The organism is Pseudomonas sp. NFX15, from assembly GCF_049132105.1.
Lineage (GTDB): Bacteria > Pseudomonadota > Gammaproteobacteria > Pseudomonadales > Pseudomonadaceae > Aquipseudomonas.
Genome location: NZ_JAFMPV010000006.1, coordinates 225,726 through 274,895, shown reverse-complemented (window position 1 = coordinate 274,895; position 49,170 = coordinate 225,726). Strand labels below are relative to the sequence as shown.

General features: G+C 61.2%; 45 protein-coding genes (1 of these 45 cut by a window edge). 28 read left to right on the top strand and 17 right to left on the bottom strand.

Annotated features, from left to right (window positions below):
- Positions 1-303 precede the first annotated feature (303 nt).
- Genes J1D76_RS09725 through fabI form a run of 6 tightly spaced genes read left to right on the top strand, consistent with a single transcriptional unit; the run spans position 304 to position 8,496 of the window.
- On the top strand, positions 304-2,133 hold the full coding sequence (locus tag J1D76_RS09725) for an extracellular solute-binding protein (RefSeq protein ID WP_421138092.1): 1,830 nt from the start codon (positions 304-306) through the stop codon (positions 2,131-2,133).
- Complete coding sequence (locus J1D76_RS09720) at positions 2,130-3,971, top strand: extracellular solute-binding protein (RefSeq protein ID WP_421138091.1); 1,842 nt, start codon at positions 2,130-2,132, stop codon at positions 3,969-3,971. Before J1D76_RS09725 ends, J1D76_RS09720 begins: the two co-directional genes overlap by 4 nt.
- Positions 3,972-3,975: 4 nt before the next feature.
- Positions 3,976-5,049, top strand: coding sequence for a microcin C ABC transporter permease YejB (locus J1D76_RS09715; protein ID WP_421138090.1), 1,074 nt, complete (start codon positions 3,976-3,978; stop codon positions 5,047-5,049).
- Position 5,050: 1 nt separating this feature from the next.
- A complete protein-coding gene (locus J1D76_RS09710) occupies positions 5,051-6,070 on the top strand; it encodes an ABC transporter permease (protein ID WP_421138089.1) in 1,020 nt (339 codons plus the stop codon).
- 1 nt (position 6,071) lies between these two features.
- A complete protein-coding gene (locus tag J1D76_RS09705; RefSeq protein WP_421138088.1) occupies positions 6,072-7,682 on the top strand; it encodes an ABC transporter ATP-binding protein in 1,611 nt (536 codons plus the stop codon).
- Between the two features lie 19 nt (positions 7,683-7,701).
- The gene (fabI, locus tag J1D76_RS09700) at positions 7,702-8,496 is read left to right on the top strand and encodes an enoyl-ACP reductase FabI (protein WP_421138087.1); all 795 of its coding nucleotides are present in this window, start codon (positions 7,702-7,704) and stop codon (positions 8,494-8,496) included.
- Between the two features lie 50 nt (positions 8,497-8,546).
- Here fabI and J1D76_RS09695 read toward each other — a convergent pair whose 3' ends face one another.
- The gene (locus tag J1D76_RS09695; RefSeq protein WP_421138101.1) at positions 8,547-9,443 is read right to left on the bottom strand and encodes a LysR substrate-binding domain-containing protein; all 897 of its coding nucleotides are present in this window, start codon (positions 9,441-9,443) and stop codon (positions 8,547-8,549) included.
- Positions 9,444-9,709: 266 nt separating this feature from the next.
- On the opposite strand from J1D76_RS09695, the gene J1D76_RS09690 reads away from it, so the two are divergent.
- The 3 genes from J1D76_RS09690 to J1D76_RS09680 are packed head-to-tail and all read left to right on the top strand — an operon-like array spanning position 9,710 to position 12,303.
- Entirely contained in the window at positions 9,710-10,408 is a 699-nt protein-coding gene (locus J1D76_RS09690; RefSeq protein ID WP_421138086.1) for a CoA transferase subunit A, read from the top strand.
- A 36-nt stretch (positions 10,409-10,444) separates the two neighbouring features.
- Positions 10,445-11,110, top strand: coding sequence for a CoA transferase subunit B (locus tag J1D76_RS09685; protein ID WP_421138085.1), 666 nt, complete (start codon positions 10,445-10,447; stop codon positions 11,108-11,110).
- A gap of 11 nt (positions 11,111-11,121) precedes the next feature.
- Complete coding sequence (locus tag J1D76_RS09680) at positions 11,122-12,303, top strand: acetyl-CoA C-acetyltransferase (RefSeq protein WP_421138084.1); 1,182 nt, start codon at positions 11,122-11,124, stop codon at positions 12,301-12,303.
- A gap of 575 nt (positions 12,304-12,878) precedes the next feature.
- Here the strand turns inward: J1D76_RS09680 and J1D76_RS09675 are convergent.
- Positions 12,879-14,201, bottom strand: coding sequence for an Nramp family divalent metal transporter (locus J1D76_RS09675; RefSeq protein WP_421138083.1), 1,323 nt, complete (start codon positions 14,199-14,201; stop codon positions 12,879-12,881).
- Positions 14,202-14,426: 225 nt separating this feature from the next.
- Here J1D76_RS09675 and J1D76_RS09670 point away from each other — a divergent pair, with 225 nt between their 5' ends.
- From J1D76_RS09670 to J1D76_RS09650, 5 genes are all read left to right on the top strand, one after another.
- The gene (locus J1D76_RS09670; RefSeq protein WP_421138082.1) at positions 14,427-15,221 is read left to right on the top strand and encodes a hypothetical protein; all 795 of its coding nucleotides are present in this window, start codon (positions 14,427-14,429) and stop codon (positions 15,219-15,221) included.
- 58 nt (positions 15,222-15,279) lie between these two features.
- A complete protein-coding gene (locus tag J1D76_RS09665; RefSeq protein WP_421138081.1) occupies positions 15,280-16,197 on the top strand; it encodes a DMT family transporter in 918 nt (305 codons plus the stop codon).
- Between the two features lie 83 nt (positions 16,198-16,280).
- Entirely contained in the window at positions 16,281-16,952 is a 672-nt protein-coding gene (locus J1D76_RS09660) for a glutathione S-transferase family protein (RefSeq protein ID WP_421138080.1), read from the top strand.
- A gap of 30 nt (positions 16,953-16,982) precedes the next feature.
- Positions 16,983-17,309: a putative quinol monooxygenase gene (locus tag J1D76_RS09655; RefSeq protein ID WP_421138079.1), complete on the top strand. Its 327-nt coding sequence runs from the start codon at positions 16,983-16,985 to the stop codon at positions 17,307-17,309.
- Positions 17,310-17,451: 142 nt separating this feature from the next.
- A complete protein-coding gene (locus J1D76_RS09650; RefSeq protein ID WP_421138078.1) occupies positions 17,452-18,018 on the top strand; it encodes a hypothetical protein in 567 nt (188 codons plus the stop codon).
- A 3-nt stretch (positions 18,019-18,021) separates the two neighbouring features.
- On the opposite strand, the gene J1D76_RS09645 is transcribed toward J1D76_RS09650, so the two are convergent.
- From J1D76_RS09645 to J1D76_RS09635, 3 genes are all read right to left on the bottom strand, one after another.
- The gene (locus tag J1D76_RS09645) at positions 18,022-18,738 is read right to left on the bottom strand and encodes an alpha/beta hydrolase (RefSeq protein ID WP_421138077.1); all 717 of its coding nucleotides are present in this window, start codon (positions 18,736-18,738) and stop codon (positions 18,022-18,024) included.
- A 181-nt stretch (positions 18,739-18,919) separates the two neighbouring features.
- Positions 18,920-20,032: a succinylglutamate desuccinylase/aspartoacylase family protein gene (locus J1D76_RS09640; RefSeq protein WP_421138076.1), complete on the bottom strand. Its 1,113-nt coding sequence runs from the start codon at positions 20,030-20,032 to the stop codon at positions 18,920-18,922.
- 100 nt (positions 20,033-20,132) lie between these two features.
- A complete protein-coding gene (locus tag J1D76_RS09635) occupies positions 20,133-20,912 on the bottom strand; it encodes an ABC transporter substrate-binding protein (RefSeq protein ID WP_421138075.1) in 780 nt (259 codons plus the stop codon).
- Positions 20,913-21,242: 330 nt separating this feature from the next.
- Between J1D76_RS09635 and J1D76_RS09630 the strand changes: the two genes are divergently transcribed.
- Complete coding sequence (locus J1D76_RS09630; RefSeq protein WP_421138074.1) at positions 21,243-21,884, top strand: type 1 glutamine amidotransferase; 642 nt, start codon at positions 21,243-21,245, stop codon at positions 21,882-21,884.
- 70 nt (positions 21,885-21,954) lie between these two features.
- Here J1D76_RS09630 and J1D76_RS09625 read toward each other — a convergent pair whose 3' ends face one another.
- A complete protein-coding gene (locus tag J1D76_RS09625; protein WP_421138073.1) occupies positions 21,955-22,389 on the bottom strand; it encodes a rhodanese-like domain-containing protein in 435 nt (144 codons plus the stop codon).
- Between the two features lie 101 nt (positions 22,390-22,490).
- Between J1D76_RS09625 and ftrA the strand changes: the two genes are divergently transcribed.
- Positions 22,491-23,465: a transcriptional regulator FtrA gene (gene ftrA, locus J1D76_RS09620; RefSeq protein WP_421138072.1), complete on the top strand. Its 975-nt coding sequence runs from the start codon at positions 22,491-22,493 to the stop codon at positions 23,463-23,465.
- A gap of 107 nt (positions 23,466-23,572) precedes the next feature.
- On the opposite strand, the gene cobF is transcribed toward ftrA, so the two are convergent.
- The gene (cobF, locus tag J1D76_RS09615; protein WP_421138071.1) at positions 23,573-24,328 is read right to left on the bottom strand and encodes a precorrin-6A synthase (deacetylating); all 756 of its coding nucleotides are present in this window, start codon (positions 24,326-24,328) and stop codon (positions 23,573-23,575) included.
- Positions 24,328-24,900, bottom strand: coding sequence for a histidine phosphatase family protein (locus J1D76_RS09610; RefSeq protein ID WP_421138070.1), 573 nt, complete (start codon positions 24,898-24,900; stop codon positions 24,328-24,330). Before J1D76_RS09610 ends, cobF begins: the two co-directional genes overlap by 1 nt.
- 565 nt (positions 24,901-25,465) lie before the next feature.
- Between J1D76_RS09610 and J1D76_RS09605 the strand changes: the two genes are divergently transcribed.
- The 5 genes from J1D76_RS09605 (at position 25,466) to J1D76_RS09585 (ending at position 29,528) form a co-directional block, all read left to right on the top strand.
- A complete protein-coding gene (locus tag J1D76_RS09605; RefSeq protein ID WP_421138069.1) occupies positions 25,466-26,482 on the top strand; it encodes an arginine N-succinyltransferase in 1,017 nt (338 codons plus the stop codon).
- A 37-nt stretch (positions 26,483-26,519) separates the two neighbouring features.
- A complete protein-coding gene (astA, locus tag J1D76_RS09600) occupies positions 26,520-27,554 on the top strand; it encodes an arginine N-succinyltransferase (protein WP_421138068.1) in 1,035 nt (344 codons plus the stop codon).
- 143 nt (positions 27,555-27,697) lie between these two features.
- Positions 27,698-28,567: an isocitrate lyase/PEP mutase family protein gene (locus J1D76_RS09595; RefSeq protein ID WP_421138067.1), complete on the top strand. Its 870-nt coding sequence runs from the start codon at positions 27,698-27,700 to the stop codon at positions 28,565-28,567.
- 289 nt (positions 28,568-28,856) lie between these two features.
- Positions 28,857-28,991, top strand: a complete 135-nt coding sequence (locus J1D76_RS09590) for a hypothetical protein (RefSeq protein WP_421138066.1) — start codon at positions 28,857-28,859, stop codon at positions 28,989-28,991.
- Positions 28,992-29,039: 48 nt separating this feature from the next.
- Positions 29,040-29,528: a GFA family protein gene (locus J1D76_RS09585; RefSeq protein WP_421138065.1), complete on the top strand. Its 489-nt coding sequence runs from the start codon at positions 29,040-29,042 to the stop codon at positions 29,526-29,528.
- 113 nt (positions 29,529-29,641) lie between these two features.
- Here the strand turns inward: J1D76_RS09585 and J1D76_RS09580 are convergent, their stop codons facing one another.
- Complete coding sequence (locus tag J1D76_RS09580; RefSeq protein WP_421138064.1) at positions 29,642-30,250, bottom strand: tRNA-(ms[2]io[6]A)-hydroxylase; 609 nt, start codon at positions 30,248-30,250, stop codon at positions 29,642-29,644.
- Positions 30,251-30,412: 162 nt separating this feature from the next.
- Between J1D76_RS09580 and J1D76_RS09575 the strand changes: the two genes are divergently transcribed.
- Positions 30,413-31,276, top strand: a complete 864-nt coding sequence (locus tag J1D76_RS09575; protein ID WP_421138063.1) for a universal stress protein — start codon at positions 30,413-30,415, stop codon at positions 31,274-31,276.
- A 99-nt stretch (positions 31,277-31,375) separates the two neighbouring features.
- On the opposite strand, the gene J1D76_RS09570 is transcribed toward J1D76_RS09575, so the two are convergent.
- Positions 31,376-31,846, bottom strand: coding sequence for a DUF1289 domain-containing protein (locus J1D76_RS09570; RefSeq protein ID WP_103393678.1), 471 nt, complete (start codon positions 31,844-31,846; stop codon positions 31,376-31,378).
- A gap of 457 nt (positions 31,847-32,303) precedes the next feature.
- On the opposite strand from J1D76_RS09570, the gene acnB reads away from it, so the two are divergent.
- Positions 32,304-34,904 (top strand): bifunctional aconitate hydratase 2/2-methylisocitrate dehydratase, encoded by a 2,601-nt coding sequence (acnB, locus tag J1D76_RS09565; protein ID WP_421138100.1) that lies wholly within the window; start codon positions 32,304-32,306, stop codon positions 34,902-34,904.
- A gap of 163 nt (positions 34,905-35,067) precedes the next feature.
- On the opposite strand, the gene J1D76_RS09560 is transcribed toward acnB, so the two are convergent.
- Positions 35,068-36,726 (bottom strand): SulP family inorganic anion transporter, encoded by a 1,659-nt coding sequence (locus tag J1D76_RS09560; protein WP_421138062.1) that lies wholly within the window; start codon positions 36,724-36,726, stop codon positions 35,068-35,070.
- Positions 36,727-36,817: 91 nt separating this feature from the next.
- Positions 36,818-38,098, bottom strand: coding sequence for a serine/threonine transporter (locus tag J1D76_RS09555; RefSeq protein ID WP_421138061.1), 1,281 nt, complete (start codon positions 38,096-38,098; stop codon positions 36,818-36,820).
- A gap of 745 nt (positions 38,099-38,843) precedes the next feature.
- On the opposite strand from J1D76_RS09555, the gene J1D76_RS09550 reads away from it, so the two are divergent.
- The 5 genes from J1D76_RS09550 to J1D76_RS09530 all read left to right on the top strand — a co-directional run bounded on the left by J1D76_RS09550 (position 38,844) and on the right by J1D76_RS09530 (position 43,135).
- Positions 38,844-39,227, top strand: a complete 384-nt coding sequence (locus J1D76_RS09550; RefSeq protein WP_421138060.1) for a tautomerase family protein — start codon at positions 38,844-38,846, stop codon at positions 39,225-39,227.
- Positions 39,228-39,254: 27 nt separating this feature from the next.
- Positions 39,255-39,842: a TetR/AcrR family transcriptional regulator gene (locus tag J1D76_RS09545; RefSeq protein WP_421138059.1), complete on the top strand. Its 588-nt coding sequence runs from the start codon at positions 39,255-39,257 to the stop codon at positions 39,840-39,842.
- Positions 39,843-40,019: 177 nt separating this feature from the next.
- The gene (locus J1D76_RS09540) at positions 40,020-40,985 is read left to right on the top strand and encodes a 2-hydroxyacid dehydrogenase (RefSeq protein ID WP_421138058.1); all 966 of its coding nucleotides are present in this window, start codon (positions 40,020-40,022) and stop codon (positions 40,983-40,985) included.
- Positions 40,986-41,129: 144 nt separating this feature from the next.
- On the top strand, positions 41,130-42,197 hold the full coding sequence (locus J1D76_RS09535) for a phosphotransferase family protein (protein WP_421138057.1): 1,068 nt from the start codon (positions 41,130-41,132) through the stop codon (positions 42,195-42,197).
- Positions 42,198-42,367: 170 nt separating this feature from the next.
- Positions 42,368-43,135 carry an SDR family oxidoreductase gene (locus J1D76_RS09530; protein WP_421138056.1) on the top strand — a complete coding sequence of 256 codons (768 nt, stop codon included), beginning with the start codon at positions 42,368-42,370 and terminating at the stop codon, positions 43,133-43,135.
- Positions 43,136-43,611: 476 nt separating this feature from the next.
- Here J1D76_RS09530 and J1D76_RS09525 read toward each other — a convergent pair whose 3' ends face one another.
- From J1D76_RS09525 to J1D76_RS09505, 5 genes are all read right to left on the bottom strand, one after another.
- A complete protein-coding gene (locus J1D76_RS09525; protein WP_421138055.1) occupies positions 43,612-43,863 on the bottom strand; it encodes a DUF1652 domain-containing protein in 252 nt (83 codons plus the stop codon).
- 178 nt (positions 43,864-44,041) lie between these two features.
- Positions 44,042-45,538 carry a helix-turn-helix transcriptional regulator gene (locus J1D76_RS09520; RefSeq protein WP_421138054.1) on the bottom strand — a complete coding sequence of 499 codons (1,497 nt, stop codon included), beginning with the start codon at positions 45,536-45,538 and terminating at the stop codon, positions 44,042-44,044.
- Positions 45,539-45,854: 316 nt separating this feature from the next.
- Complete coding sequence (locus tag J1D76_RS09515; protein ID WP_421138053.1) at positions 45,855-46,745, bottom strand: LysR substrate-binding domain-containing protein; 891 nt, start codon at positions 46,743-46,745, stop codon at positions 45,855-45,857.
- A gap of 4 nt (positions 46,746-46,749) precedes the next feature.
- Complete coding sequence (locus J1D76_RS09510; protein ID WP_421138052.1) at positions 46,750-48,954, bottom strand: molybdopterin cofactor-binding domain-containing protein; 2,205 nt, start codon at positions 48,952-48,954, stop codon at positions 46,750-46,752.
- Positions 48,954-49,170, bottom strand: the 3' end of a protein-coding gene (locus tag J1D76_RS09505) for a (2Fe-2S)-binding protein (protein WP_421138051.1). Its footprint extends 248 nt past the window's final position; the window shows 217 of its 465 coding nt (coding positions 249-465); the start codon falls outside the window, past its right edge; the stop codon is at positions 48,954-48,956. Before J1D76_RS09505 ends, J1D76_RS09510 begins: the two co-directional genes overlap by 1 nt.

Below are 49,170 nucleotides of genomic sequence, written 5' to 3'. Positions count from 1 at the left end.
TGAGCCAGAAGCCGAAGACGGCTTCCACGAATAGGCCTAATACATAGATGCAACGGGGCAGCGGTTTTTCAAAAGCGGGTAGACAGTGGGGGCGAGTCCATACATAGGAGCTGGCTTGCCAGCGAAGAGGCCGGCACATCCAGCATTGGGGGTGGCAGGCAGGTCGTCTTCGCTGGCAAGCCAGCTCCTACAGGGTTTTCAAGCGGCTGAAATCGCGCATTCACCCGCTGTCTTTTTCCTGCCCAGACAAGCTGTTACTGTACGGTCCACAAAGCCCAAGCCGCCTGGATCGGATCCCCCTATTTGAAGCGTCCCCTCCTGTTCCTGATCAGCCTGGCCTTGAGCTCCACCGCAAGCGCGACGATCAGCGAAAGCCATGGTTATGCGCAGTTCGGCACGCTCAAGTACCCGGCCCGATTTACCCACTTCGATTGGGTCAACCCGCAAGCGCCCAAGGGCGGTACGCTGCGGGTTATGGCGTTTGGCACCTTCGATACGCTCAACCCGTACACCTTCAAGGGCACCAGCCCCGTCACCACCCCGAACTTCCTGCAATACGGCATCAACGAACTCAACGAACCGCTGATGGTCGGCACCGGGCAATACGCACCCTCGGGTGATGAGCCGGCGTCGAGCTACGGCCTGATCGCCCGCTCGGTGGAATACAACGAGAACCGCAGCTGGGTGGTGTTCAACCTGCGTCCCGAAGCGCGCTTTCATGACGGCACGCCGATCACCGCCTACGACGTTGCGTTCTCCTACCGCCTGCTGCTCAAGGAAGGCCATCCGCTGTACCGCACCAGCCTCCAGGAAGTGGCACGGGTCGACATCCTCAACCCGCAGCGGATTCGCTTCGTGCTCAAGCGCGCCGGCAATCCGCTGTTGATCCTGCGCCTGGGGGAAATGCCGGTACTGCCACAGCACTACTGGAAAGGTCGCGACTTCAAGGCCACCACCTTCGAACCGCCGCTGGGTAGCGGACCGTACCGCATCACCTCGGTCACACCGGGGCGGCAGATTGTCTTCGAACGGGTCAAGGACTACTGGGGCAAGGACCTGCCGGTCAATCGTGGCAAGTACAATTTCGACCGCATGGACGTCGAGTTCTATCGCGACAGCGATGTCGCGTTCGAGGCCTTCAAGGCCGGCGAGTTCGACATCTACATCGAGCATCAGGCGAAGAATTGGGACACCGGCTACCACTTCCCCGCCATCCGCCGCGGTGACGTGATCAAGACGCAGATCCCCCACCAGATCCCGACCCAGACCCAGGGTCTGTTCATGAACAGCCGCCGCGGGACGTTTTCGGACCCCAGGGTTCGTGAAGCGCTGGGGCTGATGTTCAACTTCGAGTGGACCAACCGCACGCTGTTCAGCGGCGCCTACCAGCGAGCCATGAGCTACTACCCCAACAGCGAGTTCTCGGCCAGCGGCTTGCCGATCGGGCACGAATGGCTATTGCTCAAGCCCTACCGCGAGCAGTTGCCGCCGAGGCTCTTTACCGAGCCATTCAGCCTGCCGCAGACCGACGGCCGCGGCATCCCCCGGGAGACACTGCGCAAGGCCCTCGGCCTGCTCGCCGACGCCGGCTGGAAGCTCAACGGCCAACGCCTGCAGAACGCCGCCGGGCAGCCTTTGCGCCTGGAGCTGCTGCTGGTCAACCCGAACCTGGAACGCATTCTTCAACCCTACATCGAAAACCTCACCAGCATCGGCGTCGAGGCACGCCTGCGCACGGTGGATCGCGCGCAATACAAGCAACGCCTCGACCAGTTCGATTTCGACATGATCCTGATGACCCTCAACCAGACCCTCAGCCCGGGGCTGGAGCAATGGCAGTACTTTCACTCCAGCCAGGCCGGGGTCAAGGGCAGCAAGAACTACGCCGGCATCGCCAACCCGGTGGTCGACCATCTGCTCGAACTGTTGTTGGCCGCACAAACCCGCGACGAGCAAATCGCCGCCGGCAAGGCCCTCGACCGCGTGCTGTTGTGGCAGCACTACATCGTGCCCAACTGGTACCTCAATTATCACCGCCTGGCGTACCGCAACCGGCTCGCCTTCGTCACCACGCCGCCCTACACCCTGGGACTGAACGCGTGGTGGCTGAAATCTTCGGAGAAAGATCAATGAACCCCATCCGTGCCCTGCTCCTGCAGGCCAGCGGCCTGCTGTTCGCCGGGCTGGCCTGCGCCGCCCCGCAACACGCGGTGACCCTGTACAACGAGCCACCGAAATACCCGGCCGACTTCAAGCACTTCGACTACGTCAACCCGGACGCGCCCAAGGGCGGGATCTTCCGTCAGGCCGGTTTCGGTGGCTTCGACAGCCTCAACCCGTTCATCAGCAAGGGTGTGCCGGCCGATGACATCGGCATGATCTACGACACCCTGGCCAAGCAAGGCCTGGACGAGCCATTCACCGAGTACGGCCTGATCGCCCGCCTGATCGAGAAAGCTCCGGACAACGCCTGGGTGCGTTTCTACCTGCGCCCCGAGGCGCGCTTCCACGACGGCCATCCGGTCCGCGCCGAGGACGTGGTGTTCAGCTTCCAGATGCTGACCAAGGACGGCGCGCCGATGTACCGCGGTTACTACAACGACGTCGCGGAGGTAGTCGCCGAAGACCCGCTCACCGTGCTGTTCAAGTTCAAGCACACCAACAACCGCGAGCTGCCACTGATCCTCGGCCAGTTGCCGGTGCTGCCCAAGCATTGGTGGGCCGACCGTGACTTCAACAAGGGCAACCTGGAAATCCCGCTGGGCAGCGGCCCGTACAAGGTCAGCGAAGTGAAGGCCGGACGCTCGGTGCGCTATGAGAGGGTCAAGGACTACTGGGGCAAGGACCTGCCGGCCAATCGCGGTTTCTATAACTTCGACGTGATGACCACCGATTACTACCGCGACAACACCGTGGCCCTTGAAGCGCTCAAGGCCGGGCAGTTCGACTACTGGCTGGAAATGACCGCGAAGAACTGGGCCAACGCCTACAACATCCCGGCGGTGGCCCAGGGGCGACTGATCAAGGAACAGATCCCCAACGGCAACCCGACCGGCATGCAGGGTTTCGTGTTCAACCTGCGTCGCCCAGTGTTCCAGGATGTTCGCGTGCGCCGGGCGCTGTCGCTGTTGCTGGATTTCGAATGGACCAACAAGCAGCTATTCAACAGCGCCTATGCGCGCACTCGCAGTTACTTCGAGAACTCGGAAATGGCCGCCACGGGCTTGCCTGACGCCGATCAAGTGGCGATCCTCGAACCGTTTCGCAGCAAGCTGCCGCCGCAGGTGTTCAGCGAGGCGTTCCAGTGCTCGTCCACTGACGGCAGCGGCATGATCCGCGCCCAGCAGCGCGAAGCCTATCAACTGCTGCAAGAGGCCGGCTGGCGCATCGTCGATGACAAAATGGTCGACGCCACCGGCAAACCGGTGGTCATCGAATTCCTCCTGGCCCAGACCGAGTTCGAACGCGTACTGCTGCCATTCAAGCGCAACCTCAGCGACCTGGGCATCGACCTGGTGATCCGCCGGGTCGACGTCTCGCAATACATCAACCGCGTACGTTCGCGGGACTTCGACATGATCGTCGGCAGCTTCCCACAGTCCAGTTCGCCGGGTAACGAACAACGGGAATTCTGGATGTCGGCCGCCGCCGACAAACCCGGCAGCCGCAACTCCATGGGCCTGAAGGATCCGGTGGTCGATCAACTGGTCGAGCAACTGATCAACGCCGATTCGCGCAAGGGCCTGGTGGCCCATGCCCGCGCGCTGGACCGCGTCCTGCAATGGGGCTATTACGTTATACCCAATTGGCACATCAAGACTTGGCGCGTGGCCTACTGGAATCACATCGGCCACCCAAAGGTCTCGCCTAAATACGATATCGGCACGGCCACCTGGTGGGTCAAGCCCGACATCACGCCGGCAATAGAAGTCGAAACCAAGCTGCAGGCCGATCCTGCGGGCACGGAGTAATCAGATGCTGGCGTACATTTTTCGGCGACTGCTGCTGATTATTCCAACCCTGTTCGGCATCCTGCTGATCAACTTCGTGATCATCCAGGCCGCCCCAGGTGGGCCGGTGGAGCAAATGATCGCCAAGCTCGAAGGCTTCGAAGGCGCCACCAGCCGCATCGCCGGCGGTGGCGCCGAGGTCTCGGTGGCCGGTTCCGCCTATCGCGGCGCCCAGGGCCTGGACCCGGCGCTGATCAAGGAAATCGAACACATGTACGGCTTCGACAAATCGGCGCCGGAACGCTTGTGGATCATGGTCAAGAACTATGCCTCGCTGGATTTCGGCGACAGCTTCTTCCGCGATGCCAAGGTCATCGACCTGATCAAGGAAAAGATGCCGGTGTCGATCTCTCTCGGGCTGTGGAGCACGCTGATCATGTACCTGGTGTCGATCCCGCTGGGGATCGCCAAGGCCACGCGACACGGCAGCCACTTTGACGTCTGGACCAGCTCGGCGATCATCGTCGGCTACGCGATCCCGGCGTTCCTGTTCGCCATCCTGCTGATCGTAGTGTTCGCTGGCGGCAGTTACCTGGACTGGTTCCCGTTGCGTGGGCTGACTTCGAACAATTTCGATGAGTTGAGCACGGGCGGCAAGATCCTCGACTATTTCTGGCACCTGGCGCTGCCGGTGACCGCGCTGGTGATCGGCAACTTCGCGACCATGACCCTGCTGACCAAGAACAGCTTTCTCGACGAGATCAACAAGCAATACGTGATCACCGCCAAGGCCAAGGGCCTGACCAACCACCGCGTGCTGTACGGCCATGTGTTTCGCAATGCCATGTTGCTGGTGATCGCCGGGTTCCCTTCTGCGTTCATCGGCATCTTCTTCACTGGCTCGTTGCTGGTGGAGGTGATCTTCTCCCTGGATGGCCTCGGCCTGATGAGTTTCGAAGCGGCGATCAACCGCGATTACCCGGTGGTGTTCGGCACCCTGTTCATCTTCACCCTGCTGGGATTGGTGGTGAAACTGATCAGTGACCTGACCTACAGCTTTGTCGATCCGCGCATCGACTTCGAAAGCCGGGAGCATTGAGATGAACCTGTCCCCGCTCAATCGCCGACGCTTCGAACTGTTCAAGGCCAACAAGCGTGGCTGGTGGTCGTTGTGGCTGTTCCTGGCGCTGTTCGGCGCCAGCCTCGGCGCCGAGCTGATCGCCAACGACAAACCGCTGGCGGTGCACTACGACAACAGCTGGTATTTCCCGGCGCTCAAGCGCTACCCGGAAACCACCTTCGGCGGCGAGTTCCCGCTGGAAGCGAACTACAAGAGCCCGTACATCCGCGAACTGCTCAAGGCCAAGGACGCCTGGGTGCTGTGGGCGCCGATTCCCTACAGCTACCAGAGCATCAACTACGACCTGAAAGTCCCGGCGCCCGCGCCACCTTCGGCGGACAACCTGCTGGGCACCGACGATCAGGGCCGCGATGTGCTGGCCCGCGTGATCTACGGCTTCCGCATTTCGGTGCTGTTCGCCCTGACCCTGACCGTGTTGAGTTCGATCATCGGCGTGATCGCCGGAGCCTTGCAGGGTTTCTACGGTGGCTGGGTGGACCTGGCCGGGCAACGCTTCCTGGAGATTTGGTCCGGGCTGCCGGTGCTGTACCTGCTGATCATCCTCGCCAGTTTCGTGCAGCCGAATTTCTGGTGGTTACTGGGGATCATGCTGCTGTTCTCGTGGATGAGCCTGGTGGATGTGGTGCGCGCCGAGTTCCTGCGCGGGCGTAACCTGGAATACGTGCGTGCCGCCCGGGCGCTGGGCATGCAGAACGGCGCAATCATGTTCCGCCACATCCTGCCCAACGCGATGGTCTCGACCATGACCTTCATGCCGTTCATCCTCACCGGCGCCATCGGCACCCTGACCGCCCTGGACTTCCTCGGCTTCGGTTTGCCGGCGGGCAGCCCGTCGCTGGGTGAACTGGTGGCCCAAGGCAAATCCAACCTGCAAGCGCCGTGGCTGGGCATCAGCGCCTTTGCCGTGCTGGCCTTGATGCTGAGCTTGCTGGTGTTCATCGGCGAGTCCGCTCGCGATGCCTTCGACCCGAGGAAGTGAAATGAATCAGGACAATCTGATCGAAGTGCGCGACCTGTCCGTCGAGTTTGTCGTCGGCAATCGCTGCCAGCGGGCGGTCGAAGGCGTCAGCTTCGACATCAAGCGTGGCGAAACCCTGGCCCTGGTCGGCGAAAGCGGCTCCGGCAAGTCGGTGACGGCGCACTCGATCCTGCGCCTGCTGCCCTACCCGCTCGCCCGGCATCCGTCCGGCACCATCGAGTATTCCGGGCAGAACCTGCTGGAGCTCAAAGAAAAAACCATTCGCCACATCCGCGGCAACCGGATCGCGATGATCTTCCAGGAGCCGATGACCTCGCTCAATCCGCTGCATTCGATCGAAAAGCAAATCAACGAAGTACTGGGCCTGCACAAGGGCCTGACCGGCAAGGTCGCGACCAGGCGCACGCTGGAACTGCTGGAGATGGTCGGCATCCCCGAGCCGCACAAGCGCCTCAAGGCCCTGCCCCATGAATTGTCTGGCGGCCAGCGCCAGCGGGTGATGATCGCCATGGCTTTGGCCAACGAGCCGGAACTGCTGATCGCGGATGAGCCGACCACCGCGCTGGACGTGACCGTTCAGCTGAAAATCCTCGAATTGCTCAAGCAACTGCAAGCGCGACTGGGCATGGCGCTGCTGCTGATCAGCCACGATTTGAACCTTGTGCGAAGAATTGCGCACCGCGTATGTGTCATGCAGCGAGGTTGCATCGTCGAACAGGCATCGTGCGAAGAGCTGTTCCGTGCGCCGCAGCATCCGTACACTCGGGAACTGCTGGCAGCGGAGCCCAGCGGCAAGCCGGCGAGCAACGTTATTGGCCCGCCACTGTTGGCGGTCGAGGACTTGAAAGTCTGGTTTCCGATCAAGAAAGGCCTGCTCAAACGCACGGTGGATTACGTCAAGGCAGTCGATGGCATCAACTTCAGCCTGCCCCAGGGCCAAACCCTGGGGATTGTGGGTGAAAGCGGTTCCGGTAAATCGACGCTGGGCCTGGCGATCTTGCGGTTGATCGCCAGCAAGGGCGCCATTCGCTTTGAGGGCAAGCAGCTAGACTGCCTGTCGCAGAACGAGATCCGGCCGCTGCGGCGGGAGATGCAGGTGGTGTTTCAGGACCCCTTCGGCAGCCTGAGCCCACGGATGTGCGTCAGCGACATCGTTGGCGAAGGCCTGCGGATCCACAGGATGGGCACCGCAGAAGAACAGGAAGCGGCGATTATTGCGGCATTGAAGGAGGTAGGCCTGGATCCGGAAACCCGGCACCGCTACCCCCACGAATTTTCCGGCGGGCAACGGCAGAGAATCGCCATTGCCCGGGCATTGGTGTTAAAACCGGCGTTGATTTTGCTGGACGAGCCGACTTCGGCCCTCGACCGCACCGTACAGCGCCAAGTGGTGGAGCTTTTGCGTTCGCTGCAAACCAAGTACAACCTGACGTATCTGTTTATCAGCCATGACCTGGCTGTGGTGAAAGCGCTGAGCCACCAGTTGATGGTGGTCAAGCATGGCCAAGTGGTCGAACAGGGAGACGCGCAAAGCATTTTTGCCGCCCCCCAACATCCGTATACACAGCAGTTGCTGGAAGCCGCTTTTTTGGCACCAGCCACTGCGCAATAACCTGAAAGAGGAGCAACACATGGGTTTTCTCGCCGGTAAGCGCGTACTGATCGTCGGTGTCGCCAGCAAGCTGTCCATCGCATCCGGCATCGCTGCCGCCATGCATCGCGAGGGCGCTGAGCTTGCCTTCACTTATCAGAACGACAAACTCAAAGGTCGTGTCGAAGAATTCGCCCAAGGCTGGGGTTCGAGCCCTGAGCTGTGCTTCCCATGCGACGTGGCCAGCGATGAAGAAATCGCCCAGGTCTTCGAAGCCCTGAGCAAGAAGTGGGACGGCCTGGACTGCATCGTGCACTCCGTTGGCTTCGCCCCGGGCGACCAACTGGACGGCGACTTCACCGAAGCCACCACCCGTGAAGGTTTCCGCATCGCCCACGACATCAGCGCCTACAGCTTCGTGGCCCTGGCCAAGGCTGGTCGCGAAATGATGAAAGGCCGTAACGGCAGTCTGCTGACCCTGTCGTACCTGGGCGCCGAGCGCACCATGCCGAACTACAACGTCATGGGCATGGCCAAGGCCTCCCTGGAAGCTGGCGTTCGCTACCTGGCCGGCTCCCTGGGCCCGGACGGCACTCGCGTCAACTGCGTATCAGCCGGCCCGATCCGCACCCTGGCCGCTTCCGGCATCAAGAACTTCCGCAAGATGCTGGCCGCCAACGAAGCGCAAACTCCGCTGCGTCGCAACGTCACCATCGACGAAGTCGGCAACGCTGGCGCCTTCCTGTGCTCGGACCTGGCGTCCGGCATCAGCGGTGAAATCATGTACGTGGACGGCGGCTTCAACACCACCGCCATGGGCAGCATCGAAGAGTAATCTTCGGTCAGCCACATAAAAAACCCGCCGACTCTGGCGGGTTTTTTGATTCAAGTCAGTCGCTCGCCCAGGTTCTGCTCTTTCAGCACATCAAACAACGCCTGCGCCGCGGCAGACAGTTCGCCTCCCGGCAATGTCAACACACCCAGCGCCCGCTCCACCACCGGGTCGCGCAAGGTCAGGCAACGCGCCCCCAATTCACGCATCTGCCCCGCACACAGAGCCGGGACCGCGCTCACGCCCAAACCGCTGGCGACCATGCGCCCCACCGTCGCCAGTTGATGGCTTTCAAACTCCACCGGCAGCTTCATGCCGCGCGCCTGCAAGTGTTCTTCGAGCATGACCCGCACCGTCGACGGGCGTTGCAAGGTAATGAACGGTTCCTTGAGCAAGGTCTGCCAATCGATGTCATCCAGACCGGCCAACGCCGAATCCAGGGGCACCACCGCAACGAAGCGGTCGATGTACAACGGCGTGAACAACAGCGGCGAACTCTGCGTCGGCTCAAACGCCACCCCCAGTTCCACCTGGCGATCGCGGACCATTTCCAGCACCTGTTCGTTGATCACGTCGTTGACCGTCACGTTGACATTCGGATATCGGGCGCGGAAGGTCTTGAGGATCGGCGGCAGCAGGTTGCCGGCGAACGACGGCATCGCCGCCAACGTCACGCGGCCACGCTGGAGGGTAAAGCGTTGGCGCATTTCGTCCTCGACATTGTCCCAATCGGCGATCAGCCGGCGGGCCAGCGGCAGCAGGGATTCACCTTCGGCGGTCAGTGCCACGTTGCGAGTATTGCGGCTGAACAAACGCCCGCCGAGGCCCTCCTCCAGCGCCTTGATGGTCAGGCTCAGGGCAGACTGGGACAGGTGCAGGCGCTCGCAGGCCACGGCGAAACTCAGGCTTTGCGCGACAGCCAGGAAGGCGCGGATCTGCTTGACGGTCATGGGGATGATTGACTCCAGAATGAATGAACCACTGATCCCTGTAGGCGCCGGCTTGCCGGCGAAAGCGATATAAAGGTCGATGTCTCTTTTGATCAGTTCCATCGCCTACGCCGGCAAGCCGGTTCTACAAGTGACATACATCCTATCGTTTAATGAGCTTTATCAATCAATAAGACTTAAAAAACAACTTAACAAATGAATCTTGCAGCGCGACACTCAACCCCATTCGGCTAGCCAGCCGCCCACAAAGAATAAAAGAGGTGCATATGGCAGGTTTCGACAAGCGCGTGAGTTCCTATGAGCAAGCGTTGGCAGGTCTGGAAGACGGCATGACCGTGCTCGCTGGCGGCTTCGGCCTGTGCGGGATTCCGGAAAACCTGATCAATGAGATCAAGCGCAAGGGGACTCGCGACCTCACCGTGGTTTCCAACAATTGCGGTGTCGACGGTTTCGGCCTTGGCGTCCTGTTGACCGACCGCCAGATCAGCAAAGTCGTGGCGTCCTACGTCGGCGAAAACAAGCTGTTCGAAGAGCAACTGCTCAAGGGCGAAATCGAAGTCATCCTGACCCCGCAAGGCACCCTCGCCGAAAAAATGCGCGCAGGCGGCGCCGGCATCCCGGCCTTCTTCACCGCCACCGGCGTCGGCACCCCGGTAGCCGACGGCAAGGAAGTGCGCGAATTCAATGGCCGCAAGTACCTGATGGAAGAATCCATCACCGGTGACTTCGCCATTGTCAAAGGCTGGAAAGCCGACCATTTCGGTAACGTGATCTATCGCCACACCGCGCAAAACTTCAACCCGCTGGCGGCCACTGCCGGCAGGATCACCGTGGTCGAAGTCGAAGAAATCGTCGAACCCGGCGAGCTGGACCCGGCGCAGATCCACACCCCTGGCATCTACGTCGACCGGATCATCTGCGGCACGTTCGAAAAACGCATCGAACAGCGCACCGTGCGTAAGTGACCCCCTGCCCCCGGACCGAATGAAGGAATAACAACAATGGCACTTTCCCGCGAACAAATGGCTCAACGCGTCGCCCGCGAAATGCAGGACGGCTTCTACGTGAACCTGGGCATCGGCATTCCGACCCTGGTCGCCAACTACATCCCCGAAGGCATGGAAGTCATGCTGCAGTCGGAAAACGGCCTGCTGGGCATGGGTCCGTTTCCTACCGAAGAAACTATCGATGCCGACATGATCAACGCCGGCAAGCAAACCGTGACCGCCCGCACCGGTGCGTCGATTTTTTCCTCGGCCGAATCCTTCGCAATGATCCGCGGCGGCCATGTCGACCTGACCGTGCTCGGCGCCTTCGAAGTGGACGTGCAAGGCAACATCGCCTCGTGGATGATCCCCGGCAAACTGGTCAAGGGCATGGGCGGCGCGATGGACCTGGTGGCCGGCGCGGACAACATCATCGTCATCATGACCCACGCGTCCAAGGACGGTGAATCCAAGCTGCTGGACCACTGCAGCCTGCCGCTGACCGGCGCCGGTTGCATCAAGCGTGTACTGACCGACCTGGCCTACCTGGAAATCGAAAATGGCGCATTTGTCCTCAAGGAACGCGCTCCAGGCGTCAGCGTTGAAGAGATCGTCGCCAAGACTGCCGGTAAACTGATCGTCCCGGACCATGTGCCGCAAATGCAGTTCGCAGACCAGTGAGGAATCATTCCATGCAAGAAGTCGTCATTGTTGCCGCCACGCGCACCGCGATCGGTAGCTTCCAGGGCTCGCTGGCCAATGTGTCCGCCGTTGACCTCGGGGCTGCGGTGATCCGCCAGTTGCTGGCGCAAACCGGCCTGGACCCGGCCGAAGTCGATGAAGTGATCATGGGCCAGGTACTGACCGCCGGCGCCGGGCAAAACCCTGCGCGCCAGGCGTCGATCAAGGCTGGCCTGCCATTTGCCGTGCCGGCCATGACCCTGAACAAGGTCTGTGGCTCGGGACTCAAAGCCCTGCACCTGGGCGCCCAGGCCATTCGTTGCGGCGATGCCGAGGTGATCATCGCCGGCGGCCAGGAAAACATGAGCCTGTCCAATTACATGATGCCCGGTGCCCGCACCGGCCTGCGCATGGGTCACGCGCAAATCGTCGACACCATGATCAGCGATGGCCTGTGGGATGCGTTCAACGATTACCACATGGGCATCACCGCCGAGAACCTGGCCGAGAAGTACAGCCTGACGCGCGAGCAGCAGGATGCCTTTGCGGCAGCCTCGCAGCAGAAAGCAACCGCGGCCATCGAAGGCGGTCGTTTTGTCGATGAAATCACCCCGATCCTGATCCCGCAGCGCCAGGGCGATCCATTGTCCTTCGCCACCGACGAGCAGCCACGGGCCGGCACTACCGCCCAATCACTGGGCAAACTCAAGCCAGCCTTCAAGAAGGAGGGTTCGGTGACCGCCGGTAACGCGTCGTCCCTGAACGACGGCGCTGCCGCCGTGATCCTGATGAGCGCCGAAAAGGCCAAGGCCCTGGGCCTGCCGGTGCTGGCGAAAATCGCGGCGTATGCCAACGCAGGCATCGACCCGGCAATCATGGGCATCGGCCCGGTATCGGCCACCCGCCGCTGCCTGGACAAAGCCGGCTGGAACATCGACCAACTGGACCTGATTGAAGCCAACGAAGCCTTCGCCGCACAATCGCTGGCCGTGGCCAAGGACCTGGAGTGGGACTTGAACAAGGTCAACGTCAACGGCGGCGCCATCGCCCTGGGCCATCCGATCGGCGCCTCGGGTTGCCGCGTGCTCGTTACCCTGCTGCACGAAATGATCAAGCGCGATGCCAAGAAAGGCCTCGCCACCCTGTGTATCGGTGGTGGTCAGGGCGTGGCATTGGCGCTCGAGCGGGCGTAAGCCAACAGCGTTCAACAGACGGTACGGGGACCCACGAAGATCCGTCGCCGTCTGGACAAACACCCGGTGCGATGCAAATCGCACCGGGTTTCTTTTTTGCGCCACAAATCCCTGTAGGAGCTGGCTTGCCAGCGAAAAGGCCGGCACATCCGACATACATCTTGCCTGTACCGCCGTCTTCGCTGGCAAGCCAGCTCCTACAGGGGTTCGCAGGTGAACCCCGACATTGCGGCCAGCACAGATACATTGGGTTCCCGGATGTACACCGACAACGCAACCAACACAAATCAATTGTAGGAGCTGGCTTGCCAGCGAAAGGGCCGGCACATCCGACATACATCTTGCCTGTACCGCCGTCTTCGCTGGCAAGCCAGCGCCTACAGGGGGTCGCAGGTGAACCCCGACATTGCGGCCAGCACAGATACATTGGGTTCCTGGATGTACACCGACAACGCAACCAACACAAATCAATTGTAGGAGCTGGCTTGCCAGCGAAAGGGCCGGCACATCCGACATACATCTTGCCTGTACCGCCGTCTTCGCTGGCAAGCCAGCGCCTACATAGGGGCCGGGCGTCACCCCAGAAACTGCAGAATCAACCAGCTATTGGCCCCACTGATCACCACAAACAACCCCCACGCCAACACCCGCGTCGGCAACCGATTCACCAGCGGGCCCATGAGCGCGTGATCATTGGTCATGCGGATCAACGGATACAACGCAAACGGTAGCTGCAAACTCAACACCACCTGACTCATCACCAGCAACTTGCCGATGGCGCCGTCGCCCATCAACCACACGCCGATGAACGCCGGGATCAGCGCCAGCCCGCGGGTGATCAGGCGTCGTTGCCAGCAAGGAATGCGCAGGTTCAGGAAGCCTTCCATGATCACTTGGCCGGCGATGGTGCCGGTGAAGGTCGAGCTTTGTCCCGAAGCCAGCAGCGCCACGCCAAACAACACGCTGGCCAGCGCCCCGCCCACCAACGGGTCGAGCAGATGGTAGGCATCCTGGATGTCCACCACATCGGTGTGCCCGGACTGATGGAACGCGGCCGCCGCCAGAATCAGGATCGCCGCGTTGACCAGCAACGCCAGCGCCAGGGAGCCGATGGTGTCGATGCGCGCCAGTTTCACCGCGTCCTGCTTGCTGGCCAGGTCCTTGCCGATCAGCCGGGTTTGCACGATGGAGGTGTGCAGGTACAGGTTATGCGGCATCACCGTGGCGCCGAGAATGCCGATGGCCAGGTACAGCGGCGCCGCATCGGCAATGGCCGACAGCGACGGCGTAAAACCACGGGCGACGTCCGGCCAGTAGGGTTTGATCAGCAGCAACTCGACAAAAAAACACACGCCGATGGTGGCGACCAATACCAGCATGATCGCTTCGAGCCGGCGGAAGCCGCGGTTCTGCAATGCCAGCACCAGCAAAGTATCGAATGCCGTCAGGGCGATGCCGAAGGTCAGCGAGCAACCGAGCAACAAATGAAACGCCAGGGCGCAGCCGAGCACTTCGGCCAGGTCGGTGGCGATGATTGATATCTCCGCCAAAAACCATTGGGTACGCGCCATGCGTGGGCTGTAGCGCTCCCGGGACAACTGCGCCAGATCGCGCCCGGTGGCGATGCCCAGGCGCGAACACAGGCACTGCACCACCATTCCCGCCAGGCTCGCCAGCAACACCACGAACAACAGGCTGTAGCCGAAGCGCGAGCCGGCCTCGATGGCGGTGGCCCAGTTGCCCGGGTCCATGTAGCCGATGGACACCAGCAACCCCGGCCCGGCAAAACGCAGGACACGCTTGAAGAACGACGCGCCTGGGTCGACGGCAACGCTACCGGCCACTTCCGGGGGGCAAAACGGCGCAGTGGCGGTCTTGGGCAAAAAACTGAATTTCACACGATGATCCATCAACAAGTGGAAAGGCTCGGCTGATCATCGCAAAGTTTGTGGGCCCGCGCTCAGCCAATACGGTTTTCCCCATACGGCGCAGCAGCGTAAGCCGCATCCCCGCAAGCCAGTTGTTGAATGCGCCGCTTTTTGTATACAACAATCGCATACATACAAGGCAATCCACTTTGCGCAATGTTACCGTTTCCACTCACACAGGTCGGAGACGTGCGCGTGCTGATGCTTAAACTACTGGTGATTCCTGGCTTCCTGCTGCTGATTTCCCTCGCGGGTAAACGCTGGGGGCCGAGCGTGGCCGGTTGGTTGTCGGGGTTGCCGGTGGTGGTCGGGCCGATCCTGTTGTTCCTGGCCCTGGAGCAAGGCGAGGCGTTCGCCGCGCAATCGGCCACCGCAGCCTTGTCGGCAATGTTCGCGATGATTGCGTTTTGCGTGACGTACGCCCAGGTCGCGCAGCGGGCCGGATGGCCAATGGCGTTGGTGATCTCGCTGTCGGTGTGGGCGCTGGCGGCGGTTATCCTGTCGCTGGTCCCGGCCTCGCTAGTGTTTTCGGTCTGCGCCGCCGCCATCGCGTTGCTCGCCGCACCCTACCTGTTCCCCACGGTGCAACCGTTGCTCAAGGGCCCGGCGCCGAAATCCGACAAACTCTTGCTGCGCATGATCGCCGGCGCCCTGCTAACCCTGGTTGTCACGTTGTTGGCCAGCACCGTGGGCGACCGCTGGAGCGGCCTGCTGGCGGTGTTCCCGGTGTTGGGCAGCGTGATGGCTGTGTTCTCCCAGCAAACCCGCGGCCCGGCCTTTACCGCCGCACTACTGCGGGCCACCGCCACTGGCATGTATTCGTTCGCGGCGTTTTGCCTGGTGTTGGCACTGGCCCTGCCATCGCTGGGGATGAAGGCATTTGTGCTGGGCGTCGCGGTGTCGGTGGCGATGCTGGCCGTGACCAAGCGCCTGCTGGCACGGCCGGTCGGGCCGACGACGGACACTGGAGGAACCGCAATCAAGCGCTAAGCTGCACGCTGTCATCGGGCCAGGATGTTGCCCGCCTCTACGCGCTGAAGGAACAGACATGACGGCATCAGGCTTGCGTAATACCCGCTCGGCAACCGCTGTGGGCGTAATTGCGATTTTCCTCTGGTCCTGCCTGGCGCTGCTGACCACCCTCACCGAAGGCATCCCGCCCTTTGAATTGCTGACGTTGAGTTTCGGCGTGGCGTTTGCCGCGAGCCTGCTTACCCTTGGCCGTCGCGGATTGGCGGGGTTCAGCAGCTGGCGCCAACCCTGGGCCGTCTGGGCCAGCGGTTTCGTCGGGATTTTCGTCTACCACGCCTTGTACTTCTTTGCGCTCAAGGTCGCGCCCGCGGCCGAAGCCAGCCTGATCAATTACCTGTGGCCGTTGATGCTGGTACTGCTCTCAGCCTTCGCCGCCGGAGAAAAGCTGCACAAGCGCCAGGTGCTCGGCGCGGTGCTGGGCCTGGCGGGTACGGCGTTCATCATGCAGCAACGGGCAATTCACGCCAGCGGCACAATGCCGGTCGCCGGCTATCTGGCGGCGTTCGGCTGTGCGGTGATCTGGGCCGCTTACTCGGTGTTCAACCGTCGTTTCAGCGCGGTGCCGAGCAGCATCATCGGCGGCATCTGCGGCATGTCGGCCGCCGCCGGGCTGGCCTGCCACCTGGCCTTCGAAACCACCGTATGGCCGGATTTCAATCAATGGGCGGCGATCATCGTCCTCGGCCTGGGGCCGGCGGGCCTGGCGTTCTTCGCCTGGGACCACGCCACCAAACACGGCAACCTCGCCACGCTGGGCGCGCTGTCCTATCTGGCGCCGCTGATTTCAACCTTGCTGTTGATCGTCGTCGGCCATGGCCACGCCAGCCCGATCCTGATCGTGCCGGCTCTGCTGATCATCGCCGGTGCGGTGATCGCCACGGCCCAGGCTCCCGAGAAAGCGCCGGCAACCCGTTCGATCATTTCGCACGAGTAGAACAACAACCTCGTACGTCAATCGAACGGGTTTGCTTCAACATCAACCTCAGTTCCACCCCCTACCCGACTGAGGCCTACACCATGAAATTCTTTTTCCACCCTTCGCCAAACCCAATGAAAGTTGCCCTGCTGCTCGAAGAGCTGCAAACCCCCTACGAACTGATCGGCGTCGACACCTTCAAGGGCGAGCAACACCAGCCCGCTTTCCTGGCGATCAACCCGAACGCCAAAGTGCCCGCGCTGGTCGATGGCGATGCCACCGTGTTCGACTCCCAGGCGATCCTGCTGCACCTGGCGCACAAACATCAGCGCTTCGTGCCGAGCACCGCTGCCAGCCAGGCCGAGATGCTGTCGTGGCTGATGTTCATCGGCACCGGTCTTTCGCCGTTCTCCGGTCAAGCCGTGCACTTCCTGCACCACGCACCGGAAGACCTGCCCTACGCGAAAAACCGTTATTTGAAGGAAGTCGAGCGCCACTATCGCATCCTTGACGAGCGCCTGGCCCAACATCAATACCTGGCTGGCGACAGCTACAGCATCGCCGACATCGCGTTGTGGGGCTGGGCCAACTATGCACCGTACATCCTTGGCGAAAACGGCCTGGCGGCATACCCGAACGTCAAGCGCCTGTACGACGAAATCAGCGCCCGCCCGGCCGCCCAGCGTGCCCACGGTCTGAAAGAGCAACTGGTGCTCAAGGCCGAATTCGACGAAGAAACCCGTCGCAACCTGTTCCCGCAAAACCAGGCGTAACCCGCCGGTTCCAGCTTACGAGGATGATAAATGAGTGATCAAGTCGCGTTTGTCGTTTACCTGCCGGCCAAACCGGAACGTTTTGCCGAAACCAAAGAACGCCTGTTGGACGTGGTGCATCAGATGTCGGCCGAACCGGACTTCGTCAACACCTGGGTCCACCAGTTGCAGGACGAGCCCAATACCCTGGTGCTGTACGAAACCTGGAATTGCAGCAAGCAAGACTTCATCGCTCGTCACCTGACCAAGCCGTATCGCCTGGCGTACGAACAAGTATTGCCGGCGTTGTTGGCCAGTGAACGGCGGATTGAGTTTCTCGATGTGATTGAAAGCTATCCAGCACGGCGGGAAATTTGACTGAGGGGGGCTTGCCACAAATAAACCACCTCAAGCCAAATCGTTTCATGCTCAAGCGACCACTCGGTAGAGCACACTGGAACCCACCACAACCTCCATGGGATGATCGCGCCCCACCGCGCGACCGTCCCTGGAGATCCCGATGTCTTTGTTGAGTAAAAAAGCCCTTATCCTGCTGCTGGCAGCCGCTACCGGCCTGGGGGCTTTGAATGCGCAGGCCGCCAAGGCCACTGCCAACAATGCGCCAGCACAGAAAGTCTCGATGCTCGGCGGCAAGTTCACCTTCACCCTGCCCAAAGGCTTCATCGCCAACCCGCTACCTGCCAGCGCCGAAGGTGCGAGCGGCACGCTGTACAGCAATGAAACCACCAAGACCGTGGTCATCGCCGCCGAAAACAACCTGCCCGAAGGTTCCAGCGTCAAGGACAACGACGGCGCGTTCCTCGATGGCACCGTGGCCGATTTCGATGCGGCGCAACGCAAATCCCTGCCCGACTACAACAAGCTCAGCGAGAAAAGCCTGACCCAGAAAGCCGGGCTGGGCTTGCGCCAGGTCGACAGCACCGCCTCCCAGGGCGGCGGCATGACCCTCAACACCACGTTGATGGCCGCTTCCGGCACCCGCATGGCGGTGCTTCAGGTGATTTCCCGCCCTGGCGACATGGCCGCCCACGAAACCCTGATCAAGCAGATCGTCAGCGGCAAATAAGGCTCAGGGGTTCAGGCGCTGCAACCAGGCGCTCAAGTCCTGGATTTCTTCGGCGCTGATGTTGTGGCCGACACCGGGGTAACCGTGAAACTCGGGTTCGAGTGACACGCTCTGCAACAAGGTGTTGGCGTCGGTGCCGTCGCTGTAGGGCAGGCGTTTGTCCTGCTCGCCATGGCCGATGAAAATTGCCAGCGACTGACGTTTTTCATCCGGCTTGAGCTCGGACTTGAGCACCGGCAGAATCCGCCCGCTCAGCGCCGCGAACCCGCCCAGGGCTTCGGGGTGCCGCAAGCCGAGCTCGTAGGACATGATTGCGCCCTGGCTGAAACCCACCAGGAACACCTTCTCGGGTTCGGTGTGATATTTCTTCGTGGCCTGTGCGATGAAATCCAGCAGCACCTGTGCGCTGGTCTTCAGATCATCGGTCTCACCGTTGTAGGCACCTTCGCCCTTCTTGCGAAACCACTGGTAGCTGTCCGCGTCCACGGCCAACGGGGCCCGTACCGACAGGTAAGTGTAGGACGCCGGCAAATCATCCTTGATGCCGAACAGGTCCTGCTCGTTACTGCCGTAACCGTGGAGGAAAATCACCAGGGGTTGATGGGTCGAATCGGGGTTGGCTTGCGCCAGGTATTTGAGCGGCAAGTCGGTTTGCAGCGGGGTTTGGGCGTGGACGGCGGTGGAGGCCAACAGTGTGAGCAGCGCGAGAATCTTCAACATGGGTCTTCCTTCACGGAATGCAGGATTCGCGCAAGAGCCTAACACTGTGAACCAGGCAGGAACATCTTCGGTGCGGCTCAAGCCGCTTTCGCTGGCAAGCCAGCTCCTACAGGGGTACGCGATCCTTGTAGGAGCTGGCTTGCCAGCGAAGAGGCCCGAACAGACGCTAGAGATTCCAGGTTCAGTCGTTGATCAACTTGCCCACCCGAATCGGCTCCCGCCCGGCCACTTTCGCCTGCCACGTCCCCGGCTGGGTATAGCGCCCACGATCGATGGCAAACAGCACACCGCTGGTGCCGGCCTGCACCGTGGTGACCTTGTCATTCAACGGGTCGACCACCTCGAACAGCGCATCGCCCTTCTCCACCCACTCGCCGGCTTCGCGCAGGAAACTGACCACGCCGTGATGCGGTGCGAACAGGTATTGAGTGCCTTCGAACGGCATGCCTTCGCAGCATTCAGCCGGCGCTGCCGGCCAAGCGCCCGCGATGAAACCCTGCTCGGCGAGAAAGCCCAGAATGGCCTCGCAATTGGCCTTGGCCTGATCGACGCGGGTGTCGCCCATGCTGCCCAGTTCCAGCGTGGTCGCCAGGTTAGCCGGTGGGATCGCCGCCGCCGGGAACGCCCTGGCCAGGCGCAGCCATGGCGAAGAACAGGATTCATCGAACGAACTGCCGCCGGAATCTTCACACAGCAACGCCACCCCAGCCTTCAGGCGCGCCGCCAGGGATTGCCATTGTGGCCAGTGCTGCGGCAACGCGTAAATGTGGATCACCGCGTCGAAATCGCAATGCAGGTCGAGGGTGACGTCGGCGTCGCAGGCATGGCGCAATAGCAGGCGATGCATGGCTTCCAGTTGCGATGGCGCCGCCGGCAAGCCATCGAGCACCTGGCCCATGGCCTGGCGAATCAGCGCGATGTTGGCCTGGGCGTCGCGGCCCAGTCGATCGCCGATCAACTCGGCCACCGGCGCACTGAGTTCGACGAACGAGCGGTTGAAGTTCTTGCCGCTGCCCAGCTCGAAACGCCCCATGTGGCTGCCTTGCAGGTGCTGGTCGAGACCAATGGGATTGGCCACCGGCACCAGTTCGATCACACCGTTCAACTGGCCTTGTTGTTCAAGTTCTGCCAGGCGCTGCTTCAACTCCCAGGCTGTGCGCATGCCCGGCAATTCGTCGGCGTGCAGGCTGGCCTGGATGTACACCTTGCGCGAGCCCGCTCCATAACGAAATACGCTCAGGGTGCGCTCGGTGCCCAGGTGGCTCCAGGGCAATGGGTGGTCGATGCGTTGCATGGAGAAACTCCTACAGTTGGGAAAGGTGTGGGCAGGATAAATCACGAGCACAAAAAAATGGCAGCCGCTTCAACGGCTGCCATTTTTTCAGCCTGCCCGCTTACTCGCCGTAAACGTCAAACTTGAAGTACTTGTCCTGCACTTGCTTGTACTTGCCATTGGCGCGAATGTCGGTGATGGCTTTGTTGAATTGCTCGGCCAGAGCGGTATCGCCCTTGCGCACGGCGATGCCGGCGCCGCCACCGAAGTATTTCGGATCGTTGTACTCAGGGCCAACGAAGGCAAATCCCTTGCCGGCGTCGGTTTTCAGGAAACCGTCGTCCAGGTTGACCGAGTCGGCCAACAGCGCGTCGATGCGACCGGAGACCATGTCCAGGTTGGCTTCCTGCTGGGAGCCGTAACGTACCAGGACAATCCCGGCTGGCTGCAGCACTTCAGTGGCGAAGCGGTCGTGGGTACTGGCGCGCAGCACACCGACTTTCTTGCCCTTGAGTTCGGTCAGCGGGTCCTTGACGTCGGTGCCTTCCTTCATCACGAAGCGCGCCGGCGTGTGGTAGTACTTGATGGTGAAATCGACGTTCTTCTTGCGGTCTTCGGTGATGGTCATGGACGATAGGATGGCGTCGATTTTCTTGACCTTCAACGCAGGGATCAGGCCGTCGAACTCTTGCTCGACCCAGGTGCACTTGACCTTCATCTGCTCACACAGCGCGTCGCCGATGTCCACGTCGAAACCGGTCAACTTGCCGTCAGGGGTTTTCATCGAGAATGGCGGGTAGCCGGCTTCAATACCGATGCGGATCGGCTTGGCGTCTTCGGCCACGGCGGTCAGGGACAACATCGACAGTGCCAGGGCACCGAACATCACTAGCTTCTTCATTTATAACTCCTGTGTGCGGAGGCTTTTATTGGCAGCTTCGATTGGCAGCGTTCGGTCAGCGCTTTGTGGGCGGTCACCGAAGTGGCCGGCAGTCTAGAGTGGCTACAGGAGGGCAAATTGCGTTGAGGCGACAAATATTTATAAAAACGTGGTGGTGCCAGACGAGCGCCATGGGGTCCGCGCCATCGTGGTGCAGAGCCTGGCAGACATCCCCCGTTTTGCCGTCAGATTTACCGCTTATCCAGTGTTATCTGACGGAACAAGCCGACTGGCGATGACCGATGTTTTACGGCACATTGAGCGCCCTTGCGACCCATCGAGAGTAGCGTGATGCCCACGTTGAACCTGATCCAGCACCACCCCGCCGAAGGTCCGGGTGCCATCGCCCACTGGGCCGAATCCCGAGGGCTGACGCTGAACGTGTTTCGTGCCGACCTCGGCCAATTGCCGCCCGTCAGCGCCGATCCCGTGATCCTGTTGGGCGGACCTTATGAATCCAATGCCGGGCCGGCCTGGTTGCAAGCCGAACGACAATGGCTCAAAGGCAGTCTCGAGCAGGACGCCGCCGTGTTCGCAATTTGCCTGGGTGCACAGTTGCTGGCATTGAGTCTCGGTGGGACTGTGCGGCGGCTGGACCAGACCGAAACCGGCTGGACCCGCGTAACCTTTAGCGATGGGCAAACGCTGAAGGTGCTGGAGTGGCACGAAGATGCCATCGACCTGTCGCCCAATGCACAACTACTGGCCAGCAGCGAGCAATGCGCGCAGCAGATGTACCGCGCCGGGCCGACGCGGTTGGGGTTGCAGTTTCATCCGGAGTGGAACGCCGCGTCGGTGGCCGAGTTGAATGCGCATTTTGGTGATGAGTCGCCGTTGCCACGGGGGGTGCAGGATGATGCGGCGTTCGCCGAGGTGTTTTCGTGGTTGAAAGTGACATTGGATGCGTGGTGGCTGGCCTCTACCGGTCGCTGATGCAGATCAACGCACATCCTGTGGCAAGCCCGCAAGCCCGCAAACCGCAATGATCAGCGGTATTTGAAACTCAGCACTCGCAACCAATCGCTTCACTGGCCGGCCGCAGCACCCCAGTACTCAGCACAAACCCCTCATCCAGCCACCCGGTCACACCGCCGATCATCTCCTTGACCGGATACCCCAACGCCGCCAGTTTCACCGCTGCCTTGTTGGCGCCGTTGCAGTGCGGGCCGGCGCAATAGACCACGAGCAGGCTGTTTTTCGTGTACTCCGACAAGCGTTCGGCAGTCAGCAGGCGCGTGGGAATGTTGATCGCGCCTGGCACATGCCCGCGCTCGAACGCCAGCGGGCCGCGCACGTCCACCAGCACGAAATCGATTTCACCTGCCTGCTGGCTGGCATGAACGTCGGAACAGTCGGTTTCGAACGTCAGACGGTTGCTGAAATGCATTAAGGCAATCGCCGAAGGGGCGGCGGGAATGTCGCGAACCAGGCTGGTCATTGGCTGTACTCCAAATGTTGAGTGGGCGTGGGAAGACTTTATCTCCCCGCCCGTTGCCGCTACAGTGGCGCACAAGTCACTGACCGGGAACTTTCCGCCAAATGCACCCCACTCCTGGATTGGTCGCGATCCTCGCCTACGACGGCCTCTGTACATTCGAGTTCGGCATTGCCGTGGAGATCTTCGGACTGGCTCGTCCCGAGTTCGATTTTCCGTGGTACACGCATCAAATCGTCGCGGTCGATCAGGGCCCGATGCGGGCCATGGGTGGCATCCAGGTGCTGGCCGATGGCGGCATGGAACTGCTCGCCGAGGCGCGGACCATCATCATTCCCGGTTGGCGCGACCGTAGCGCCGCGGTGCCCGACGAGCTGATCGCCGCTTTGCGCCAGGCCCATGCGCGGGGGGCGCGTTTGCTGTCGATCTGCTCCGGGGTGTTCGTCCTCGCCGCCACCGGGTTGCTCGACGGCCACGGCGCGACCACGCACTGGCGCTACACCGCGGAACTGGCCGAGCGGTTTCCCGGCATTCAGGTGGACCCGGACGTGTTATATGTCGATTCCGGCCAGTTGATCACCTCTGCGGGTAGCGCGGCCGGTATCGATGCCTGTCTGCATCTGGTGGCGCGGGATTTCGGCACCCAGGTGGCCAATGCCGTGGCGCGACGCCTGGTGATGTCGCCGCAACGCAGCGGCGGCCAGGCGCAATTCATTCCGACCCCGGTCAGCCCCACGCCGCGCAGCGACCTGTCCCGCGTTATGCAGTGGGCACGCGAGCGCCTGCACCAACCGCTGGAAGTGCGCGACCTGGCGAACGAAGCGGCGATGAGCGAGCGCACCTTCCTGCGTCGCTTCACCGAAGCCAGTGGCCAGTCGCCAAAAACCTGGTTGCAACATGAACGCATGGGCCGCGCCCGCGAGCTGCTGGAAGGCAGCCAGCACAACACCGAGCAGATTGCCGAGCGCTGTGGCTATCGCTCGGTGGAAAGTTTTCGGGTGGCGTTTCGAACGGTAGTGGGCGTGCCGCCGTCGGTGTACCGCGAGCGGTTTGGCCGCAGCACCCAGGCTGGTTTTTGAGGTGTTCTCTCGGGCCTCTTCGCTGGCAAGCCAGCTCCTACAGGGACATGTATTTCAACTGTAGGAGCTGGCTTGCCAGCGAAGGCGTCAGCCCAGTCACCGCCTGATCAGGGTTTGCGCAGCAAATAGGTATCCATGATCCAGCCATTGACCAACCGCGCCGCCTTGCGCACCCGCTCGATCTCATCGGCGACCTCCCCAAGCTTGCCGCTGATCAGGATCTCGTCCGGCGTCCCCAGGTACGCGCCCCAGTAAATCTCGGTGTCGCGGTCCGCCACCTGGTGATAGGCATCCTGGGCATCGAGCATCACCACCAGGGTGTCGGCATCGCTCACCTGGCCCGCCGCCAATCGCCGGCCGGTGGTGATTTCAACCGAGCGGCCAATCTGGTTGAGCGGCACCTTGTGCTGCGCCGCCAAGGCCTGGACGCTGGTAATGCCGGGGATCACCTCAAACTCAAACGCACAGGCACCCGAGGCCTGGATCGCCTGCAAAATGCGGATGGTGCTGTCGTACAGCGCCGGGTCGCCCCATATCAGGAAGCCACCGCACTGGCCGTCGGACACTTCTTCATTGATCAGCCGTTCGAAGGTCCGCTGCTTGGCCAGGTTCAGGTCGTCGACGCTGGCCTTGTAGTCGACCTCGCCGCGTTCGCGTTCCGGGCTGTGGGCTTCGACAATTCGATAGTCATGATCGGTGATGTAGCGTTCGCAGATCTCACGGCGCAAGTCGGTGAGCTTGTTTTTGCTCTCGCCCTTGTCCATGAGAAAAAACACATCGACCACGTTCAACGCCTTTACCGCTTGCATCGTGATGTAGTCGGGATTGCCGGCACCAATGCCGATCACCAGAAGTTTTTTCATCAAAGCATGTCCTCAGGCTCGGTGCCCGCAATGCGCAGCCGCCAGCGGCCATGGAAGCGCAACTCGACCGCCGACAAGGGCTCGACGTCGATCTGGGCAGACGACGCGCCTTGCAACACGTGCGTCAGCGCGGCGCGAATAATAAAGGGATGGGTGATTGCCACGATGTGTCCCGGCGTCGATTGCAACGTTGTCAACCAGGCGCCCACGCGCTCACCCAGTTGCAGTAACGACTCGCCACCGTGCGGGGCCAACGCCGGATCTTCCAGCCACTGCTGGAGCGCCTGTGCTTCGGTTTTTTGCAGGGTGGCGATGTGCTCTCCGTTCCAGCGGCCGAAGTTGCAGTCCTTGAGGGCGTCAATAATCTGCGGCGCGCTGCCGAACAGTCCGGCGGTTTGCCGGGTGCGCAGTTCAGGGCCACAGACCAGTCGTGGCGTACCTTTGAACTGATTGCAGCGGGACAGCCTGAGCGCCTGCCAATCCATCTCCAGCGGCTCATCCAGCGCAAAGCGCGCGAGCTTCTGGGCGACGGTTCGGGCATGACAAATCAGGGTTAAACGGGTCGCCTGCACCAGCAATCACTCTATCGATAAAAAGGAGCGACGGATTCAACTGACCGCCGCCGCGCAATTGTGCCGCAAGTCACCAGGCGGTGGGGACAGTTTCGTCAGGGTCGGAGGTCAAGACTTTCAGACAAGACTTGCCGGATTTTCTGATTTGGCTGACGGCATCGCAGGCAATCGCCTACACGCTTGTACGACTTCAACGAACCTTCCTACATCCGCCTTGCGCCCCATTTTTGGGCACGTTCGGGCCGGACAAAAATTAACTAGACAGGCAGTCCAGGTTAATTAAATACTCAGTTCAACGGACTGTTAAAGACTACTACTCACGCTCATCCAGCAGGAGCCCGGATGCCCTCTCCCGAATGCCCGACTACCGCGCCTGGCCCGACATCGAATGCGGGCAAACTTTTCGATTCGTGTTTAAAACCTTCAAGTCCAAGAAACCTCTGACCAGAAAAAGAGTGGCACCTGGCACACGATCAGATGACCACCGATTTAACGTGTGGAAAAACCGACAGTGATAGTCAGGTTCGGCACCCGACGCCGAACCGTTTGATACAGGAGTGTCTCCATGCTGGTCTTGCGTCCGGTCGAACTGGCCGACCTGCCACAATTGCAAAGGCTGGCGCGTGAAAGCCTGGTGGGCGTCACGTCGCTGCCCGATGACCGCGAACGACTGCGGGAAAAAATCCTCGACTCCTGCGCGTCGTTCGACAAGGACATCGCGGCTCATGGCCCGGAAAGCTATTGCTTCGTGCTGGAAGACCAGACCACCCGGCGATTGCTCGGCTGCTCGGAAATTCTCGCCACGGCCGGGTTCAGCGAGCCGTTCTACAGCCTGCGCAACCGACATTTCACCAGCGCCTCGCGGGAACTGAATATCGAGCACGACGTACCGGCGCTGTCGGTGTGCCACGATCTGAGCGGACACACTCTGCTGCGGGGCTTGCATGTCGATGCCACACAGGTGTGCAGCGCGCATTCAGAGTTATTGTCGCGGGCGCGCCTGTTGTTCATTGCCGCCCACGCCCGACGGTTCTGCGATGCGGTGATCACCGAAATCGTCGGCTACAGCAGCGATGAAGGCCACTCGCCGTTCTGGGACGCCGTGGGCAAGCATTTTTTCGACCTGCCGTACGCTGAGGCCGAACGGCTGTGCGGCCTGCAAAGCCGCACTTTTCTCGCAGATCTGATGCCGCAGTATCCGATCTACGTGCCCATGCTGCCCCAGGAAGCACAGGATTGTATTGGCGCGATCCATCCCGAGGGGCAGGAAGCCTTCGACATTCTCGAGCGTGAAGGTTTTGAAACCAACAGCTACGTCGATCTGTTCGATGGTGGCCCGACATTGTACGCCCGCACATCCGCCATTCGCTCCATCGCCCACAGCCAGCGCGGCGTCATCTCGTCCGGCCCGGTAATCGATGCCCGGGGCCGCTATCTGGTGAGCAACGATGGCTTGAAGGATTACCGCGCCATCGTCGCCGACCTGGACTACACCGCCGGCCAACCCGTCACCCTCGACACCACCCTGTGCGAGGCGCTGAACGTCACCACAGGCTGCCCAATCCGGTTGATCGCCCTGTGATCGCTCAGCCCGACAACCGCGAAGAAGGAACAACCGCATGATTGTCCGCCCGGTCCAGATCACCGACCTGCCCGCCCTGTTCGCCCTCGTACGCCACGCCGCGCCAGGGCTCAGCAGCCTGCCGGCCGACGAAGAGCGTCTGGCCCACCGGATCCGCTGGGCGCAACGCACGTTCGCCGGGCAGGTTGATCGCGCCGATGCCGATTATCTGTTCGTGCTCGAAGATGACGAACAGCGCGTGGTGGGGGTCAGCGCCCTGACCGGCGGCATCGGCTTGCGCGAGCCCTGGTACAACTACCGTGTGGGTTTGACCGTTAGCGCTGCGCCAGACCTGGGCATCCAGCGCCAGATCCCGACCCTGTTCCTGAGCAATGAATTGACCGGACAATCGGAAATCCGCTCGTTGTACCTGCGTCCCGATCAACGCGGCGGCAGCAATGGCCGCCTGCTCTCGCTCGGGCGCCTGTTGGTCGTGGCCGAATTTACCCAACTGTTCGGCGATAAACTGATCGCCGAATTGCGCGGCAGCACTGATGAGCGAGGCGGCTCGCCGTTCTGGGACAGCCTGGGCCGGCACTTTTTCAAGATGGATTTCAGCCACGCCGATCACTTGTCCGGGCTGGGCAACAAGTCGTTCATCGCCGAACTGATGCCGCGCCAGCCGCTATACACCTGCCTGCTCACCGAACAGGCCCGTGCGGTGATCGGCAAGGTGCATCCCAATACCGAAACGGCACTGAAGATTCTCAACGCGGAGGGGTTTGCCCACCAGGGCTACATCGATATTTTCGATGGCGGTCCGGTGATCGAAGCTCCGGTTTCCGGGGTCCGAACCGTGCGCGACAGCCAGGCGCTGCAACTGGCCATTGGTTTATTGGACGATCACGCGCCGCTCTGGTTGATCCACAACCGCCGTCTGGAAAACTGTCGCATTACCTGCGCCCCGGCCCGACAGGTGGGCCACAGCCTGGTGGTTGATCGCCTGACCGCCAAGCGCTTGCAGCTACAGCCCGGCGACTCGGTGCGCGCCGTGGCGCTGCTCGGGCAAGGGCACCAGGCCGTGGCGGCGTGACCTATCAGGTTCATGTCGCAGGCGTCAATCAGGCCTAACCCAGCAAATTCGTCATCATTCTCACCCTGCTCGCGTGATAGCCTTTTATTTCTTCGGCGTTGACACTTTTGCTCAAGCCCTTCCATTCCATTGGTGGAACTCATATGTCCTGGCTTTCTCATCAAGATTTGCGCCGCAATTTTCGCCAACTGTTCGCCTCCGACACCTGCTACCACACGGCGTCGGTGTTCGACCCGATGTCGGCGCGCATCGCCGCTGACCTGGGCTTCGAGGTGGGGATACTCGGCGGTTCGGTCGCCTCGCTGCAGGTGCTGGGTGCGCCTGACTTTGCCTTGATCACCCTCAGCGAATTTGCTGAGCAGGCCACGCGCATCGGGCGTGTCGCCCAGTTGCCGGTGATTGCCGACGCCGACCACGGCTATGGCAACGCGCTCAACGTGATGCGCACCATCGTCGAACTCGAACGCGCCGGCGTCGCCGCGCTGACCATCGAAGACACCCTGCTGCCTGCGCAGTTTGGCCGTAAATCCACCGACCTGATCACGGTCGCCGAAGGCGTCGGCAAGATCCGCGCGGCACTGGAAGCCCGCTGCGACAAGGAAATGGCAATCATCGCCCGCACCCACGCCGGGATTTTGCCGGTGCAGGAAATCATCAGCCGCACCCGCCAATACCAGCAAGCCGGCGCCGACGGCATCTGCATGGTGGGCGTCAAGGACTTTGACCACCTGGAGCAGATCGCCGAGCACCTGAGCGTGCCGCTGATGCTGGTCACCTATGGCAACCCGCTGCTGCGCGACGACAAACGCCTGGCCGAACTGGGTGTGCGCGTGACCATCGACGGCCACGGCGCGTACTTCGCCGCGATCAAGGCGACCTACGACAGCTTGCGCGAGCAACGCCAGATCCTCACCCAGACCTCGGACCTGAGCGCGACGGAATTGACCCACACCTACACGCAACCTGAGGAATACATCCGCTACGCGGAAGAATTCATGAGCGTGAAGGAGTGACGGGCTAGCCCATTTCGACGCCTTCGCGAGCAGGCTCGCTCCCACAGGTTGACCGCTCTGGACGCCACACCCAAGAACCTTGTAGGAGCTGGCTTGCCAGCGAAAGCGGTGTGTCTGCCACGCAGACCTTGGCTGACCGAACGCCTTCGCCGGCAAGCCAGCGCCTACAGGGACTGCGCCAGACGCCAATGCCGGGAATACCCGAAAAACTTGTAGGAGCTGGCTTGCCAGCGAAGAGGCCGGCCCATTCACCACCAATCCACCTGCCTATCACCCTCACTGATGCACCATGACATCCACCCAAACCCAGCGCATGTTGAGCCCTCAAACGGAGGGATTCGCCCGCGCCGAGTTGTTCGCGCAAACCGGTGACCAACTGAAACGGGTGGCGACGGGCGATGCGATCCTGGTGCCGGTCGAGTAGCCCCGACGGTCTAGGCTGTTGGGGTACGCTCAACAGCCGGAGGCTCCCATGCATCTCGAAGGTTCCTGCCATTGCGGCGCGGTGTCGTTCAGCTTGACCAGCGCCCACCCCTACCCTTACCAGCGCTGCTACTGTTCGATCTGCCGCAAGACCCAAGGCGGTGGCGGGTATGCGATCAACCTCGGTGGCGACGCCGCCAGCCTCAAGGTACGCGGGCGCAAGCACATCGCGATCTACCATGCGCGGCTCAAGGACGACGGTGACAAACGTGCCCACAGCAGCACCGCCGAACGGCATTTCTGCGCGGTCTGTGGTTCGGGGTTATGGCTGTTCAGCCCGGAGTGGCCGGAATTGATTCACCCGTTCGCCTCGGCCATCGACACCCCGCTGCCAGTGCCGCCGGAGCATACGCACTTGATGCTGGGGTCAAAGGCGCCGTGGGTAGAGGTACAGGTTATGCCGGGGGATCAGCAGTTCGAGGTGTACCCTGAAGAGTCGATTGCGCAGTGGCATGAGCGGTTGGGTCTGAACCGTTAGTTTTTTTGTGGCTGATGGCCCCTTCGCGAGCAGGCTCGCTCCTACAGGGATCACGCGAACCCAGTGGGAGCGGGCTTGCCCGCGAAGGCGTCCGCCAGAACAGCCAGGAACTATCAGGCCGCCGCGGGCACACCGCTGTGAAAGCGGAATTCCACATCCGGCGATTCGATCAGTTCCTGCTCGGCAGCCCGCACCCTGTCGATCACCTGGACGATGTCCTTGGCGTCGCCATACTGGTAGGCCAGTTTCAGGTATCCCTGGAAATGCCGCGCTTCGCTCTTGAGCAAACCGAAATAAAACTTGCCCAGTTCTTCGTCCAGATGCGGCACCAGCGCCTCGAAACGCTCGCAGCTGCGGGCCTCGATGAAGGCCCCGACCACCAGCGTGTCGACCAGTTTCACCGGCTCATGACTGCGCACCACTTTGCGCAGCGCCGAGGCGTAGCGCCCGGCGGAGAGCTGGCGTAGTTCGATCTTGCGACGTTTCATCAGGCGCATCACTTGTTCGTGGTGCACCAGTTCTTCCCGGGCCAGGCGCGACATCATGTTGATCAGGTCGACGTGGGAATGGTACTTGGCGATCAGGCTCAACGCGGTGCTGGCGGCCTTGAATTCGCAGTTCTTGTGGTCGATCAGCAGGGTTTCCTGATCGGCCAGCGCGGCTTGAACCCAGCCGTCGGGAGTGCGGCAGCCAAGGAACTCGTGAATTTCGGGAAGGATCATGGGGCTCACGGAAAAATAGGTTCAAAACGAAGGGCGCCGATTATACCGGCCTGTCCGCAGACCACCAGTCGCCAACCATTGATAGGCATCAAGTCCCCGATTCGCCGGCAACAACTATAGTTGTGCAACGCCGTGCTTTTTCATTTTCTGGAGATCGTGCACATGCAATCCATCCGCAGCATCCTGGTGGTCATCGAGCCTTCACCCGATGAGAGCCTGGCCCTGGCCCGCGCCAAGTTGATCGCGTGCAAGACCCAGGCGCACTTGCACCTGCTGGTTTGCGACAAGAAGCATGATCACTCCGAACACTTGCGGGGGCTCAAGGAAGAACTGCTGGAGATCGGCTACAGCGTCACCACTGAACAGGCGTGGCGCGACAGCCTGCATGAAACCATCATTGACGTGCAGCAGGCCGAAGGTTGTGGGCTGGTGGTCAAGCAACACTTTCCAGACAGCGCCCTGAAAAAAGCCCTGTTGACGCCCGAAGACTGGAAATTGCTGCGCCACTGCCCGGTGCCGGTGCTCCTGGTAAAAACCGCTGGCTCCTGGAAAGACAAGGTCATCCTGGCCGCCATCGACGTCGGTAATGCGGACGGCGAACACCGTCACCTGCACAACACCATCATCGATCACGGCTATGACATCGCCAGCCTGGCCAAGGCCCAGTTGCACGTCATCAGCGCCCACCCGTCGCCGATGCTGTCGTCGGCCGACCCGACGTTTCAACTCAGCGAAACCATCGAGGCGCGATACCGCGAGCAATGCAAGTCGTTCCAGGCTGAATTCGACATTGACGATGACCACCTGCACATCGAGGAAGGCCCGGCAGACGTGTTGATTCCATTCATGGTGCACAAGCTGCAGGCGGCCGTGACCGTGATCGGCACCGTGGCGCGCACCGGGTTGTCAGGGGCGCTGATCGGCAATACGGCGGAGGTGGTGCTCGATGCGGTGGAGAGTGATGTGCTGGTGCTCAAGCCACAGGAGATTGAGGATCACCTGGAGGAAATTGCCGGCAACCATTGAGATTTTTGGCGCCTGTGAAATCTCCTTCGCTGGCAAGCCAGCTCCTACAGGACGACGCAAGACCTGTAGGAGCTGGCTTGCCAGCGAAGCTTTTAACGGTCAACCGCCAAAAACATCCTTGAGGAACCCCGGTGCGATATAGCGCTGGTAATGCGCCTCGGACAACAGGAAAAATTCCCGATCAATGGCATCGCGCAATTCTGGCAGGTTCCAGTCGCGAAACTCCGGCAGCAACACCATTCCGTAGGCTTCCAGGTTATTGATCACCCGTGCGCCCCGGGCGATCAACTGGTAGGCCCAGCAATATTCCGACTGATGGGGCACGAAGCGGATCTTGCGCTGCTCCAGCTGCATTCTGAGCAAAGCGGGGTCGAAAATTTCCACCTTGGCGGCCATCACTTGGGACAGCAACTGCTCCAGGCGCAGCCACACCGCGCGCTTTTCTTCCTCGTTGTAACCGTTCCAGTGGATCACTTCGTGATGGAAACGCTTGCAGCCACGGCACACCAGGTCACCGTAGACAGTGGAGCAAAGGCCGACGCACGGCGTCTTGATGGTCTGATTGGGCATAGTTAGGCAAAACGCGAAAAAGCAAAACAGGCCGGCATGTTAGCCCTTTGCCGGCCATTGATCACCCCTCAAAGTACAGGGCCAAGCCTGCGCCGGCCTTTGCCGAGGCTCACCACCAAAGTCCAATAAACACTGACTTACCTTTAATTTTTTTTTGCCGTAGAATCAGCCTGCCTTTTTAGGCGCCAATGTCCGTTAGAAGCTGTTTTCAAAGCGTCACGAGCACAGTCGTTCCTTCAGAGCGGTGTTGGCGATGGGTTTTTCCAGCGGGGAAAAGCCCAACGCCAACCCTCATCAGCTCCCGTTCTGCAGGCGTAAAACTTTGAAAGCAGCTTCTGTAAGGAATTGTCGGTAATTCTGGCTAAGTGGCTCACAACGCCATGCAGCGCATGAGTACGGCAATTTCGGGATGAGCGTCCCGGACACCCATTTGGGACCACTGATGAGGGTAATAACTGTGCTTGAAGCCTACCGCAAACATATCGAAGAGCGTGCAGCACTGGGTATCGTTCCCCAGCCGCTTAACGCCGAACAAACTGCAGGCCTGGTCGAGCTGCTGAAAAATCCCCCGGCTGGCGAAGAAGCATTCCTCGTTGACCTGATCACCCATCGCGTTCCGCCTGGCGTGGACGAAGCAGCATATGTCAAGGCCGGCTTCCTGTCCGCCATCGCCAAAGGCGAAGCCAACTCCCCCCTGATCGACAAGAAGCGCGCTGTTGAACTGCTCGGCACCATGCAGGGCGGCTACAACATCGTGACCCTGGTCAACCTGCTGGACGACGCCGAACTGGCGCCAGTAGCGGCCAAAGAACTCAAGCACACCCTGCTGATGTTCGATGCCTTCCACGACGTCGCTGAAAAAGCCAAGAACGGTAACGTACACGCCAAGGGCGTGCTGCAATCCTGGGCTGACGGCGAGTGGTTCGTGAAACGCCCTGTGCTGGCGGACAAGATCAGCCTGCGCGTGTTCAAGGTGCCTGGCGAAACCAACACCGACGACCTGTCCCCTGCTCCTGATGCCTGGTCCCGTCCAGACATCCCGCTGCACGCACTGGCCATGCTGAAAATGGCCCGTGACGGCATCGTGCCGGACGAGCAAGGCGTCACCGGTCCGATGAAGCAGATCGAAGAAATGCGCAACGCCGGTTTCCCTATCGCCTACGTCGGTGACGTGGTCGGTACCGGTTCTTCGCGGAAATCGGCCACCAACTCGGTACTGTGGTTCTTCGGCGACGACGTGCCTTACGTGCCGAACAAGCGTGCCGGCGGTTTCTGCTTCGGCAACAAGATCGCACCAATTTTCTACAACACCATGGAAGACGCCGGCGCACTGCCGATCGAATTCGATGTGTCCGGCATGAACATGGGCGACGTGATCGACCTGTACCCGCATGCTGGCAAAGTCTGCAAGCACGGCACCGACGAAGTCCTGACCACCTTCGAAATGAAAACCCCGGTGCTGTTGGACGAAGTCCGTGCTGGCGGCCGTATCCCGCTGATCATCGGCCGTGGCCTGACCGAGAAGGCGCGAGCCGAGCTGGGCCTGCCACCTTCGACGCTGTTCAAGAAGCCAGAAGCTCCCGTTGAAAGCACCAAGGGCTTCACCCTGGCGCAGAAGATGGTCGGCAAGGCTTGCGGCGTGACCGGCGTTCGTCCGGGCACCTACTGCGAACCGAAGATGACCACCGTCGGCTCCCAGGACACCACCGGTCCGATGACCCGTGACGAACTGAAAGACCTGGCATGCCTGGGCTTCTCGACCGACCTGGTGATGCAGTCCTTCTGCCACACCGCGGCTTACCCTAAGCCGATCGACGTGACCACCCACCACACCCTGCCTGACTTCATCATGACCCGCGGCGGCGTTTCCCTGCGTCCGGGCGACGGCATCATCCACTCGTGGCTGAACCGCATGCTGCTGCCAGACACTGTCGGTACCGGTGGTGACTCCCACACCCGCTTCCCGATCGGCATCTCGTTCCCGGCCGGTTCCGGCCTGGTAGCGTTCGCCGCTGCCACCGGCGTCATGCCGCTGGACATGCCTGAGTCGATCCTGGTTCGCTTCAAAGGCGAACTGCAGCCAGGCGTCACCCTGCGTGACCTGGTTCACGCCATTCCTTACTACGCGATCCAGAAAGGCCTGTTGACCGTAGAGAAGAAAGGCAAGAAGAACGCCTTCTCCGGTCGCATCCTGGAGATCGAAGGCCTGCCTAAGCTGACCGTCGAGCAAGCGTTCGAACTGTCCGACGCCTCGGCCGAACGTTCGGCTGCCGGTTGCACCATCCAGCTGTCCAAAGAGTCGATTGCCGAATACCTGCAGTCCAACATCACCCTGCTGCGCTGGATGATCGGCGAAGGCTACGGCGATGCACGTACTCTGGAACGTCGCGCTCAAGCGATGGAAGCCTGGCTGGCCAACCCTGAGCTGCTGCAAGCGGACAAAGACGCTGAATACGCTGAAGTCATCGAGATCGACCTGGCCGACATCAAGGAGCCTGTGCTCTGCGCGCCAAACGATCCGGACGACGCTCGCCTGCTCTCCAGCGTTGCTGGCGAGAAGATCGACGAAGTGTTCATCGGTTCGTGCATGACCAACATCGGTCACTTCCGCGCTGCCGGCAAGTTGCTGGAACAGGTCAAGGGTCAGCTGCCAACCCGTCTGTGGCTGTCGCCGCCGACCAAGATGGACGCTCACCAGCTGACCGAAGAAGGCTACTACGGCATCTACGGAAAGGCCGGCGCTCGCATGGAAATGCCGGGTTGCTCGCTGTGCATGGGTAACCAGGCACGTGTAGAAGCCAACTCCACTGTGGTGTCGACGTCGACCCGTAACTTCCCGAACCGTCTGGGTGACGGCGCGAACGTCTACCTGGCTTCGGCTGAGCTGGCGTCCGTGGCTTCCATCCTGGGTCGCCTGCCGACCGTCGAGGAGTACATGGAATACGCTGGCAAGATCGACAGCATGGCGGCCGATGTCTACCGCTACCTGTCCTTCGACCAGATCGCCGAGTTCCGTGAAGCTGCTGCGAACGCCAACATCCCGGTCGTTCAAGCCTAACGCTACAAAGCCATGAAAAACGCCGCCCATCGCGAGATGAGCGGCGTTTTTTTATGCCCGTAATTTCACCGTTATCCCCTGTAGGAGTGAGCCTGCTCGCGATAGCGGTCAGTTTGCTGCATCTTTATCGACTGCCCCACCGCCATCGCGAGCAGGCTCACTCCTACAGGGGTGTGTTCTGTTTGAGGGCCTGTTGAACGGCCCCATCCACACTCAACCCACTCAATACCACCCCATTGCCCTCAACCTCCGGCAACGCTGCCAATGCCGTTTCTACGCGATCCTTGAGGCGCGCCAGGATCAAGCGGGTGCCGGCCTGATGCACCTGCAGGAAAAACTCCTGCAACGCCTCGATGCTGGTGCCGTCCAGGTCAGGGGATTCCTCCAGGCTGAGAATCACCGTGTGAATCGGCGCCTGCGAGTGCCGGATCAAACGCAATGCGCCACCCAGAATTCGCTCGACGTTAGCAAAGAACAACGCTTCGCTCGGCCGGACAATCAGCACTCCCGGCTCAGTCGTCGCCGCCGGATGCCGCTTTACATCGACAAAATCGTGACCACCATCGATCCGCCCGAGTATCTGGATGTCCGCCGCTGACATCTGTTTGAGCATCAACAACACACTGATTGCCACCGATACCAACAGACCGTCCAGCACCCCCAGCACCAGCACCGCCGCCACGGCGCAGATCACCAGCACACGGTCACGGCGCCAGACGAAATAGCGTCCCAGCGGCTGCAAGCTCAAGCCGCGACCCAACGCATGGATAACGATGGCAGCGAGAATCGGTTCCGGCGTCAGGGCGATATACGGCAGCACCGTCAGGACAATCAGCAACACCACCAGCGCCGCCACGCCGCCGGCCAGGCGCGAGGTCGCACCAGCCGCCTCGTTCGCCGACGTTGCCGAATACCCCGCCCCCGCCGGCATGCCGTGGAACAGGCCGGACAGCAAGTTCGACGCGCCAAGCGCCAGCAGATCGCGGTTCGATGTCACCCGGTCGCCGTGCTTGAGCGCATACGAACTGATCGAGCCATAGGACTCCGCGTACAGAATCATCACCATGGCGAACGCCAGTTCACCCAGGCGCAACCAGTCGGCAAACGGCAACACGGGCCACTGCGGGACGTCCAGGCTCAGATCAATCACGCCGATCAGCTTCACGCCATGGGCCGGCAGGTCGAGCCACTGCCCCGCAACGATGCCGATCACCACCACCAGCAAACCGCCCGGCAGACGCCGAAACCATGCGAACAGCACCAGCAAGGCCAACGCCACCGCGCCGACCGCTGCTGCGGCCCAGTTCCACTGTGGCAGTTGTTCGAGCAACTGCGGCAGAAAACGCACCAGGTTGGCATCGGTCAAATGCACCCCAACCACACTGGCGACCTGCTTGAGAATGATGGTCAACGCCAGGCCAAAGGCAAAACCGCGTAGCACCGGTTTGGCGATGAACGAGGTCACACTGCCGAGTTTGAACACACCGGCCAACAGGAAAAACACCCCGGTCATGACCACCAGGCCGATGGCCAGGGTTGAACGAAGTTCAGGATCGCCATTGGCCAGCGTCGCAGTGGCCGCCGCCAGTACCGCAGCAGACGACGAAGTCGCGGAGACAATCGCAAAGCGGCTGGTCCCGATCAGGCCGTAGCACAGCAACCCGGCGAACAAGGCGATCACCCCGGCCTGGGGCGCCAGTGCAGCGATGCTTGAATAGGCCACCGCTTCGGGCAGCAGCAGCCCGGCAATCGACAAACCGGCGAGCAAGTCTTGCCAGCGATTGGGTTGTTCGGCGGGGTTGGGCGGAGCGGCGCTCGACAATCCGGTGTCTCCAGGCGAAAAAAAACCGCTGCACATACGTGCAGCGGCCACTGTAGCTGTCAATCCGGCACTGCGCGAGCTGGTCGCGCGATTACGCGGTCAGGGAGTAGATCAACGCACTGATCGCCACCAGGCCCACCGCCGTCACGAAGACGTTGGAGGCCTGGCCACGGTAGCGGACCATCGCCGGGACTTTGCGGATCGCGTACATCGGCATCAGGAACAGGATCGCCGCGATCACCGGGCCACCGAGGGTTTCGATCATGCCGAGGATGCTCGGGTTCAGGGTAGCGACGATCCAGCACACCACCAGCATGAAGGCGGCGGTCATGCGGTCCAGGGCCTTGGCCGACGGACGCTTGCCGCTCTTGACGATCAGGCCCTTGAGGCCTTCGCTGGCGCCAATGTAGTGGCCCAGGAATGACTTGGAAATGGCCACAAACGCAATCAACGGCGCCGCGAAGGCGATGGTCGGGTTGCTGAAATGGTTGGCCAGGTACGACAGGATCGACAGGTTCTGCGCCTTGGCTTCAGCCAGTTGCGCTGGCGACAGGGTCAGCACGCAACTGAAGACGAAGAACAACACCATCGCCACCATCAGCAGGTGGGCGCGGGACAGGATCTGCGAACTGCGTTCCTCGGCGTGCTCGCCGTAGCGACGCTTCTGGTCCACGGCGAACGCCGAGATGATCGGCGAGTGGTTGAACGAGAACACCATCACCGGAATCGCCAGCCACAAGGTGTGCAGCAACGCCGAGGGCGCCGGCACGCTGCTGGCGGTGGCGAGGATGCCGCCGTTCCAGTGCGGCACCAGGTACACCGCCAGGAACAGCAACGCGACGATGAATGGATAGACCATCAGGCTCATGGCCTTGACGATCAATTGCTCACCGCAACGCACTACTGCCAGCAGACCGAGGATCAACACCAGCGACAGTACGGCGCGCGGCGGCGGCGTGATGTGCAGTTGATGCTCGAGGAAGCTGCCCACGGTGTTGGTCAGCGCCACGCTGTAAATCAGCAGGATCGGGAAAATCGCGAAGAAGTACAGCAAGGTGATCAGCGCACCGGCCTTGATGCCGAAATGCTCTTCCACCACCTCGGTGATGTCGGCGCCTTCGCGACCGGACAGCACGAAACGGGTCAGCCCGCGGTGGGCGAAGAACGTCATCGGGAACGCAAGCAATGCGAGGACCAGCAGCGGCCAGAACCCGCCCAGGCCTGCGTTGATCGGCAAAAACAGGGTGCCAGCACCAATCGCCGTGCCAAACAGGCCCAGCATCCAGGTGGTGTCCTGGCGATTCCAGCTCGACAGCGTCACGGGTGTCGCTTCTACATAGCGTTTGTTGACGCTATTGGCCTGCTCATTCATCCGGTGGGATCTCCACATTCCGGTCACTTGCCACCCGGCAGGACGCGTCGGAATACCCGACAGATAGCGCCCCGGCCGGAACAGGGGCGCGATTCTGGAGGATTAGTGAACAGAAGCAAAGACTTAGGTGAGGAACGGCAGTACCAGATCGCCGATATTCCTGCTCTGTAGGAGCTGGCTTGCCAGCGAAGGCATCCTCAAATGCAGCGCTGCACTCACGGCCGCCTTCGCCGGCAAGCCGGCTCCTACAATTGATCGTTGCGGGACACAAAAACCATCTACAACCCAGACTCTGTAGGAGCTGGCTTGCCAGCGAAGGCATCCTCAAATGCAGCGCTGCACTCACGGCCGCCTTCGCCGGCAAGCCGGCTCCTACAATTGATCGTTGCGGGACACAAAAACCATCTACAACCCAGCCCCCTGTAGGAGCTGGCTTGCCAGCGAAGGCGTCCTCAAATGCAGCGCTGCACTCACGGCCGCCTTCGCCGGCAAGCCGGCTCCTACAATTGATCGTTGCGGGACACAAAAACCATCTACAACCCAGACTCTGTAGGAGCTGGCTTGCCAGCGAAGGCGTCCTCAAATGCAGCGCTGCACTCACGGCCGCCTTCGCCGGCAAGCCGGCTCCTACAAGGAGATGTGTTGATTTTCCTGCTGCACTTGATCGCCTTGGCGCAATCTGCACTTGATAAAGGTCTGGCGTCATGTATTTTTAATGAACCCGCATCCTTCCCGGAGTCTTCCCATGCCACTGGTTCGCGTCGACATCAAGAAACATCAGGACCCCACACACGCCAAGCACATCGGCCAACTGATCTACGCCGCCATGCGCGAGACCATTGGCGTTCCGGAGCACGACAACTTCCAGATCCTGGCCGAACACGACGAACAGCATTTCATCTTCGATCCGGCGTATCTGGGCATCCAGCGCACCGATCACCTGGTCGTCATCCAGATCACCCTCAATGAAGGGCGGACCCTGGAACAGAAAAAGAACCTCTACAAAACCATCGCCGAAAGTCTCAACGCCGAGCTTTCCGTGCGCCTGGAAGACGTTTTCATCAATCTGGTGGAAGTGAAAAAAGAGAACTGGTCGTTCGGCAACGGCATCGCCCAATACGCCCTCTGATATTCAACCCGCCAAACGAGAATTGCCATGCCCCGAGTTTCCCGCAAACAAGCCGACCTGAACCGCGAGACCATCGTCGATGCCGCCACCCGGCTGTTTCGCGAGCGGGGCCTGCACGGGATCAGCGTGGTCGATGTGATGGCCGCCGCCGGCTTGACGCATGGTGGTTTCTACGGGCATTTCGAATCCAAGGAAGCACTGGCGCAAGAAGCCAGTGGCCGCGCTTTCGACCAGGCGGCGCAACGCTGGCAATCGCGCGTGGCCGAACATGACAGCAAGGACGCCGCCCGTCGTGCGGTGATCGAGCCCTACCTGTCCAACGAAAGCCGGGACAATCCCGGTGAGAGTTGCCCGGTCGTCGCCTTTGCCGGTGACATGTGCCACGAGGCGTCCGAGAGCCGCTTGCGTCAAACCTATCTGCAAGGCCTGAACAACCTGCTCGATTCCCTCGGCTCATTGGTCGACACCGAGGACGAAGCCGGCAAACGGCAGCAGGCCCTGGTGCAGTATTCGCTGATGTTCGGCGCGCTGATGCTGTCGCGGGCCACCCGTGGCGACCCGCTGTCGGACGAAGTTCTCGAGGCGGCCCGGGCCGTACTCATCCCGTCGAAATAAAAGCGCTCCGGGTCGCGCATCAAACGCTCCCAGGCTCCTACAATGATCGCAGCCAGCGCAACGCCACGCGGACTTGCCCTCTCGAGGGGCGATCGCTGCCGATTGCCAAGCTATCCTTGAATCAGCAGTCTCTATTGACGTTCGAGCCGATTTTCCGATGCCCACAGGGAGCCAAGCATGCCTGCAACCGTTCTGGTACTGGTTGAAACCATCAATGATTACCTGCCTATTCTCGAACATCAGGGTTTCCACCTGATCCTGGCCCCGACGCCTGCCGAGCGCGCCGAAGCCATCGCCCGCCATGCCGGGCAGATCGACGCCGTCCTCACCCGCGGCCCACTGGGGTTGTACGCCGATGAAATCGCTGCGCTGCCCAACCTGAAGATCATCTGCGTGATTGGTGCCGGTTACGAACACGTCGACCTGCAAGCCGCTGCCAATCGGGGCATTACTGTCACCAATGGCGCCGGAGTCAATGCCTCGTCCGTCGCCGATCACGCCATGGCGTTGCTGCTCTCGCTGGTACGCGATGTGCCGCGCTGCGATGCCGCCGTGCGGCGTGGCGAATGGCCGAAAATCATGCGCCCTTCCCTCGCCGGCAAACGCCTGGGTATCCTCGGCCTCGGCGCTGTCGGCATGGCCATCGCCAAACGCGCGAGCGCCGGTTTCGACATGAGCATTAGCTACCACAACCGCCAGCATCGCAGCGATGTGCCCTATACCTTCTGCTCGACCCCCACCGAACTGGCGCGCGCCTCGGACTTTTTGATCGTCGCCACGCCCGGCGGCCTGGGCACCAAGCACCTGATCAATCGCCAGGTGCTCGACGCATTGGGGCCCAAGGGGTTTATCGTCAACATCGCACGGGCCAGCGTGATCATCACAGCCGACCTGATCAGCGCCCTGGAACAACGACGGATCGCCGGCGCCGCCCTGGATGTATTCGACACCGAACCTCAGGTGCCGGATGCGTTCAAGACCTTGAGCAATGTGATCCTCACGCCGCACGTCGCCGGGCTGTCCCCGGAGGCCACCCAGGGCACCGTCGAACTGGTGGGCAAGAACCTCGTGGCATTTTTCACCAGCCAACCGGTGCTGACCCCCATCGACCTGCCACCCGCTATGAGCCGGGTTGCCCAGTGACAATAATTCAAACAGCTGTATCAAAAACAATGATTGGCCGGCAACACGCTCACCTATAAGGGCTGTTCGCGGTTGTCGGTGCGGGGTGGGCGCATTAGATTAGCCAATAGTTTCAGGTCTTAAAAATAAGCAGAAGGGATAAGCATGGCGCTCAACGATCAGTCCACCCGTATCCGCACCGGCGAAGAACTCGATGCCAGCCTGATTGATCCGTACCTCAAGGCCCACATTCCAGGGCTCAGCGGTCTGCCACAGATCAGCCAGTTCCCGGGCGGTGCGTCGAACCTCACCTATTTGCTGGAATACCCCGAACAGGAATTCGTCCTGCGTCGCCCGCCCTTCGGCCACAAGGCCAAATCGGCCCACGACATGGGCCGAGAATTTCGCATCCTCAATCAACTGCGCGACGGCTTTCCGTACTGCCCCAAGGCCTATGTGCACTGCACCGACGAATCGGTGATCGGTGCCGAGTTCTATGTGATGGAACGGGTCAACGGCATCATCCTGCGCTCGGAGCTGCCACCGGAGCTGGGCCTGGACTCGGCAAAAACCGAAGCCCTGTGCAAGAGTTTCATCGACAAGTTCGTGGAGCTGCACCGCGTCGACTACAAGGCCTACGGTCTGGGCGACCTCGGCAAGCCCGAAGGCTACGTCGCCCGGCAGATCAAGGGCTGGAGCGATCGCTACGAAAAAGCCCTGACCCCGGACGCGCCACTGTGGGAAGCGGTGAAAGCCTGGCTCAACGACAAGATGCCGGCCGACCATCCGACCTCCAGCATCGTGCACAACGATTACCGCTTCGACAACGTGATCCTCGACCCGAACAACCCGATGCAGATCATTGGCGTGCTCGACTGGGAACTGACCACCCTCGGTGATCCGCTGATGGACCTGGGCAACACCCTCGCCTACTGGATCGAAGCCGACGACCCGGCACCGGTGCAACTGATGCGCCGCCAGCCAAGCCACGCACCCGGCATGCTGACCCGCCGCGAGTTCGTCGACTACTACGCCGAACGCTCAGGCATGCGCATCGACAATTTCGACTTCTACTACACCTATGGCCTGTTCCGCCTGGCCGGCATCGTCCAGCAGATCTACTACCGCTTCTACCACGGCCAGACCCAGGACAAACGCTTCGCGCAGTTCATCCACATGAACAAGTTGTTGGAACAGATGAGCCTGCAAGTCATCAAAAAATCCAGCCTCTAACCCGACTCCGCCGGATCACACAACTCCCTGTAGGAGCGAGCCTGCTCGCGAAGGTCTTTAGCGATAACGCACGTTCACTGACCAAACGCAGCAAGCCCGCCCCACCAGGTACATCACTCGCCACACCCCGGCATTCGACTCAATAACAAGACTTTTCATAAGGGAATCCCATGTCCAAGACCCAGTTGTTCGACCTCGACGGCAAGATCGCTTTCGTCTCCGGCGCCAGCCGTGGCATCGGTGAAGCCATCGCCAAACTGCTGGCCCAGCAAGGCGCCCACGTCATCGTCTCCAGCCGTAAACTCGAAGGCTGCCAACACGTCGCTGACGCCATCATCGCCGCCGGCGGCCAAGCCACCGCCATTGCCTGCCACATCGGCGAGATGGAACAGATCAGCCAGGTCTTCGCCGGCATCAAGGAACAATTTGGCCGCCTCGACATCCTGGTCAACAACGCCGCGACCAACCCGCAGTTCTGCAACGTACTGGACACCGACCTCAGCGCCTTCCAGAAAACCGTCGACGTGAACATCCGCGGCTACTTCTTCATGTCAGTCGAAGCCGGCAAACTGATGCGCGAAAACGGCGGCGGCAGCATCATCAACGTCGCCTCGATCAACGGCGTTTCGCCGGGGATCTTCCAGGGCATCTACTCGGTGACCAAGGCCGCCGTGATCAACATGACCAAGGTGTTCGCCAAGGAATGTGCGCAGTTCGGGATTCGCTGCAACGCGTTGCTGCCGGGCCTGACTGACACCAAGTTCGCCTCGGCACTGGTGAAAAACGAAGCCATCCTGAACACCGCGTTGCAGCAAATTCCGCTGAAGCGCGTGGCAGATCCAAGCGAAATGGCCGGCGCGGTGCTGTATTTGGCGAGTGATGCCTCCAGCTACACCACCGGCGTATCGCTGAACGTGGATGGCGGCTTCCTGTCCTGACCCACGACCCTGCTGTAGGCGCGAGCCTGCTCGCGATGGCGGTGTGCCAGTCAACATGTTTGTTGAATGTCAGGCCGTCTTCGCGAGCAGGCTCACTCCCACAGGGAAGAATGGGCTTTTGTTTACTGTGTGATGCAGCGGGTGGTGGTGGTGACGCGTGTCACCTCGCCGTTTTCGCCGCGGGCCTCACCCATGACGTCGGTTTTATCCATCGTCTGGCAGGTGCGTTCAGGTGGCGGTGGGGGGGTGACGGGTGGCGGTGGGCTGGAGCAGCCACCAAGGATCGCTGCGCAGAAGGCCAGCGGTGCTAAAACGCGTTTCCCAAGAGTTTTCATAGGTTGACCCGCGATAAGTGAGAGACACATTTTTTGTGACAACAAAACCTGCGCGCAAAATCCGCACATCTGTCACAAAAAATTAGTGGCGATCCACTTATAGGCCAATCCGGGGTCAACCCGAGTAAAAGCTGACAGTTTTTACATCACCGGATCAGGGCGTTGCAGGGAGTTGCTCTGCAACTCATAACGCAACTCTTCGATCAGGGCGGCTACCGATTCGGCGCTCTGCAACTGATTCATGTTCAGGCCGCTGACCACCAGGTCCACCTGGCCCGATACCGGGTGGTAGAGCTTGACGGTCAGTGAATGGTCGCCCGTGACACTGCATTCGCAGGCCAGCGGTGTAAAACTGCGTTCAATCAGCATCCGCAGTTGCGCCAGCGTAATCATTGCTGTGGGCCCTGATGGCGTGGAATCGTTTGTCGCTGATTCATGGGTGCAGTCCTTTTGGCGGTTTACGAAAGGGTGCGAAGGTGACGGACGTCGCCTGCTGCACTTCTTCAGCCTAAAAGTCACTACACCGGGTCAACACATGAATTTGCACCCGGCATTTTAGTGCATTTGCACCTTATCGTTGCCCTTTCGACCGCCACTCACCCGAAAACAACCCGCGCTCGCGCGCCCACACTATCGCTTCACTGCGGCTGTGCACGTCGAGTTTGGAATACACCGTCGCCACGTGGTTACGCACGGTATTGGGTGCCAGTTTCAGGCGTGCGGCAATTTCCTTGTCGGCCAGGCCTTCACAGATCAGGCCCAACACATCGCGCTCACGGGCGGTCAAATCGGTGAAGGACACATTGGGCAATTTCGGTGAATTGACGCTTTTCACGTTGGCCAGTTTTTCAATCAGCGTGCGGCTGAACCATGAGGCGTCCTTCATCACTTCTTCGATGGCCGACACGAGTTCAAGCTCGGTGCGTTTGCGCTCGGTGATGTCCATCAGCACCAGCAGGTAACACGGATTATCCTGGATGTTCACGGTGTCCGCCGACACGGCGCAGTCGATCAGCCCAGCATCTTTTCGGCGTATGCGCACATCGATGCGGTCCAGGCTGCCGGTTTTTTCCAGGGCGGCGAACAGGCGCGTGCGAGCGTTTTTGTCGTCGATGAAATCAATCTGCGCAATGCTGATCCCCAGCACTTCCTCACTGGGATAACCCAAGGTGGTGAGGAACGCTTCGTTGATGTCCAGCACCACCTGATTGGCTGCATCGCACACCAGGATCGGCACCGGGGACAGGCGAAAGGCCTTGGCGAAGCGTTCCTCGCTTTGACGCAGGGCGACTTCGGCCTTGTGCCGGGGCTCCATGTCGACGAAGGAAAACAACATGCAGGCTTCCTCGTTCAGCTCCAGCGGCTGGCCGGCCACGATCACTTGCTTGCTGCTGCCGTCGGACAAGCGCAATTGAGCCTGCATTTGCCCAATGGTCGCGCCTTCGCGCAGGCGCTGCTTGGCCAGTTCCTTGTTTTCGGCCTGCTCCAGCACGTCCAGTTCATAGGTGGACGTGCCGATCACCTGGTCGCGAGCATAGCCGGTCATTTCCAGAAAACCGGGGTTGACCTTGATGTAGCGCAAGTCGCTGAGGCGGCAGATCACGGCGGGAGCCGGGTTGGCGGCGAAGGTCTTTTCGAAGCGCTGCTCGGCGCTGGCCCAATCAGTGACGTCGTCCATGATCAGCACCAGCGACTCCGGCTCGCCGTGGTTGTCGGCCAATACCAGGCTGTGCACACGGTGTACCCAACAACGTTCCTCATCCGTTGCCGGCGTTACTTCCACCAGCACGTCGCTGAAGGTTTCGCCGCGCCCTACCCGGTTGATCGGGTAGCTGTCGACAGGCACGGTGTGATGGTTGCGATAGCGCAAGCCGAAACGTTTGCTGTAGGCCTTGGCGTCGGCGCCCAGCTCGCTGACCTGTTCGACGCCGTGCATCGCCAGCGCCGCCTCGTTGGCCCACAGAATGCTTTGATCGGGGTCGAGCAGAATCACCCCGTCGGACAACCCGGCGATGATCTGCTGCAACTGGCGGCGATTGGCTTCGGTGGTCAGGACGTCCTGGCTCATTGCATCTCCACGGGTCGGATGGTTCTGTGAAGATTACGACCACTTGGGTTTTGGATAGTGCAAAGAACCTTTGTGGCAAACACTTTGTGAGCGAGCCTGCTCGCGAAGGCAGGGTGTCAGTCGACATTTTTTTTGCCTGACCCACCGCTTTCGCTGGCCAGCTCCTACAGGTTTACCGGGCGTCAGAGAAACAGCTGGATTTTGGACAGTGCAAAGATCCTTGTAGGAGCCGGCTTGCCGGCGAAGGCGTCCGTCTGGCCAGCAATGTGTTAGATGACCCAGCGCTTTCGCTGGCAAGCCAGCTCCAATTACAGGTTCATCGGGCGTCTTGCAGGACCAGTTCGCGCAAGGTGTCGAGGAACAGCTTGAGCACCGGCGAGTCGTCGTCGGCGCGGTAGGTGGCGTACAGCGGAACCTCCGGCAAGGCCGGGGTGAGGCGGCGGAACACCAGCCCGGCCGGGGCCATCTGTTCGATGGAGGCCGGCAACAAGGCCACGCCGAAGCCGGCGCGCACCAGGCTGAGCAAGGTTTGCACCTCGATCACCTGCTGGCGGATCTGCGGGGTGAACCCGGCCTGGATACAGCACTGGAAGAGAAAATCGGCGAATCTCGATTGCTTCAACTCCAGGGCCACGAAGGGTTCGCCGGCCAGGTCAGATGGCGCCAGTCTTTCGCGTTGGGCCAGCGGATGATCCGCCGGCATGACCACCCGAATCGGCTCGTAGATCAGCAGTTCGTTACGCAACTGCGGATCGTCATAGCCGACCCGGAACACACAGGCGTCGATGCGCTTTTCCTTGAGCGCCTTGACCTGCGCCGCCGGGGTCATCTCGTGCAGGCGCCAGTTCACCTGCGGGTAGCGCTCGCGGAACAGGTGCAAGGCCCGTGGCAGCACGCCGACCATCACCGAACTGATCATGCCGATTTCCAGCTCGCCCAACTGGCCACGGCCGGTCTGGCGCGTCAGGTCGAGGGCGCGATTGAGCTGTTCGAACACCAGCGGTGCCTGTTCCTTGAGCATTTGCCCGGCGGCAGTCAGCTCGACCCGGTGATGGCTGCGCTCGAACAACGGTGTGCCCAGTTCCTCCTCGAGCAAGCGGATCTGCTGGCTCAGCGGTGGCTGACAAATGTGCAAGCGCGTGGCGGCCCGGCCGAAGTGCAACTCTTCGGCCAGCGCCATGAAGTACCGCAACAGGCGCAAGTCCATGGGCTTAGCCCAACGCCAGCGGCGTGGACCGCTGGCGCACGCCGGTCAGGCTGAACAGCGCGTTGGCGATGGCCGGGGCCACCGACGGGCTGCCGAGTTCGCCGACACCGCCGGGCTTGGCCGGATCACCGTCGACCAGCAGGATGTCCACCGCCGGCATGTCCGACATGCGCGTGACCCGGTAATCGTGGAAGTTGCTCTGCACCACCCTGCCCTGTTTGATGTCCAGCCGATCGAACAAGGCATGACCAAGGCCCCACATCAGGCCGCCGTAAATCTGTTCTTCGACGCCGCCGGGCGAGACTGCCAGGCCGCAATCGACCACGCAGGTGAGCTTATCGACCTTGATCGCGCCGTCCTTTTTAGACACCTGCGCCAAGATGGCGATGAAGCTGGTGTAGCCCTGATTGGTGGCGATGCCTAATGCCGTGCCTTCGGGCAGTGGCTGGCCCCAACCGGCGCGTTCGGCGGCGCTTTTCAGCACGGCGACATGCCGTGGCCGGTCCTGCATGTTGGCCAAACGAAAAGCTAACGGATCTTGCCCGGCGCCATGGGCCAGTTCATCCATGAAACTTTCCACGGCGAACACGTTGGGAATAAAGCTCACCGAGCGATACCAGCCGCTGGGCACCTGGCTTTCGTGGCGGACCCACGTCAGGTCGAGGTTGGCCGGGCGATAGGCGAAATCCCACGCGGTGATGGCTTCGGTGGTGCTGTAGTCCATTTTGTCCGGGCGCTCGAAATAGCCCGGCTCCCACTGCTCCGGCGAGGCCGGGGACACCGCCTCGAGCTGCAACGCGCTCAGGCGCCCGTGTGCATCCAGCGCGCCTTTGGCCCGGTGCAATGTGGCCGGGTGCATGAACAAGGCGCGCATTTCGTCTTCGCGGCTGTTCATCAGTTTCACCGGCACCTTGGCCTGCTGCGCCAGGTACGCCACTTCGAACAACCAGTATTTGGCCTCCCGCGCACCGAAGCTGCCGCCGGACACCAACTCGTTGATGGTGACCTTGTCCTTGTCGATCTTGCACACGGTTTGCGCCGCTTCGAGCGCCGACGACGGCACCTGCACCCCGCCCCAGTAGGTGATGGCGTGGTCCTTGACCTGTGCGGTGATGCAGATCGGCTCCAGCGGGTTTTGCACTTTGTAGGGCATGCGGTAATCGGCTTCGAGCAGCTTCGCCGCGCCAGGCCATTGCGCATTCACATCCCCGGCCGCCATGGCGCAGACCCGCTGCGCGCCTTTGTCGGACAACGCAGCAGCCTGGGCCTTGGCCAGTTCGTCGCTGTCGAATCCGGCCAATGGCGAATCGCTCCAGACCACCTTGAGCAGGTCGCGACCCTGGTGCGCGGCCCAATAATTGTCCGCCAGCACCGCCACCCCTTCGACGTTGCCGCCGAGCACGTCGGGACGGCCCGGCACCTTGATCACCTGGCGCACACCGGGCACTTGCAACGCCGCCGCACTGTCCACCGAGACAACGCTCGCCCCGACGACGGGAGCGCGTTGAATCACCGCCACCTGCATCTGCGGCAGCTCCACGTCGATGCTGTACTTGAAGCGCCCACAGACCTTGGCCTGGGCATCGCGCTTGTGTCGCAACTTGCCGATGTATTGGAACTGCGCCGGGTCCTTGAGCGTGACCTTGGCCGGTGCCGGCAGATGCGCGGCGACGTCCACCAACTTGCCATAGCCGAAGCTGCGGTTGCTCGCGGCATGCACCACGCGACCTTCTTCGGTGGTGCAGCTGTCGGGGCTGACTTTCCACTGTTTTGCTGCCGCTGCAATCAATAACGCTCGTGCCGTGGCGCCGGCCACGCGCAGGCGCTCGTATTCCAGCGATACGCTGGTGCTGCCGCCGGTGGAGAAGACTTTCCAGATCGGGTGAATGTAGGTTTCGAAGAACGGATTCTCCGGCGAGATCACCTGCACGGTCATCGGGTTGACGTCCAGCTCCTCGGCCACGCACGCGGCCAGCGCGGTGTGCGTTCCGGTGCCGGAATCGTGCTTGTGCACCACCAGTTTTACCGTACCGTCGGGCAGGATGCGCACCCAGGCGTTGGGTTCGAACTCAGCGGCGGGTGCCGGCGTTTTCGGGTCCGTCGCGGCCAGGCTCGACGGCAGGTGGAACGCAATGGCCAGGCCAGAGGCCACGGTCGCCGATTGCTTGAGAAACACGCGCCGCGCGAGATTCACCTCAGAGATCGTCATCACGCCTCCTTCGACGCGGACGCCGCGCGTTTGATGGCCTTGTTGATGCGCCCGTAGGTGCCACAACGACAGAGGTTGCCGGACATCGCATTGCGGATCGAATCGTCGGTGACCGCCGCCCCGGTGTTGAGCAGTGCGGCAGCGGACATGATCTGACCGGATTGACAGTAACCGCATTGCGGCACATCTTCGGCAACCCAGGCCAGTTGCAGCGGG

Excerpts from the sequence above, each read along its gene's own strand:
- J1D76_RS09665 (WP_421138081.1), top strand. The coding sequence starts at position 15,280 with ATGACGGCATCAGGCTTGCGTAATACCCGCTCGGCAACCGCTGTGGGC.
- J1D76_RS09555 (WP_421138061.1), bottom strand. The coding sequence starts at position 38,098 with ATGAATGAGCAGGCCAATAGCGTCAACAAACGCTATGTAGAAGCGACA.
- J1D76_RS09520 (WP_421138054.1), bottom strand. The coding sequence starts at position 45,538 with ATGAGCCAGGACGTCCTGACCACCGAAGCCAATCGCCGCCAGTTGCAG.
- J1D76_RS09530 (WP_421138056.1), top strand. The coding sequence starts at position 42,368 with ATGTCCAAGACCCAGTTGTTCGACCTCGACGGCAAGATCGCTTTCGTC.
- J1D76_RS09545 (WP_421138059.1), top strand. The coding sequence starts at position 39,255 with ATGCCCCGAGTTTCCCGCAAACAAGCCGACCTGAACCGCGAGACCATC.
- J1D76_RS09575 (WP_421138063.1), top strand. The coding sequence starts at position 30,413 with ATGCAATCCATCCGCAGCATCCTGGTGGTCATCGAGCCTTCACCCGAT.
- J1D76_RS09710 (WP_421138089.1), top strand. The coding sequence starts at position 5,051 with ATGAACCTGTCCCCGCTCAATCGCCGACGCTTCGAACTGTTCAAGGCC.
- J1D76_RS09580 (WP_421138064.1), bottom strand. The coding sequence starts at position 30,250 with ATGATCCTTCCCGAAATTCACGAGTTCCTTGGCTGCCGCACTCCCGAC.
- J1D76_RS09640 (WP_421138076.1), bottom strand. The coding sequence starts at position 20,032 with ATGCAACGCATCGACCACCCATTGCCCTGGAGCCACCTGGGCACCGAG.
- J1D76_RS09705 (WP_421138088.1), top strand. The coding sequence starts at position 6,072 with ATGAATCAGGACAATCTGATCGAAGTGCGCGACCTGTCCGTCGAGTTT.
- J1D76_RS09695 (WP_421138101.1), bottom strand. The coding sequence starts at position 9,443 with ATGACCGTCAAGCAGATCCGCGCCTTCCTGGCTGTCGCGCAAAGCCTG.
- cobF (WP_421138071.1), bottom strand. The coding sequence starts at position 24,328 with ATGAAAAAACTTCTGGTGATCGGCATTGGTGCCGGCAATCCCGACTAC.
- fabI (WP_421138087.1), top strand. The coding sequence starts at position 7,702 with ATGGGTTTTCTCGCCGGTAAGCGCGTACTGATCGTCGGTGTCGCCAGC.
- J1D76_RS09690 (WP_421138086.1), top strand. The coding sequence starts at position 9,710 with ATGGCAGGTTTCGACAAGCGCGTGAGTTCCTATGAGCAAGCGTTGGCA.
- J1D76_RS09685 (WP_421138085.1), top strand. The coding sequence starts at position 10,445 with ATGGCACTTTCCCGCGAACAAATGGCTCAACGCGTCGCCCGCGAAATG.
- J1D76_RS09655 (WP_421138079.1), top strand. The coding sequence starts at position 16,983 with ATGAGTGATCAAGTCGCGTTTGTCGTTTACCTGCCGGCCAAACCGGAA.
- J1D76_RS09630 (WP_421138074.1), top strand. The coding sequence starts at position 21,243 with ATGCCCACGTTGAACCTGATCCAGCACCACCCCGCCGAAGGTCCGGGT.
- J1D76_RS09650 (WP_421138078.1), top strand. The coding sequence starts at position 17,452 with ATGTCTTTGTTGAGTAAAAAAGCCCTTATCCTGCTGCTGGCAGCCGCT.
- J1D76_RS09540 (WP_421138058.1), top strand. The coding sequence starts at position 40,020 with ATGCCTGCAACCGTTCTGGTACTGGTTGAAACCATCAATGATTACCTG.
- ftrA (WP_421138072.1), top strand. The coding sequence starts at position 22,491 with ATGCACCCCACTCCTGGATTGGTCGCGATCCTCGCCTACGACGGCCTC.
- J1D76_RS09720 (WP_421138091.1), top strand. The coding sequence starts at position 2,130 with ATGAACCCCATCCGTGCCCTGCTCCTGCAGGCCAGCGGCCTGCTGTTC.
- astA (WP_421138068.1), top strand. The coding sequence starts at position 26,520 with ATGATTGTCCGCCCGGTCCAGATCACCGACCTGCCCGCCCTGTTCGCC.
- J1D76_RS09660 (WP_421138080.1), top strand. The coding sequence starts at position 16,281 with ATGAAATTCTTTTTCCACCCTTCGCCAAACCCAATGAAAGTTGCCCTG.
- J1D76_RS09525 (WP_421138055.1), bottom strand. The coding sequence starts at position 43,863 with ATGATTACGCTGGCGCAACTGCGGATGCTGATTGAACGCAGTTTTACA.
- J1D76_RS09635 (WP_421138075.1), bottom strand. The coding sequence starts at position 20,912 with ATGAAGAAGCTAGTGATGTTCGGTGCCCTGGCACTGTCGATGTTGTCC.
- J1D76_RS09510 (WP_421138052.1), bottom strand. The coding sequence starts at position 48,954 with ATGACGATCTCTGAGGTGAATCTCGCGCGGCGCGTGTTTCTCAAGCAA.
- J1D76_RS09585 (WP_421138065.1), top strand. The coding sequence starts at position 29,040 with ATGCATCTCGAAGGTTCCTGCCATTGCGGCGCGGTGTCGTTCAGCTTG.
- J1D76_RS09645 (WP_421138077.1), bottom strand. The coding sequence starts at position 18,738 with ATGTTGAAGATTCTCGCGCTGCTCACACTGTTGGCCTCCACCGCCGTC.
- J1D76_RS09535 (WP_421138057.1), top strand. The coding sequence starts at position 41,130 with ATGGCGCTCAACGATCAGTCCACCCGTATCCGCACCGGCGAAGAACTC.
- J1D76_RS09605 (WP_421138069.1), top strand. The coding sequence starts at position 25,466 with ATGCTGGTCTTGCGTCCGGTCGAACTGGCCGACCTGCCACAATTGCAA.
- J1D76_RS09590 (WP_421138066.1), top strand. The coding sequence starts at position 28,857 with ATGACATCCACCCAAACCCAGCGCATGTTGAGCCCTCAAACGGAGGGA.
- J1D76_RS09625 (WP_421138073.1), bottom strand. The coding sequence starts at position 22,389 with ATGACCAGCCTGGTTCGCGACATTCCCGCCGCCCCTTCGGCGATTGCC.
- J1D76_RS09570 (WP_103393678.1), bottom strand. The coding sequence starts at position 31,846 with ATGCCCAATCAGACCATCAAGACGCCGTGCGTCGGCCTTTGCTCCACT.
- J1D76_RS09595 (WP_421138067.1), top strand. The coding sequence starts at position 27,698 with ATGTCCTGGCTTTCTCATCAAGATTTGCGCCGCAATTTTCGCCAACTG.
- J1D76_RS09515 (WP_421138053.1), bottom strand. The coding sequence starts at position 46,745 with ATGGACTTGCGCCTGTTGCGGTACTTCATGGCGCTGGCCGAAGAGTTG.
- J1D76_RS09680 (WP_421138084.1), top strand. The coding sequence starts at position 11,122 with ATGCAAGAAGTCGTCATTGTTGCCGCCACGCGCACCGCGATCGGTAGC.
- J1D76_RS09715 (WP_421138090.1), top strand. The coding sequence starts at position 3,976 with ATGCTGGCGTACATTTTTCGGCGACTGCTGCTGATTATTCCAACCCTG.
- J1D76_RS09550 (WP_421138060.1), top strand. The coding sequence starts at position 38,844 with ATGCCACTGGTTCGCGTCGACATCAAGAAACATCAGGACCCCACACAC.